Source organism: Odoribacter lunatus, from assembly GCF_943193135.1.
GTDB lineage: Bacteria > Bacteroidota > Bacteroidia > Bacteroidales > Marinifilaceae > Culturomica > Culturomica lunata.
In genome coordinates this window covers 1-56904 of the sequence record NZ_CALPCZ010000012.1, presented here as the reverse complement: position 1 = coordinate 56904, position 56904 = coordinate 1, and the positions used below count along the sequence as shown (strand labels likewise).

The window sequence follows — 56904 nt, the reverse complement described above, 5'->3', positions numbered from 1 at the left end:
CGGAATAGAGATGTCGGCAAACCGTTCGGGCCAGAGCACTTTGCCCGCGTACCAGGCGTTGATGAGCATGACCTCGAAATTGGAGTGATGGTTGTTGTAGGGCCAGAGCGTATATATCCGTCTGTTCCGGTAAGCCGCCAGCAGGCGGTTGAGGCTTTTTTGCGTCTTGAAATTCTCTTCAACGAGGGAAAGGCCGCCGACGTCGATGAAAATGACGTCCGGGTTCCAGTCGATGAGTTGTTCGCGGTCGATGTAGGTTCCGCTGATCGGGGATACATAGGCGGAGTCGATGCGGGACGCGACATTGTCGGCGCCGATGAATGCGAAGGCGGCATAATAGGGATCAGTGGAGGTGATGTCCTTTTGTCCTCGGTATGAAATACCGCCGACGTAAGTTTTCGGAGCATGCGGGATGGTGCTTGTCCGCCGCTTCAGTTCGGCGATTTGCCCGTCGATGAAACAGAGGAGCGAATCGGTCTTCGCTTCCGTGCGGAGCACCCGGGCGATTTGCCGGAGCGATCGGTAAAAGAGCGATCGGTTTCGGTGAATGTCTCCGTATTCGATGGCGAAAACCGGAATACCCATACGTTTTTGCAGGGCGTCTGCGTCCTCTGTTGTTGTGGCCGACATGAAAATAAGGTCGGGATTGACGGTGAGTATTAGTTCCGCATCTCCACCCATCGCCGGACCGATGACGGGTTTGTGTGCCAGTTCGGGGTGGGCGAAAATGTGGGTGAAGTCGTTTTTCCGGCATTCCTGCTCTTCTACGCCGCAGATGAGCGGAGCGCCTCCGGCGTAAGTCACCAGCCGTATGGCACCGGAGCGGATGCAGACAATCTTTTTTACCGAATCCGGCAGGGCTACTTCTCTTCCCAGGGCGTCGTTCTCCGTGCGGGTACAGGCTGCGGTATTCCCGCTCCGGATATGGCAGGAAGCGCAGATAAACAGGCTGCATATAATAATAAGGAGTTTCATGGCAGGAACTTTAGTCTTTGTTGATGTTCGCGGCAAGTTTGATGTTGGCGAGGCGTCCGGCGGAACGGTAGTCTTTGGTGTTCATGTGCCGGTTGTCGAAGATGTTGAGTATTTCCCCGCTGACATACAGCCTGTTCCGGAAAAAGCGGCGGGACACCTGTACGTCCCAGACGGCGAATCCCGCAATGGAGGAGGCGTTGTCTTCGGTGGTGTATTGCCTGGTTTTGTAGCGTCCCCGAAGCATGGCGTCGATTGTTTTTCCCGTCCAAAGCACATAGCCTTTCAGCTGGTGCCTGGGGGCATAGGTGAGGGCTTTGCCGTTCAGTTCCGGTTTCTCGTCGAAGTCCTTGATTTCGGAATGGTTGTACGAATAGTTGATGTTTATTTTCAGCCCGCTGACGGGGGTGTAGTCCAGATCGGTCTCCAGACCTTTGAGATTCACTTTTGAAATGTTCCGGCGCTGGTATATATCCATTCTCCCCCACAGTTTTTTCCCGGTAGCGATGTAGTAGAGAAACTCTTTTCCCCGCGCGTAATACAGAGCCGGGGAGAGGGACAGACCGGGAAGGAGCCGGAATCTGCCGCCGATTTCGTAATTGTCTATTTTTTCGGGGCCCAGATACGGGTTGGCGATTTTCGGTCCCACCCACATCCAGCCGGAGCGGCAGAGGTCGTCCAGTATGGAGGCGCGGAATCCCCGGGCATACGAAAGATAGACGGAAACAGCGGGTCCGGGATTGTAGCGTAAGGCGACGCGGGGAGAGAAGTTGTCCCAGCGATTGTTTGAGAGTGCGCCGTTGTACTCGTTGAAGTCGGCGACATTGTCGCCGGCGGCTTCGAAGCTGCCTTTGTGGAAAAAGGCGTTGTCGTACCGGAGTGCCAGCTGCAGCCAGAACCGTTCTTTCCAGAAATTCAGCTCGTCCTGTACGAAAACGGAAAGGAAGGTCATGGTACCTTGATTGACAACTTTGTCGGGGGAGGTGACATAGTAATCCCCACCGTCGATGCTGCCGTTTTTAAACTCGCTTCCGATGGCGAATTCGTTGTATTTGCCCGCAAAACGGAGGTGCAGGATGGCGCCCCAGTCGTCGCGGTCGGATTTCACGTCGAACCGCTGGTAGGCGTTTTTCGTGATGCGTTCGTCCAGTTTGAAGTAATCCTGCCGCTGGAAGTAGCAGGCCAGATTGTAGGAAAACGCCTTCTTTTCGCCGTAAAAGCGGGTTTGTATCCGGTGGTGGTTGAAACGACGGTATTCCCCCTCGGGGGCTTCTATTTTTTCGCCTTCGCCCCGTTTGTCCCGGTAGAGGTCGCAGGCGATCTCGGCATTCCACCAAGTAGTCGGACTGTACAGGAGTTTGGCATATACGCCTCCTTCTTTCATGAAGCGGGCAATGCTGTAATCGGGGGCTGTGCGCAGACTGTCCGGAATGTTGTTGAAACCGTCGGTCCGGTTGTAATAGCCGGAAATGAACAGGGCGAATTGCTCGTTTATCCGGCTGGAAATACCTGCGCTGGTCTTCCAGGTGTTTAAGGTCCCGTAGGAGACCGAAGCATTGACGGAAAAAGGGGCGAGCGGTTTTTTACTGATGATGTTGATGACTCCGCCCATGGCGTTGTTTCCGTATAAGGAGGAGCCGGGACCTTTGAATACCTCTATGCGCTGGATATTTTCCGTGTGGAGGCTGTTCCAGTTGACAGAGCCTTCGTCGGACGTATTAATCGGAATACCGTCGAACAAAACGAGGGTACGTCCCTGTTCGTCTCCGGCCAGTCCCCGGATGCTTACGTTGGAGTGCATGTTGCCGATGCCGTCCGAGCGGGTACTGTTGACCCCGGAGAGCATGACGAGGATGTCGTCTACGTTCTGGGCAGGTGAATTACGAAGAAGAACAGGGGTAAGGAGCTGGATGCTTCCGGGACTTTTTGTGACCGGACGTTCCTGAAGCGAACCGGTGACGACGACTTCCTGCAGCGTGAAGGTCGTATCGGTCCTTTGTCCCAGACAGAAGCAGGGACAGAGCACTAAAAACAGGATGTTGTGTTTCATATGTTATAATGTACTGTTGAGAGGCAATATGGCTTTCCTGCTGATAACTTTTATCATGCCTCTCGATGCAATGTTGCCAGTCAGGAGTGTTTGATACATGCTGTGTTTGTTCATAACGTTCGGGTTTGTGCGTTATCTGCGTTAATACGGCGGAATGGGCAAAAGGTTTCAGAGGGGAACCGGCGATTTGGACAGGGGTGTTGAAACAAATTGACGAACTGGACGTAATACAGGGAAATATGAATTTAAAAACGGAAAACTATGCATTTAACACCTAAAGAAATTGACAAGCTTATGTTGCTGTCGCTGGGAGCGATCGCCGCGCGACGCAAAGAGAAAGGATTGAAACTCAATTATCCGGAGGCTGTCGCTTACATCAGTTCAGCCGCTCTGGAGGGGGCGAGGGAAGGGAAAACCCTGGAGCAGGTCATGACGGATTCCACGAAAGTCTTGACGAAAGCGGACGTGATGGAAGGCGTGGCGGACATGATTTCCCTGATTCAAGTGGAAGCAGTTTTTACGGACGGGAGCCGTCTGGTAAGTATTCATCAACCGATAAAATAGAAAAATTATGGCAGATACGAATAAAGCGGGAGCACCGCAACAGGCGAAGCTGGTTCCGGGATTCAAGCCGGGACAGCATGTGGGTGTCGGAGGGGAGATACTGAGCTCCGAGCCGATCGTGTACAATGAAGGCCGCTATACGGCAAAACTGGTCGTTCACAATACGGGCGACCGTCCTATCCAGGTGGGTTCGCACTTCCATTTCTTCGAAGTGAACCGTTATCTCGAATTCGACCGGGCGAAAGCGTTCGGCTGTCACCTGAATATTCCCGCCACCACGGCGATACGTTTCGAGCCGGGCGACGAGAAAGAGGTGGAGGTCGTGGCCTATTCCGGCAAACAGTATGTCATGGGCTTTAACGGTCTGGTACAGGGCTTTACCGGCGACGAGGATGCGCCGACCTATTATCCGAGACGTATCCTTGCATTGGAAAATGCGAAAAACCTGGGTTTTAAAATGACTGACGAAGCTACGGCGGAAGCAGAACTTCAAAAGAAAAATCAAAAAAAGAAATAATATGGCAACAATAACGAGACAGCAGTATAACGACCTTTACGGACCTACCGTAGGGGATAAAATCCGGTTGGGAGATACCGACTTGTATGTGGAGATTACAAAGGATCTCTGCGTGTATGGCGATGAAGTCGTTTACGGCGGAGGAAAAACGCTGCGGGACGGTATGGGACTGGCCAATACGACGACGGCGGAAGGCGGCACGCTGGATCTGGTGATTACGAATGTCACCATCATCGATCCCGTGCTGGGAGTAATCAAAGCCGATGTCGGGGTGAAAGACGGAAAAATCGCCGGTATCGGCAAAGCCGGGAACCCGAACATCATGCGGGGCGTGAATCCGGAACTGGTTACCGGAACCGCTACGGACTCCATTTCCGGAGAACATCTGATCCTGACCGCGGCAGCCATCGACGGACACGTACACATGATTGCGCCGCAGCAGGCATACCATTGTCTGAGCAACGGTGTGACCACCCTTGTCGGAGGGGGTGTCGGTCCGACGGACGGAAGTAACGGTACGACGATTACGTCGGGAACGTGGAATATGAAGCGGATGTTGCAGGCGATCGACGGACTGCCCGTTAACTACGGTCTGCTGGGCAAGGGAAACTGTTCCGTACGCCGTCCGCTGGTAGAGCAGATGCTGGCGGGAGCCTGCGGTTTCAAAATACATGAAGACTGGGGAAGCACGCCGGCGGCTATCCGTGCCACGATGGCGGTTGCCGATGAATTCGACGTGCAGGTGGCTATCCACTCCGATACGCTGAATGAAGGCGGCTATGTGGAAGATACGATTGCCGCCATCGACGGCCGCACCATTCACACCTATCATACCGAAGGTGCCGGCGGGGGACATGCGCCCGACTTGCTGAAAGTGGCTTCTTTGGCCAATATCCTGCCTTCTTCTACGAACCCGACCCTGCCTTTCGGCATCAACTCGCAGGCGGAGCTGTTCGACATGATTATGGTTTGTCACAACCTGAATCCGAAGATTCCGTCCGATGTGTCATTCGCGGAAAGTCGCGTACGTCCGGAGACGCAGGCGGCGGAAAACGTATTGCATGATTTGGGTGTCATCTCGATGATTTCTTCCGATTCCCAGGCGATGGGACGTGTCGGCGAGAATTTTATGCGGGCATTCCAGATGGCGAGCTACATGAAGAATGTGAGAGGAAAACTGGCGGAGGACTCCGACCAGAATGACAATTTCCGGGTATTGCGCTATTTGGCGAAACTGACCATCAATCCGGCCATTACCTATGGATTCTCCGATGTCTTGGGCTCCATCGAAAAAGGAAAAATGGCGGACCTTGTACTGTGGGAACCCGCCTTTTTCGGCACCAAACCGAAAATGGTCATCAAAGGCGGCCTGATAAACTGGGCGAACATGGGAGACCCGAACGCTTCCCTGCCGACCCCGCAGCCGATGTACTACCGTCCGATGTACGGATGCTTCGGTTCCGCCATGCCCAAGAGCTGTATTTCTTTTGTCTCCAGAGTGTCCCACGATGCGGGCATTAAGGAAAAATACGGCTTGCAGCGGATCGTTCTTCCTGTGCACGGCTGCCGCCAGATCGGCAAACCGCACATGGTGCTGAACGGAAACATGCCTAAGATAGATGTGAATCCCGAAACCTTTGAGGTATTTGTCGACGGTCAGCATGCCTATGTGAAACCGGCGGAGAAATTCTCTCTGGGACAGCTTTACTGGTTTAGTTAATCATCCTTGAAAACAGGATAAATTGTGCCGGAAGGATCTTTTTAAATTCTTCCGGCAATGATTTTGTCACCTTTTAAAATCAACCCCTATGAAAATTTACTCGGAAGTTCTCGGAAACCTCTATTCGGATGCGGACTGGCATCAGAAGTTGAAAGAGGCGGAGATAGAATACCTCGATCTGGACCAATGGACGGCGCAGAAAAGCCGTTTTATTGTGAAAACTACTGCCGGCACGGAGTGCGCTGTGGCTTTAAAGCGGCATACCCGCATCGAAAACGGTGATATACTGGAATATGACGCCGGCAGCAACAGAGCGGTTGTCATCCGCATCGATTTGAAACCGGTTCTGGTGGCCGATTTGCAGAAAATAGCCTCGTATTCGCCGGATGAAATTATCCGTCGCTGCGTGGAACTGGGTCATGCGGTAGGCAACCAGCATTGGCCGGCGATTGTCAAAGGCACCAAAGTATATATCCCGCTGACCGTGGACAAAAAAGTGATGACGAGCGTGATGGACACACACCATTTCGAAGACATTGCCTATGAATTTCAGGCCGGTCGGGAAGTGTTCCCGTTCCTCTCGCCGCATGAGGTACGGAAACTTTTCGGCGGATGTTCCCAGGAATTGGACCACAGTCATGCACATCACCATTAAAAAGGAACGGATATGACGGATGATATAACCCGTTTGATGCGGCTGGCGGAATTTGCCGACTCCGCTTTTCCGGTGGGAACCTTTTCTTTTTCCAACGGACTGGAATCCGCGGCTTTTGAAAATATCGTGCATGATGCGGAGACCTTGGAACAATATACCCGTACTGTGCTTCGGCAGACGCTCCATTGCGATGCGATAGCGGCATTGGTCGCATTCCGGGCGGCCGCCCGGAACGATTACGAAGAGATAAAAGAGGCGGACCGGCAGGTCATTTTATGCAAAATGAATGCGGAAGCCCGGCAGATGCTTACCCGTACGGGGAAGAAAATGGCGGAAATCTGCACCCGGATTACGGAAAGCGCATTGATGAAGCGGTGGCTGCAGGATATTCGGGAACAGCAGGTGGCAGGGACCTATCCCGTCACCCAGGCCGTTTATTTCCAGCAGTGCGGATTGACGGAGAAAGAGCTGTTTGCCGCCGTAGAGTACGGAGCCGTCAATATGGTGCTGAATGCCGCGCTGCGCTGCGTGAAAGTGTCCCATTATGAGACCCAGGCCATTCTTTATCGGCTCGGCGCCGAAGCCTCGGAGGAGTATGAGAATATCCGGGACGCCGGTTACGAGGATATGACGGCTTTCGTGCCGGAAATGGACATCCTGGCTTCTTTGCATGAAAAGGGAACCATGAGAATGTTTATGAATTGAATCAACTGAAAACGGAATAAATAATGAGCAATACATGTCGAATCGGTGTCGGGGGGCCTGTCGGTTCCGGTAAAACGGCACTCATAGAGGCGATAACGCCTTATCTTTTGAAATCGGGATTGAAAGTACTGATTATCACGAATGATATAGTAACCACGGAAGATGCCAAGCACGTCCGGAAGATGCTGAAAGGCTATCTGGCGGAAGAACGCATCATCGGCGTGGAGACCGGCGCGTGTCCGCATACGGCGGTGAGGGAAGACCCCTCCATGAATATCGCGGCGGTGGAGGAGATGGAAGCGAAGTTTCCGGACAGCGATATTGTCCTGATAGAATCGGGTGGGGACAACCTGACCCTGACGTTCAGTCCCGCATTGGTGGACTTCTTTATTTACGTCATAGACGTGGCGGCAGGGGATAAGATTCCCCGGAAAGACGGTCCCGGCATATCTTACTCGGACATTCTGGTGATAAACAAGACCGATCTGGCGCCCTATGTGCATGCGGATCTGGAAGTCATGCGCCGCGATTCGGAAAAAATGCGTCCGGGGAAACCCTTCCTGTTTACCAATTGCATGACCGGCGAAGGAATCATGGAGCTGGTGGAACTGATCCGGAACATGGCGCTTTTTGACAGAGTCGTGCAGAAAGAAGAAGAAAAGACGGAGGCATGAAAGATTTTACACAATGCAGGGAGCTGGCTCCCTACCTGACAAAGACACCCGCCATGCGTCTGGGGGCACCGGGGAAAAACGGAAAGCTGGATCTGGTATTCGAACTGGATCCGGACAACAAGTCCATCATGAGACACTGGGACCGCCGGGCGCCTCTCATCGTACAGCAGGAACTCTACTTCGATGAGGGCATGCCGGAAATGCCCTGTGTCTATATCCTGTCTTCCGGCGGGCCAAACGTGGACGGCGACCGCTATGAAAACCGCTTCACGGTCCGCAAAGACGCGTATGCTTTCATTTCGACGGGCGCGGCGACGAAAATAGCCGAAATGATTTACAACTACTCGGCATTGAAACAGACCTTCGTGCTGGAGGAAAACGCTTATCTGGAATACCTCCCGGAAGCGACGATTCCCTGTCGGAACAGCCGTTATGTGACGGATACCGATATTCACATACATCCTTCTGCGACCTTGTTTTACGGGGAGATTTATACCGGCGGCCGGAAGTATTACAAAGACGGCGAACTGTTCGTCTACGACCTGCTGTCTGTCTGCACCCGGGCGTTTCGTCCGGACGGGACACCGCTTTTCCGGGAGAAAATGGTGGCGGAACCGAAAAGAAAATCGGTCCGGCATGTCGGCGTCATGCACCGGTACGACGTTTTTGCCAATGTCATCGTATTGACGCCGGAGAAAGACGCCGCACAAATCTACGAGCGTACCCGGGTCTTTATCGACAGGGAGGAAGAACTGGCGGTGGGTATCACGCATCTGCCGAACCGGAGCGGGTTGATATTCAAGGTTCTGGGAAAGGAAACCCAGCCCGTGAAAAGAATCGTGCGGGAATTCTGCTCTGCAGTCCGCATGCAGATAAAGGGAAAACCCTTGCCGGAAGAATTTATTTGGCGTTGAAAACATTAAAAAAGAGTGAAATATGGAAAATCAAGCAGTTGCATTACCTAAGATTTTTTCTTTGGGATTCTGGCGAATCGTAGCGAAAGGAATCGGACAAGTTATGTTTCAGGATAACGTCTGGACAGGCCTGTTTTTTTTAGCGGGGATTTTTTACGGCTCCTATGCGACAGGCACGCCTGCCGTAGCCTGGGGCGCTGTTGTGGGCGTAATCGTATCGACCCTGACGGGGTATGTGTTGAACTATCCGGCGGCGAAAGGGCTTGCCGGACTGTGGGGATTCAACGGCGTCCTGGTCGGCTGCGCGTTGCCGACTTTCCTGGGGAATGTCCCGCTGATGTGGCTGGCGCTGGTTATCTTTTCCGCCGCGACGACCTGGGTCATGGTGGGATTGAATCATTTGCTGGCGCCCTACAAAGTCAGCTCGTTCACATTCCCCTTCGTGCTGCTCACCTGGTTCGTCCTGCTGGCAGCAAGGACCATGCACGGATTGCCCCATGCGGGCTTGGGAGCACCCGAACTGCCCGGAAATTTCTCATCGGCAGTGGACCTCTCTTTCGTAAGTCTGGTCATGTATTGGCTGAGGGGCATCAGTCAGGTGTTTTTGGTAAACTCCTGGGTTACCGGCTTGCTGTTTTTAATCGGGCTGGCGATTAGCAACCGCTGGGCAGCGATATGGGCGGCAATAGGTTCCGCACTGGCACTGGCCTTCGCCGTTTTGTACCAGAGCAACGGCAGCGATATTGCAAGCGGACTTTTCGGGTTCAGTCCCGTTTTGACGGGCATTGCCCTGGGTATCACCTTTTATCAGGTGAACTGGCGCACCTTCCTGTGGAGTCTGGCGGGAATCATCGTCACCGTATTTATTCAGGCGGCGATGGATACCTTCTTCGGACCGTTCGGCATTCCCACGCTTACCGGACCATTTTGCGTGGCGACGTGGCTGTTCCTTTTGCCTCACCTGAATCTGGACAAGAAGACATTGCAGCAGGGATAATACGAACCGCTAAAAAGAACAGACGATGGAAAATAAACCTCACCCGCTGGATATGGAGAACATGCCTCTGCGCCTCAGGCATGTGTATATATTGATAATCGCTTCCGCCGGACAGTGCTTCGGCGGCATGCTGGCGATACTGGTCGGCGTGATAGCTCCCCTGATAGCCATTACCCGTCATCCCGCATTGCCCTCCTGGCTCCAGGGCGTAATCTGTACCTCCGGACTGGTCGGAATAATGCTCGGTTCTTTGTTTTTCGGGCGATTGAGCGATAAATACGGTTATCTCTTTTTCTTTCGTCTCTGTCCTCTGATTGTGACGGGCGCTTCCCTGTGGATATACTTTTGTCCGACGATACCGCTGCTTGTCGTCTGCCTGCTGCTTATCGGGCTTGCCATCGGCGGTTCGTATGCGCTTGACCCGTCCTATCTGTCGGAAATCATGCCGGCGAAATGGCGGAGGACCATGCTGGGACTTTCCAAGGCCATGTCGGGAGTCGGAAACATAGTGATGATATTTATCGCTTATATCGTTCTAAAACATTCCGACAACCCGGCGATCTGGCATAAACTGTTTCTGGTCCTGGCGCTGTTGGCGCTGCTTACGTTCTTGTCCCGCTTCTGGTTTGTGGAAAGTCCCGCCTGGCTGCTTGCGCACGGGAAAACGGCGGAGGCGGAACGGAATCTGCAGCATTTCCTGGGACAGGACGTCCGGTTCGGAGAATTGCCGTCTAAAAAGGAGTCCACCGATTCTTCCGCTTCCCGGCAAAACTTTTTCACCCGGCAAAACCTGAAACGGGTCATATTGAGCGGTGTCCCCTGGGGATGCGAGGGAATGGGCGTGTACGGAATCGGTATTTTCACACCCGTGCTGCTTTTGACCCTCGGATTGATACAACGGGGGGAGAATCCTTTCGAAAGAGTCGTGGAATCGTTGCGGTTCACCTTTTATATAAATCTTTTTGTTATGTTTGGGTTCATTTTGGGATTGAGTGTCGTGAGACGCTTTAACCTGATTAAAACTCAGTACTGGGGATTCATATTGAGCGCTTTCGGTCTGGCGGTGACGTGGGTGGGGTATATATGGCATGCGCCCGCGGGCGTGCTTTTAACGGGCTTCCTCCTGTTCGAACTGGCTCTGAATGCGGGACCGCATCTCTCCACCTTCGAATTGCCGAGCCGTATATATACGTTACAGGAGCGGGCGGAAGGAGAAGGCATCGCTTCGGCATTGGGAAAATTGGGCGCGATTATAGCCACATTCGTCATACCCCTTTTACTGGATTGGGGAGGGGGAAGTCTGGTGTTGCTCATAGCGATAGCGGTCCTGCTGATCGGCGGAATAATCACCCGCCTCCTGGGATTTCAGATAGTGAAAGAGTAGAAATATTGATAAAACAATAAAGTATGTTTAAAGCGATGTTGATTGCCGGTGCAGGCGGTTTCATAGGAACCTGCCTGCGCTACCTGACGGGGAAACTGGCGCATGCCGTTTTTTCCTCCCCTTATCCCTGGGGGACTTTCGCCGTCAATATAATCGGGAGTTTCCTGATCGGAATCTTTTTCGGCATGGCGGAGAAGGCCCACTGGCTTTCTGCCAGCATGAATGTATTTCTGATCACCGGATTCTGCGGCGGTTTTACCACTTTTTCCTCCTTTGCGGACGATATGTTCCTGCTGATGCAAAATAAACACTGGGGTTATTTTTCCCTCTATCTTGTTTTGAGCATCGTCATCGGTATTGTATTCGTCTGGCTGGGGCGCAGTGTCGTAAAACCGGCGTAAAAGATTTATTTTTACGGGAAATAAAAAATCCCGTCATTTGACGGGATTTTATTTTATTGAAGTCATTTAAACGACTTCATTTTGCTTGTGGTTATTGCCTTAAGCCTGTTTGATTGCTTCTACCGGGCAAGCGCCAGCACAAGTTCCGCAGTCAATGCATGTGTTCGGATCAATTTGATAATGATCAGCACCCATAGAAATTGCTCCTACCGGACATTCTCCTTCACATGTGCCGCAAGCAATACAGTCGTCAGAAATTACGTAAGCCATTTTCTAATAAAATTTGTTGATTAATAATAGGCAAAATTAAAACCAATATTTGAAAGAAAAAAGATTTAATAGTGAAAAGTAATAAAAATAAGATTATATTTATCCTTTGATAAATATTTACTTCGGGGTATTCCGGGGATAGTCTCGCCCAATAACACACACACAACAATGTGAACCGGAATACCTTTTTTATTCCTTGATTTTTTCTGATTAAAATTGAATTTTATATCTTTGTGCCCTATTTGTACGGGGAATAATAAGAATGGTGCAATGGGAAAACGGTTTGGCTTAAATCCCCGGAGTTATAAACCCTTTTTGAGTAGCACGTTAATTGTAGATTATTATGCAAGTATTTGAATTAAAAGGAGAATTAAGAGAAGATTTGGGTAAAAAAGCCTCTAAAGCTTTGCGCAACGACAAAAAAGTGCCTTGTGTATTATACGGTGGAGAAGGCAACATCCATTTTTCTGTCATTGAAAAAGATTTGGCGAAATTATTATACACTCCGATAGTATACGTTGTAAACTTAAACCTTAACGGAAAAGTTTATGCTGCTGTCATGAGAGAAATTCAATTTCATCCGGTAACGGATCGGGTATTGCACATGGATTTCTATCAAATCTTTGATAACAAACCGGTGGTAATGGAAGTGCCTGTTAAATTACAGGGATTTGCTGCCGGTGTGCAAGCCGGTGGTAAATTGGTATTGATTACCCGTAAATTGAAAGTAAAAGCAATTCCTGCCGAATTACCGGGAGAAATCGTATTGGATGTAACAAATCTGGAATTGGGTAAATCCATCAAAGTAAAAGAACTTTCATTTGATAAATTTGAAATTGTAAATGCGAAAGAAGTTGTTATTGCTCAGATTAAGATGACAAGAGCAGCAAGATCGGCAGCAGAATCAAAGTGATAATTTAACGATAATGATATGAAGTATCTGATTGTCGGGTTGGGAAACATAGGCCCGGAATATGAAGATACCCGTCACAACAGTGGATTTAGTGTATTGGAGGCTTTCGCAAAGGCCTCCAATGCTGTTTTTGAGGGAGCACGTTATGGCGAGGTAACAGAAGTGAAATTGAAGGGGCGGGCATTGCTCCTGTTGAAACCGGATACGTACATGAATTTGAGTGGAAAAGCGGTAAACTACTGGATGCAGAAAGAAAAAATACCGTTGGAAAACTTATTGATTGTTGTAGATGATTTGGCCTTGCCGTTCGGGACATTGAGACTGCGGGGAAAAGGAAGCGACGGAGGGCATAATGGATTAAAAAACATCAATGCTTTATTGGGAACAACAGGCTATGCCCGATTGCGTTTCGGAATAGGCAATGAATTTGCCCGGGGGCAACAAATTGATTACGTATTGGGACAATGGACAGAAGAGGAGAGAGAGAAAATACCGGCGCTGCTCGAACGTTCATCGGAAATCATTCGTAGCTTTGTATTGTTGGGAACACCAAAAACCATGAGCCTTTATAACGGAAAATAAAAGGAAATGGAGAAAGTGAGAATAGACAAATGGTTGTGGGCGGTACGCATATTTAAAACCCGCTCTTTGGCTGCGGAAGAATGTAACAAAGGACATGTTATTATTGGGGATGTGAAAGTCAAACCGTCGAGGGAAATTCGCTTGGGAGAAAAAGTGAGAGTCAGAATGGCACCGATAGAACGGCACTATTTGGTCAAGCAAATCACCGATAAAAGAATGTCGGCGCAATTGGCGGTCGGTTTTGTTGAAGATATTACTCCTCCTGAACAATTAGCTTTATTGAATGCAGTAAAAGCCTACGGATTTGAATACCGGGAAAGGGGAAGCGGGAGACCGACCAAGCGAGATCGGCGAATGCTCGATAAGTGGAAAGAAGAAGAGTGTTAAATTACAGAACATGACTAAACAAAAAAGGACGTGTTAATAGCCAGAGAGAAAAAACAAAACAACCTTGCCGAATACATTTTGTACATGTGGCAATTGGAAGATATTTTGCGGGCATTGAACCTCGATATGCAAAAAGTAAAAGAGGCCGTTATCGATAAATTTCAGGTCGATGAGGCAACAGCTCGGGAAATGTACGACTGGTACGATAACCTGATAGAAATGATGAAGAAAGAGCGGGTGGAGCAAAAAGGGCATTTGCAGGTTATAAAAAACAATGTGGAAGAATTGGAAGAATTGCACTATTTCTTACTGCACAAAGCAAACGATATGCGTTATCGGCAGATTGTCACCATGGCAGTCGGGAATCTGACTGACCTTCGTGCAAAATCAGGGCAAGGAAATGATATTTCCGATGTAGAATTGGCATTAAACGCTCTCTACGGACAATTAATGTTGCGGTTGCAGAAAAAGGAAATTCACCCTCAAACCGTGCAGGCAATGGAATCATTTAGTAAAATGATAGGTTACCTGGCTGCTTATTATCATGAAGAAGAAACGAAAAAATAAATAACCATGAAAAATCTGTTATTAGTATTGGGAATTATTGTTTGCATGCAGACACATGCGGAAATCCGTAAAAAAGAGTATTCCAAAATTCTTCTCAAAGGAGACATAGAAGAAGTTGTATTATCCAATAGAAACGGAGGCGTAGAGGTCAGCCAGACGGCGGGAGACACTATACATGTGGAGGCAATTGTATCCGTTGTTGCCAAAACGCAGAAAAAAGCGGATGAATTAAGTGATTACATCCGGATAGAAGAGGAAATACAGGATAAATATCTAAGCCTTACAACGGCATTTGATAAAAGTATGACCTTCGATCAATTGCTTGCAGGGGTAGAATTGAATATCACCTACAAGGTAAGCCTGCCGAAAGGCATTAAACTGAGGTTGGTAAACACTGATGGCAACGTTTTTGTAGACAACTATGCCGGGGATTTAAATCTGGATTTAAAGTCCTGTAACTTGCGGGTAGGAGAATTGACAGAAGGAGAACTATCGGTAAAGCAGACCGGAGGAGATTGTAAAATACTTCGGGCGGAGCAATTAAACGGGGAATTTAAAACCTGTACTGTCCGAATAGAAAAAGCCAACACGGCCCAATTGGTATTAAAAGATTGCGAAGGTCGTTTTGAAACCATCGAAAAACTCAATCTCACAACCGAAGGCGGTGGTATGAAATTCGGAGAGATAGAAGACATGACCGGAACCTCTTCCTCCACCAAATATGAAGTACAGGATATAGGTAACAGCCTTAAAATGGACATGCGAATGGGAGAAATCAACGTACGGAACATTCATTTTAACTTCTCAACCGTTGAAATTACCGGCACCTATTCCAAAGTCGGTTTATCCTTCATGGAAGGGGCAGGCTATCAATTTGAATTTAAACACAACAAAGCCGTCAAAACAGACATACCGAAGAGTTTTAAACTAACACAGCGCCCGACTTCCGAGAAAAATGTAATCCTTGAAACAGGCTTTATCGGAGATAAAAAATACAACGGGAAAGTCATACTCAACCTTCGTTTCGGAAACATGTATATCCAATGAGGAATATCGTGATGTAAGATTGGATTGTTTAAGTTCCTTCCAATCTTACATAAAAACTATTGGAATAGGCGCTACCGTCTTTTTTGACCCAAAAACAATATGCGTGGATTGTGCCGGAATATGGCTTTTTTAACGCGAATTTTCCTTTTAAATCTCCTCGTTTCCCGCTTACTTTTTCCACTAGGCAAGGAGCTCCAGGGCGGTTGTCATAGATTATTCCTACACATAACCGGTCATCCGGAGAGGGCAGTCCGCCTTCCCGTTCTTCCTCCCAGCTTACCTGATATTGGTTATCCTCTTTTTCGATTTTGATATTTCGGGGCAGTGGCAACTCTCCGCGTGAAAAATAAAATGTTGCAAAATCCACTAAATTACCTTGTTCATCGAAACACCTGCAATTTGTTTTGTTAAAAAGATTATTCGGCCGATACTGTTCCGCCACTCCCGCAATCTGCCAAATCTCTTCGGACACATACTTCTTAAAAAAAGCATAAAATGACTGTACACCGGAAAAACGTTTCATAAGTCCCTGGTGTTTGGGATTTCTTCCTTCGACCTCTGCTTTCCTTTTCTTGCCAGGGATAGCTGTCCGTCGGACATATTGTTTGCCATTCATGACATAGTAAATCAGATTCCCGATTTTTCCGCTGATTAATCCTGTTCCGGCCTCTTTAATCTTCATATCTTTTTTGTATTATATTCGGATTATTTCCGGGTTAAATTTAGGATAATTTTTTAAAATACTTAATATATCCTTTAATCATTCTCTATTTTAATAGAGAATGATTAGAGAGTAAATAGAGAGTGATTAGAGAATGATACCTAAAAAATACGAAGATAATACGTATAAAATCCGGAAAAATATAGGATGAAATAACGGCTGATATAAGAATTTTAAATAAAAAATAATAACTTTGTATAAAGTTCACTATATATAAATAGTTATGGGAAAAATATATCCTGATTTGGTGGGAGCGTTTACGAATGCAGTGGGTGGGACGGTATATTATATGCGGTGTGGAAAGAATGTGGTCAGACGCAAAGGGGTACGACGGAAGAAGCAGACTGCTTTGCAGGAGAGGCAGCAGGTGAAGTTCGGGGTGTTGTCCAGGTTAGCAATGTTGTTGAAGGAGGTGATTACAATGGGATTTGTGCAACGGAAGCAAGGGGTGTTTGATGTGAATGTTTTTGTGCAGAAGAATAAGGATATTTGTCGGGTGGAGGAGGATGGTAGTATTTCTGTGAATTATGAGCGGTTGGTTTGTTCGGAGGGAAATCTTCGGGTGCCTGTAGCCGTGGCGATGCTGGATGAGGGGGATCATGGATTGACGTTTGAGTGTGAGGAGATGGAGCCGGACAAGGATGCTTTGCCGGATGACCGGATTATGGGAGTGGTGTTTGATACGGTGAATGGTTTTTGTCGTTGTGTGGAGTTATGTGAACGACAGGAAGGGGGTGCGACAAGTGTTACGCTGGATGAGTATTGGAGTTTAGAGGCGTTGGCAGTTTATGTTTTTGCTGTGAGTAAGGATGGACGCCGGGTTTCCGATTCGGTTTATCTTCCTTTTGCTTAGGGGGATTTTTTATTTTTCGTTTAGTGCTTTCCAAAGAATGTCTTTGAGTTCGGTAATGCCTGTTCCGGCGACGGAGGAGATGAAGACGTACGGGATGTCCGGAAGATCTTTTTCCATTTCCGAGATGAGTTCACTGTCTGCATAGTCGCATTTGGTTATGGCTAGTATTCTTTTTTTATCCAGTAGTTCCGGATTGTATTCTTTGAGTTCGTTCAGTAGTATTTTGTAGTCGGCATGTATGTCCTGACTGTCTACGGGTACCATGAACAGGAGTATGGAATTGCGTTCGATGTGGCGAAGGAATCGGATTCCCAGGCCTTTCCCTTGATGTGCCCCTTCAATGATGCCGGGTATGTCGGCCATGACGAATGATTTGCTGTCGCGGTAAGCAACGATGCCGAGGTTGGGTACAAGTGTGGTGAATGGGTAGTTGGCAATTTCAGGTTTTGCAGCGGATACAACGGATAGCAGGGTGGATTTTCCGGCGTTGGGGAAGCCGACTAAGCCGACATCTGCCAATACTTTTAGTTCGAGGATGACATTTTTTTCTATCCGAGGTTCTCCCGGTTGTGCGTAGCGTGGGGTTTGGTTGGTGGCGGAGCGAAAGTGCCAGTTGCCTAATCCTCCCCGTCCGCCTTTTACGATAATGCGGGTTTCTTCGTGTTGGGTGATTTCACAGATGATTTCACCTGTGTCGGCATCCCGTGCGACGGTTCCTAACGGGACATCGATAATTTTGTCTTCTCCGTCTTCTCCGGTACATCTTGATTCACTGCCGCTGGCCCCGTCTCCGGCGAATATATGGCGCTGGTATTTCAGGTGAATGAGTGTCCAGTAGTTCCGGTTGCCTTTGAGTATGATATGGCCTCCCCGTCCTCCGTCACCTCCGTCAGGTCCTCCTTTGGCGGTTAGTTTGTCACGGTGAAGGTGTGCGGAACCTTTGCCGCCAGCACCGCTTCGGCAGATGATTTTGACGTAATCGACGAAGTTTGTAGAAGCCATGAATGGTTGTATTGGGTGATGGTTTATTTACGCTTTTTCTTCTCCGTTGTCGAGAATATACAGGTCTGGCAGGTTACGTCCGAGGTCGTCGTAATCAAGTCCGCGTCCGACAACAAAGTCGTTTTTTAAAGATAGGGCGTAGTAGTCTACGGGTATTTTGCATTTCAGCGCCTGCGGTTTGTAGAACATGGCGGTGACATAGATTTTTTTCGGCTTGCGGGCTTGCAGTAAGTCCAGAAGGTAAGCCATGGATCGTCCGGAGTCTATCATGTCTTCCAAAATGACAATGGTGCGTCCTTCTATGTTTTTGTTAAATCCGATTAGTTCTCTGACGGTACCGGAGGAACAAGTGCCGGAGTAGGATGCGATTTTGATAAAGCTTACTTCTGTTCCGGGTATGTTGATTTGTTTGAGCAGGTCGGAGGTAAACATGAATGAGCCGTTTAATACGCTGAGGAATAGCGGCTGTTCGTCTTTCAGGTCGCTGTTTAGCCTTTGGGCTAGCCCTGTGATGGCCAGGTCTATTGCTGCGGATTCAACGAGTAGTTTGAATTCTTTGTCGTGCAATTTAATTTTTTTCATGAGAAGCTGCTCTTTTGTTTTTTTTATTTACTTTGTACAAAAGTACAATTTTGAATTTAATATATGATAAAATGACACCGAAAGTAAGTATAATTATGGGGAGTACTTCGGATTTGCCGGTGATGGAGAAGGCGGCTCAGGTACTTAATGATTTTTGTATCCCATTTGAAATGAATGCTTTGTCTGCACATCGGACGCCGGCAGAGGTGGAGGTGTTTGCAAGAGGAGCACAGGAGCGGGGAATTGAGGTGATTATTGCGGGGGCGGGGATGGCTGCCCATTTGCCGGGGGTGATTGCGGCGATGACACCAGTGCCTGTTATCGGGGTGCCGATTAAGTCTTCTTTGGACGGGATGGATGCTTTGTTGGCGATGGTGCAGATGCCTCCGGGTATTCCGGTGGCGACGGTGGCTATTAACGGGGCGATGAATGCGGGTATTTTGGCTGTTCAAATGCTGGCAGTCGGAGATGGGGAGTTGAAAACGAAAGTGGGCGTGTTTAAGGAGAATTTGAAGGCGAAGATTGTGAAAGCGAATGAGGAGTTGGCACAGGTGAAGTACGAGTATAAGACGAATTGAGGTAGAAGAAATCGGGGAATTTATTAACGCTCGTGTCTTAAATTTTTGTAAATTTGAGATACGAGCTTATTATGTGTGCATTTTTCCCCGAGTTATGAGAGTTTTTTTCTTTGTTGGTGTGTTTTTGTTTACGGTATCTTTTACAGTGGCGCAGGAGTATGATGCCGTGGAGAAGCTTTTGGAGGTTCATGATGTGGAGCCGTCCGATGGGCAATATGAGGATGTTTTAAGTGTTTTGCAGAGGTTGCGGGAGTTTCCTTTGAATTTGAATACGGCGGATTTTGATTCGTTGAAGCTGTTGTTTTTTCTTTCAGATAGTCAGATTGATAATATTCTTGCTTTTCGCCGGAAGTCGGGAGGTTTCCTTTCTTTGGATGAGTTGTTGCTGGTTCCGAGTATAAGTAAGAAGGATTTGGCAAGTATTCGTTTGTTTGTGTGTACAGAGGGTGAAGAGGTGCCCCAACAGGTGAAAAGGAACCGTTCGGGGGTTAGACAGGAGGTGATAGATCGCGGTAGGATGACGTTCCCCCGGCAGGAGGGGTATCGGTATTATTCTCCCAAGGATTTTAAGACGGAGACGTTGTATTTGAGAAAGATGAGAAGCCGTTTTCAGGGTGCCCCTTTAGGAAGTTTGGTGAAATATAGGGCGGAGGTAGGTTCTCATTTTCAGTTTGGTATGACGTTGGAGAATGATCCGGGGGAGGCGTATTTTACAAGAAATCAGAAGATGGGGTTTGATTTTTGCTCAATGTATGCTTCTGTTTCGGCAGGACGTTGGATGAAGAGGTTGGTTGTGGGGGATTATAAGGTGCAGTGGGGACAAGGTTTGGTGGCTTGGGGAGGCTTCGCGTCTGGAAAGTCGTCGGTTGTCTTGGGTAATGAGAAGTCTGCGCGAGGTGTTTTGCCTTATTCTTCTACGGATGAGAATAATTATTTGAGAGGAGTGGCCTTGACATTACAGCCGCTTTCTTCTGTGACGACAGAGTTCTTTGTTTCTTATAAAAGGACGGATGGAAATGTTGTAGAGGCGGATAGTTTGTTGGATGAGGAGGAGGTGACGGCTTCATTGTATGAGTCCGGCTATCACCGGAGTGAGAATGAATGTGCCAAGAAGCATACATTGAAGGAATTTACAACCGGAGTGGCGGTTGGGGTGAATACGAGTTTTTTTAAGGCGGGTATTCATGCGTTGTATTATGATTTTAGTCCTGGTTTGCAAGTGGGGGAAAAGGTGTATCAAAGGTATAATGATGATGGACAAAGGAGGGGTGTGGTGGGGGTTGATTATAAGACCGGATTTCGGAGTGTGTATTTGTTTGGGGAAACGGCTTTGTGTGAAAGAGGTGAGCTGGCAACGGTGAATGGTTTGCGTTTTAGCGGGAGTAGCCGTATGGCATTAAGTGTTTTGTACCGGAGGTATGCTAAAGGATATGTGTCCCGGTATGCTTCAGGTTTCGGGGAGTATTCGGGGACTTCCAATGAGGAGGGGGTTTATGTGGGGATGGATTTGAATTTGGCGAAGAGGGTGAAGATGAGTGTTTATTATGATCATTTCCGTTTTTTCAGTGCCCGTTATGATTCTTCTGTTCCAGCATCGGGGGATGAGGTGTTGGCGTCTGTGACGTATGAACGACGGCGGTGTGAGCATTCTATCCGGATGAAGTATGAGGAGAGGCCGGAGGATTGGAAGGGGATACGGGTGACGACAACGTGGCGGAAGAGGTTGGAATTGAGGTATCAGTTGGGATATAAATGTGATGAGCGTTTTGCGTTGCGAACTCGGTTGAATTGGTTGCATTATTTAAGAGCAGGTAAACGGGAGCATGGTTATTTGATTTATCAGGATTTTATTTACGGTAATCGGAACGGGAGTTTGAAGATGCAGTGTCGTGTGGCTTATTTCGATACAGATTCATATAATTCGAGAATTTATAGTTATGAGCACCATGTGCTTTATGGTTATTCTTTTCCGGCATGCTATGGGCGAGGAGTGCGAACTTATCTGAATTTGAATTGGAAAGTGACGAAACGGCTGACGTTATATGCTAAGTCCGGATTGAGTTATTATCCGGAGCGCAGTACTCTGGGGTCTTATGTGACGCTGGTAAATGATAATAAGTTGATTGATGTTACGTTACAGGTTCGCTGGCGGTTTTAGCGGGATTTTTGTTTCCTGGTTTGTAGGATTTCGGCTATTTCTTGCTCCGATAGTTTTTTGATGTTGGTGATGATTATGTTTTTTTGGAGAAAGTTTCCGTAGAGATTGCATTCATCAATTATTTTTTCAAATAAGTTTTTCATTTCTACGTTTAATGGAAGGAGCAGAAGCATGGTGCAGTATTCTTCAAAATATTGGACTTGTTCAACAGTTCCGTTGTATGGTTTTATGGCTATTTCAGTTTCATTATAGATGGTTTGCTGTTGAAATTCCGGTAGTGCTTCTTTGTTTTGATAAAAGAATACGCAAAAAAATCTTAGCAGTTTGCCTTGTCCTCCCAGACCGGAGGAAATGAAAATTCCGGGGTCGTCCAGCAGGGTGGATTGCAGTACTATGCGGGATTGCTGGAGTGCGATGACAGCCCATTTTTTTAGGGGGGTATCAAGTTTACTGAATGTTTCAATTGTTCGGTAAACGGAAATGTTTTCAACGTTGGCTAATACTACCAACATTCTTTTTTTTATTTCGATGTCAACGGCTTCGTCAAATAGGTTGTCTATTTCTTTTATGTATAGGGAGGAAAGATGTTCAAATTCTTGTTTGTTCTGCCTTAGTTCCTGTACAATATTGAAATATTCGTTTTGTACAGTTAAATCTATTTCTTCTTCAAGGATGTTCAGTTTTTCTTCCTTGTTGGAGAAAAAGTTACTGAGGCTGTCCCAATTACTCCCTATTTGTTTGCTCATTTGTGTAAGTTTAAAAAAAGCTGCCCGAAAGCAGCTTCATATCTTGTAGACAATGACACTTAGGCTTTGTGTCTGTGTTCGTCGGATATTGTCAGTTTTTTTCTACCTTTTGCTCTTCTTCTTGAAAGAACGGCTCTACCTCCGGCAGTGGACATTCTTTCTCTGAAACCGTGTTTGTTTCTTTTTTTTCTGTTAGATGGTTGAAATGTACGTTTCATGGCACTTATTTTTTGATATTATTTTCCGATTTTGAACTGCAAAAGTAGTTTTTTTTTTATATACATCAAAAAAATGCGTTATTTTTTCAGTTGGGGGTCTTTTGCTATTTAATATGATTCTAAACTAACTTTTTTTAATAAATGACGTATGTAATTTTTGATGGATATTTGCATGAATATAATTTCATGTATTTTGTTTGTATCGATTTTTTTTGTAAATTTATAAAAATATTTATATTGTATGCGTCAGCTAAAAATAGTAAAACAAATTACGGGGAGGGATACTTATTCGATAGATAAGTATCTTCAAGAGATCGGTAAAATTCGAGTATTAACGGCTGATGAGGAAGCTAATCTTGCTAAAAAGATGAAAAGGGGTGATATGCGTGCCAGGGAAAGATTGGTGATGGGGAATCTGCGTTTTGTCGTGTCGGTGGCTAAGCAATACCAGAATCATGGTTTAACGCTTGAGGATTTGATTAATGAAGGGAATGTTGGATTGTTAAAGGCTTCAGAATCTTTTGATGAGACAAAGGGGTTTAAGTTTATTTCGTATGCGGTGTGGTGGATTCGCCAATCGATTCTTCAAGCTATTGCGGAGCATGCCCGTTTGATTCGTTTGCCTTTGAATAAGATTACTACTATTAATAAGGTAAATAAGTGCTATTTGGAGTTGGAACAGAGGTTGCAGCGGGATCCGACAGAAGAGGAGATTGCCGAAGAAATGGAAATTTCTTTAGAAGATGTGCGGGAGAATATGAAAATTGCGTCGAAGCCTGTATCGATGGATGCCCCTTTGACGGATGACGAGGAGTCGATATCGATGAATGATATTTATATTCCAGATGACATGTTTGAATCACCTGAGCAAGGTTTGTATGATGATTCTTTGAAAAAGGATATAGAATCAACCCTTTCTTTGCTTTCAGAGCGAGAGGCTATGATTTTAAATATGTATTATGGGTTGGACGTTTATCCTTCGATGTCGCTGGAGGAGATAGGAGAGAAGCTTGGTTTGACGAGTGAACGGGTCAGACAAATAAAGAATAAGTCTATTCGTAAGTTGAAAGGTATAAGTAAAATTAAGCGATTGAAGACTTATTTGTAATGTTTGAGAGTTTTTTAGTTTGAAAGTGTGTTGTGTGTCGTTTCTTTGATTGTTTTTTTGTTTTTTTTGAAAATCCGTTTATTTTTGTTGTGATATATAGTGGCGTGAGAGCTTGTGACGTGTGATTATACAGCGAAGATGGAGTGCGGAGTTTGATTATGAAATTAAAATAGTAAGGAGATGACACACAAGAGTCGTATCGCTTTAAAGCGTGAAAATTTTCAGATGACCTTGAATGGCAAGGATACAGATCTGTTTGTTTTAAAAAATAGGAATGGGGTCGAAATAGCTGTAACTAATTATGGCGGGTTTGTAGTAGCAATTATGGTGCCGGATAAGAATGGCGAATATGCGGATGTTGTGTTGGGACATAGTTCGTTACATGATTATTTGCACACCCCGGAGCCTTATTTAGGCTCTTTGGTAGGACGTTATGGCAATCGTATTGCGGGTGGTAAGTTTATATTGGAGGGGCAGGAGTATACGTTGGCTATTAATAATGGTCCCAATTCGCTCCATGGTGGTTTGACAGGGTTTAATGCTGTTGTTTGGGATGCAGAACAACTTAATGCGCAAACGTTGAAGCTTAATTATTTGTCTGTTGACGGAGAGGAGGGTTTCCCGGGGAATTTGTCTGTAGAGGTTGTCTATCATTTAAATCATGAGAATGGGTTGGAGATTTCTTATCGGGCTGTAACAGATAAAACGACGATTGTTAATTTAACACAGCATTCTTTCTTTAATTTAGCTGGTGCTGCCAAAGTGATGCCGACGGTTTGTAATAATCTTTTGATGATTAATGCAGATTATTATACGCCTGTAGATGCGGTTTCTATTCCGACAGGAGAAATTGCACCAGTGGCGGGAACACCAATGGATTTTCGTAAGCCGTATGTTGTTGGAGAGCGTATAAATGACAGTTTTGAGCAGTTGGTTTTCGGAAAAGGGTATGACCATTGTTATGTTTTAAATAAGAAAGAAGCTAGGGAGTTGTCGTTTGCTGCGAAGGTTGTGGAACCGGAAAGTGGTCGTACACTGGAAGTTTATACGACAGAACCGGGCGTGCAATTATATACTGGTAATTGGTTGGGAGGTTTTGAAGGGAAGTATGGAAATGTTTATCCGGAACGTAGCGCTATTTGTCTGGAGACGCAGCATTTCCCGGATAGTCCGAATAAGCCTCATTTCCCGACGGTGGTGTTGCATCCTGATGAAATCTATACTCAAAAGTGTATTTATAAATTTGGTGTGGAAAAGTAATTTTTATTTATAAATTAATTTAAACAAAAATGAGTCAAAAACAAAAGCAATGGGGAGCTATTATCGTAATGATTGCGCTCTTCGCTATGATTGCCTTCGTAACGAATCTTTGTACTCCGATGGCTGTCATTGTAAAAAATCAGTTCGGTGCGTCTAATGTGCTTGCACAGATTGGTAATTATGGAAATTTTATCGCTTATCTTTTGATGGGTATTCCTTCCGGTATTTTGTTGAAAAGAATCGGTTATAAGAAAACAGCTCTTTTAGCTCTTTTGGTAGGTATTGTGGGAATTTTTGTGCAGTATATGAGCGGTTGGGAAAGTATTGGCGGTTTCGGTCTTTATTTGGTAGGAGCTTTTGTTGCCGGTTGCTGTATGTGTATGTTGAATACGGTGGTGAATCCGATGCTTAATATTTTAGGTGGCGGAGGTAAGAAAGGAAATCAACTTATTCAGACAGGCGGTGTATTCAATTCAAGTGCTGCAGTTGCTTGTTATATTCTGATGGGTGCTCTTATCGGAGAGGCTTCTAAAGCAAAGATCTCTGATGCAACTCCTGCTTTATTTATTGCTCTTGGTATTTTTATTGTGGCTTTTGTTGTTATTCTTTTTACAAGAATAGAAGAACCAGAACAGCAAGTTGAAGTGAAGAGTGCGGAGAAGGATAAATATAGTGCTTTTTCTTTCCGTCATTTTAAATTGGGTATTCTTGCTATTTTCCTTTATATGGGAGTTGAAGTGGGAGTTCCTAATTTTATGCAGCAATATCTTGTGGCAGCACCGACTGATGCAACGCCAGGACTTGGTATTGGAGCCGGTACGGCAGGATGTATTGTTGCCGTATACTGGTTTATGATGCTTATCGGTCGTTTTGTCGGAGCTTCTATCGGAGGTAAGGTGTCCAGTCGTCTGATGATTACGACAGTTTCAATCACGACGTTAGTGCTTGTGGCTTTCGGTATGTTTACTCCGCAGAATATTCTGGTTAGTGTTCCGGGAGTTGATTGGGCGAATGTTGAGATGATTTGGCAGGAGGTACCTGTTAGTATTTTCGCATTCTTGCTTGTAGGATTGTGTACTTCTGTGATGTGGGGTGCTATTTTTAATTTAGCAGTTGAAGGTTTAGGTAAGTATACTTCTATTGCTTCGGGAGCATTTATGACAATGGTGTTCGGTTGTGCTGTGATGCAGGCTATTCAGGCTTGGGTTGCTGATTTAACAGGATCTTATCTTGTTAGTTATGTAGTGGTACTCTTCTGTGCTGCTTATATTTTGTTCTATGCTCTTGTGGGTTTCAAGAATGTGAATAAGGATATTCCGGTGGAATGAGAAATATTTTAAATGTTATAAAGATAGAAGAGTTATGGATACTTCAATAGTAAGAAATAAATTTAAGGAGAAATTTGGAACGGAGGGTACATTGTATTTTTCTCCGGGACGTATTAATTTGATAGGAGAACATACGGATTACAATGGTGGATGTGTGTTGCCTGGTGCGATTGATAAAGGTATTTTGGCAGAAATTAAACCGAATGGAACGGATAAGGTACGTGCTTATTCAGTGGATTTGGATGATTATGCTGAGTTTGGTTTGCGGGAAGAGGACAAACCTAAGGCTTCTTGGGCTTGTTATATTTTTGGTGTTTGTCGCGAAATGCAGAAACGGGGGGGGGAGATTAAGGGTTTTGATACTGTATTTTCCGGAGATGTACCTCTAGGTGCAGGTTTATCTTCTTCTGCCGCTTTGGAGAGTACATTTGGTTTCGGTTTGAACGAAATCTATAATTGCGGTTTCGACAAGAAAGAATTGGTATTGATTGGCCAAAAAACGGAACACAATTATTGCGGTGTAAATTGTGGAATTATGGATCAATTTGCATCGGTATTTGGTAAGGAGGGGCATTTGATTCGTCTGGACTGCAGTACGATGGAGTATGAATATGTACCTTTTGCTCCGAAAGGATATAAGGTCGTTTTGATTGATTCTGTTACCAAGCATGAATTGGTGGACTCTCCGTATAATAAGCGTCGCCAGTCTTGCGAAAGAGCAGCTGCGGCTATTGCGGTTAATCATCCTCAAGTAAAATTGTTGGGAGATGCCAATATGCAGATGCTGGAAGAGGTGAAAGGAAAGATTAGTGAGGAGGATTATATGCGTGCTACGTATGCTATTCAGGAAAATGAGCGCTTGATCAACACATGTGAGGCATTGAAGAAAGGGGATTACGAGACGGTAGGTAAAAATGTGTATGCGACTCATCATGGATTAAGCAAGCTGTATGAAGTGAGTACGGTAGAGTTGGATTTCTTGAATGATGTGGCTAAAGAGTGCGGCGTGACTGGCTCCCGTATTATGGGGGGCGGTTTTGGCGGCTGTACGATAAATTTGGTGCCGGAAGATAAATACGATCATTTTATTGAAACGGCAATTGCTAAGTTTAAAGCTAAGTTCGGGAAGGAACCGAAGGTATATCCGATAAAAATCAGCGACGGTGCTCGTAGATTAAGTTAAAAAAAAGGGAGACAGGAAGTAAACGCGTGGAAATTTTTCCACGCGTTTTTATTTGTTTACTTTTGATAAATAGGATGGATTTGATAATTTTGGGCACTTTGAAATAGAGGGAGGAGGAAATATTGGTAGTAAAAATTAATTGATATTATGGGAAAATACGAATTAAACAAGAATTTGGCTCAGATGTTAAAAGGTGGAGTCATCATGGACGTAACGAATGCGGAACAGGCGAAAATTGCAGAAGCGGCGGGGGCTTGTGCTGTTATGGCGTTGGAACGGGTTCCAGCGGATATCCGTCGAGATGGAGGAGTTGCTCGTATGTCTGATCCGCATATGATAAAAGAAATACAGAAAGCTGTTTCGATACCTGTAATGGCGAAGGTGCGTATTGGTCATTTTGTTGAAGCTCAGATACTGGAGGCGATTGGTATAGATTTTATTGATGAGAGTGAAGTCTTGACTCCGGCGGATGAAATGTATCATGTGGAAAAATCCATGTTTAAAGTTCCGTTTGTTTGTGGTGCCCGCAATCTGGGAGAAGCATTGAGGCGTATTGGTGAAGGTGCTGCTATGATTCGTACGAAAGGAGAGGCTGGTACGGGAAATGTTGTGGAAGCTGTAACCCATATGCGTCAGATTACAGATGAGATGCGTCGGGTGAAAAATGCTCCTGCCGAAGAATTGATGAGTTTGGCTAAGGAATTTGGGGCACCTTATGAATTGATTAAATACGTTCATGAAAATGGCAAGTTACCGGTAGTTAATTTTGCAGCTGGTGGTATTGCAACTCCGGCTGATGCGGCATTGATGATGCAGTTGGGCTCGGAAGGGGTATTTGTTGGCTCGGGAATTTTTAAGTCCGGAGATCCTGCCAAACGGGCAAGAGCGATAGTACAGGCCGTAACTTATTTTAATGATCCGGTGAAATTGGCAGAATTGTCGGAAAATCTTGGAGAGCCGATGTCAGGTTTGGAAATAAAGACATTGGATAATAAATATGCTGAAAGAGGTTGGTAAATAAAGAGTGCTTCGGCACTCTTTTTTATATGTAAAAATGAAAATAGGAATTTTAGGTTTTCAAGGGGCTATTGTAGAACATCAATGGCATATTGAAAAATTGGGGCACGAGGCGGTGAATGTAAGATATCCGGAACAGTTGGAGGAGTTGAATGGGATAATCTTACCGGGAGGAGAGAGTACGACTATTGGAAAACTTTTAGTTCGTACTGGTATGATGAAGCCTTTACGCCGGAAGATAGAAAACGGATTGCCGGTATGGGGAACTTGTGCCGGCATGATACTTCTGGCTAAAGAGTTGGAAAATGATCCGGTGAAGCATCTGGCTGTAATGGATATTTGCGTCAGACGAAATGCATACGGAACCCAGATAGACAGTTTTGATACCGCTTTGGTAATTCCGGCAGTCGCTCAACAAGCGATTCCGCTGGTTTTTATTCGGGCTCCCTATATAACAAGAATTGGAGAGAAGGTGGAGGTGTTGTGTGAAATAGACGGTCATATAGTAGCAGCACGAGAAAGAAATATGTTGGTAACTTCTTTTCATCCTGAGTTGACAGAGGAAGGAGCATTTCATCAATATTTTCTGAGGATGTGTGGGATGTCAAAAAATTGAAACGAGGATTTGATGATTTACGTATACTGTGTCAGTAATTAAAAAATAGGAAATGAAAGGATATATTTTTTTTATAACAGGAATTATTCTGTTGTTTGCAACTTGTAAACATGTTGAAAAAACGAAGCTTGATGTTCAGATATATAGACAAGTTGATAGTACAGATTATCTGAATGTGATTATTGAACAGAGTATTTTTGCTTCCGGTAATTTGCAGCTTGAGAAGAGTTGTGAAGTTTTAAATAAGGAGATTAAGAATAGGATTGACAGTTTGAAAAAAAATCTACAAGAGAAGGCCGGGGTATTTTTTAGTGAAATTCGTAAAGAAGGTATAGAACGTCCACAATGGAATTTTGAACTTTATGTGCGAGATTCTGTGTTTATGGCAAATTCTGAGTATATTAGTTTACGGATGATGGTTTATATTTTTGAAGGAGGGGCTCATGGTATGACCCAATTTTATGCATATAATTATGATGTAAAGCAGCAGAAATTATTGAATCCCCAGCAAATTTTGGATTTTGGGAAGAGTAAAGAGATTAATGAGTTATTAGAGAGAAATTTTGTAAATACGGATAGTTGTTTTACGGAAATACCGACTTTGGAAAATGGGGTTTCAGCATTGAATATGAATATGGAAATATTTTGTTTTACTTATCCTCAATATGCTTTAGGTTCTTATTCCTGTGGTTATTTGGAAGTGAATATCCCTCGTGTTGAATTAAAAGAAGAATTAATATTAAAGTAATTTTTTACTTTCTTTTTTCTAATTCTTTTTGAAGTTCTTCTGGAGTTAATGTTGCAGTCCCAATTTTTTTTACTACGATTCCGGCTGCCGTATTGGCTATGTGCATTGCTTCAGGTATCGGTATTCCGTTTGCCATGCAAAGGCTTAATGTGGCAACGACTGTGTCGCCTGCACCGCTGACATCAAATACTTCTTCTGAATGAGTAGGAATATGGGTACAGGTTTGTGGGGTAACAAGGCTCATTCCTTTTTCGCTTCGGGTGATAAGCAGGGAAGAAAGTTGATATTGTTGTATTACTTTTTGGGCTGCCGACTCGATAATTTGGTCTTCGTTTTCTAAAGTGCATCCTACAATGTCACTTAATTCTTTCACATTAGGAGTGATGATATTTGCTCCGGTGTATTTATTCCAGTTTTTCCCTTTCGGATCAATGATGACAGGTAGATGATAGATTTGGGCTTGAGAAATTAAAGTTTGACAGAGTTTTTCTGATATTAATCCTTTCCCATAATCGGAAACAATCAATACATTGTATTGGTTGAGGGAAACTATAATATTTTGTGTGAGTTTTTTTTCTTCTTCTTCTGAAAGGAGGATTTTTTCTTCAAAATCTAGTCTTACTATTTGTTGTTTCCCGCCGATAATACGGGCTTTTGTTATTGTAGGATAATTGCTTTTTGTGAATGAGTTTTTAATGTTTTTTAGTCTGCTCATTCGTTCAATTTCTTTTCCGAAGAAATCGTGTCCGATAACTCCGTAAAGCATAACTTGACCTCCTAATGTATTGATGTTGTGAGCTACGTTAGATGCTCCACCCAATCGTGTTTCTTCTTTTTTGATGTTAACGATAGGTACAGGAGCCTCAGGAGAGATACGTTCGACTTTTCCGAAATAGTATTTGTCAAGCATGATATCTCCGACGATTAATATCTTGCAGCTTGTAAAGTTTAAATTATTCTTCACCACCAAATTCCATTAAGTAAGCTTTAATAAACTCATTGATTTCACCGTCCATTACCGCCTGTACATTAGAGGATTGATGGTTGGTACGGTGGTCTTTTACCCTACGATCATCGAATACGTAACTCCGGATTTGAGACCCCCATTCGATTTTCTTTTTATTGCTTTCTACTTTTTGTTGCTCTGCCATCCGATGTTGTAGTTCTTTGTCGTATAAAATAGAACGTAATTGACGTAAGGCGTTTTCTTTATTTTTAGGTTGGTCGCGGGTTTCCGTGTTTTCGATTAAGATTTCTTCTTCTTCGCCGGTATATGGATCTTTATATTGATAACGTAAACGAACGCCGGATTCTACCTTATTGACATTTTGTCCTCCTGCACCTCCCGAACGGAATGTATCCCAACTAATTGCTGCTTGGTTAATGGAGATTTCAATAGTATCATCTACTAAAGGGGTGACGAATACCGATGCAAAAGAAGTCATACGTTTGCCTTGTGCATTGAATGGAGAAACTCGTACGAGTCGGTGTACTCCGTTTTCTCCTTTCAGATAGCCGTAAGCGTAATCTCCTTCTATCTGCATGGTTACTGTTTTTATGCCAGCTTCATCTCCATCTTGCAGGTTGCTGATAGATGCTTTATAATTATTAGCTTCTGCCCAACGTATATACATACGCATTAACATGGACGCCCAATCTTGACTTTCTGTACCACCAGCACCCGAATTTATTTTTAATACACAACTCATAGGATCGGCCTCTCCCTGAAGCATATTTTTTAACTCTAGTTCTTCTACCAGAGTTAAAGTACTTGCATAATGCAAATCTACTTCTTCTTCCGTAGCTTCTCCTTCTTTAGCGAAGTCAAAAAGTACGGTTAAGTCTTCAATTGCTTGTTTGATTTTTTCGTAACCAGATATCCAACTTTTTAATTCCCGTACTTTTTTCATTACAACTTCAGCTTCCTTCTGGTTATTCCAAAATTCGGGAGCTTGTGTACGTAATTCTTCTTCTTCTAATTGAATTTTCTTGTGGTCGATGTCAAAGATACCTCCTCAACGCGTCACCACGCGTTTCAAGCTCTTTTAAGTGGTCGATTGTAATCATATTTAACTTTGTCTATTACTGTCTATTGTTCTTTGCAGTTCCGGCTGATGTGGATGGAGGCTGGTGGGGTTATATAAAGCCTCTATTTGTTCTTGAATTGATTTAGCCAGTTCATATCTTCCGGCTTGCTGTGCATAAGCAATCAGGTAACGGGAGACTCCTAAGCACATTCGTTGTTCTTGCTGAATTTCTCCGCTTTGAGCGTCGGTAGGAGCAAGTGAGTTAATGTACCGCAGCATTTGATAATTTTTAACAAAGAGTTCTTTTACCAAATTATCTGCTTTTTCCATTTCCCCGAGAGCGTAGTATAACGGAATATAATTTAAAATATTGTTGTCAATGGGTACTTGATTGGTTGGCAGCTCTTCAAGACTTTTGTTTAAAACATTTATAGCTTTCTCATTTTTCCCTTCGTTCATCAATACTTCAGCCAAACGTAAGAATGTATTTCGATATCTCATGACCGCGATTGTATTATCGTGGAAGTAGTCAATATTGACTTTCGGGTCTTTAATGTTTCCCCATTCAAATTTATTCATGAGATTATCATAGAGAATATCGGTATCAATACGTCCGAAGTTATAGTATTCCGAGTCTTTTGTTTTGATAGGAACAAGCCGGTAAGCAGCGCCTTCTAATTGAAAATAATTTTCCAATCCCATGTAATTGTCACTTCCCATCCCAATGCCGAAATAGATGGGACGTTCCCAATTATTAGTTGCAATAATATCCAATACCATTAATTCTGATTTGTTCAAATTATTCTTTTTTATTTGGATATTTACATTTTTCTCAATCAAAGACGAATCTTTGGGATTAACTGTTCCGTTGGCGATTACTTTTTCTGCATCAACTGGAATATAGACATTTTTTGTTGGAATATAATCCATTAATTCGTTGTTGTAAGTCGATCTGACTTTTGTATTGGGGTTGTCACTTGCGACAAATTCCATGACGTCTTTCAAATTTGCAGATTTGAATCGTTCTTGTACGGCAACCCAATCACGGACACCTTCATGATATTGGTCATGAGTGAAAGAAATGGGTACTCTATCGCTTTCGTAGGCTTTCCGGTTAATTTGGTCGATGTACCATCCTCCGGCTAAAAGACTTAGATTGACAATCCGGATGTCTCGTCTGACGCCTTCTACTTCTTGTGCATACCATAATGGGAATGTATCGTTATCGCCGTAAGTAAAAAGAATAGCATTCGGTGCGCATGAATTTAGATAGTTCTTGGCATGTGCAATTGTAGCATAACGGTCTGCTCTGGAATGGTCGTCCCAGTTTTGTGCTCCCATGTTGATAGGAACAACTATTAAACAAATACCGGTACTAAGTAATGCTGCAATCTTTGAATTTATTTTTTTATTTAAAAATTCCCAAATGGAAAGTACGCCGAGTCCAATCCATATAGCATAAGCATAAAATGAGCCGGCATAGGCATAATCCCGTTCTCGCGGTTCTCGGGGTGTTTGGTTTAAGAAAATGATAATTGCTAAACCTGTCATGAAGAATAAGAGCATGAGGACCCAGAAATCTTGTTTCCCTTCCCGACTTTTTTTGTATTGGAAAAACATACCTAATAATCCCAATAAGAAAGGAAGCATATAATATTTATTTAATGCCTTTTCTGATTTTAATTCATCAGGTAGTTCATCTTGATTGCCTAAACGAAGAGCATCGAGGAATTTAATACCTGTAATCCAATTTCCATGACGAATGTCTCCATATCCTTGAATATCATTTTGACGTCCTGAAAAATTCCACATGAAATACCTCCAATACATGTGTCCGACTTGGTAGTTGAAAAAGTATTTCAGATTATTACCGAAACTTGGTTTTTGTACTGCTTTTCCATTTATCATATAAGTCGGTCCGTTAGGTTTCCCTCCCCATGACTCGTAATCTTGTGGGAAATAGGAACGTTGGTTGCTATACATGCGAGGGAAGAAAGTACAAAAACGGCTATCATAAGTATAGCTGGGTTTATAACCGATTTTATCGTATTTACCTGTAGTTTTATTTTGGTAGTAAATAGGTGTTTTGTCTTGAATGTCAATTAAAGGAGCGTTGTAATATTGACCATAAAGCAAAGGGGAATCTCCATATTGATCCCGGTTAATGTAAGACAATAAAGCGAATACATTGTCAGGACTGTTTTCATCAATCGGAGGATTGCTGATTGAGCGAATGACAACCATGGCATATGAAGAATAACCAATCAGCATGACGATAAAGCAAGTGAATATCGTATTGAGGATTGTTTTATTCTTTTTTAGGGTGTAACGGATGCCGTATGTAAGCCCTCCTATGAGTAGAATGGCATATATGATAACACCCGTATTAAACGGTAATCCCATTCCGTTAACAAAAATTAATTCAAAAGTTCCGGCAATCTTGATGACGCCAGGAATCAATAAAAAATTAACGACACCTAAAATAATAAGTGAAAGAATACCTGTTTTAATAACCCCTTTCGTTGTTGGGGTATATTTCTTGAAATAATAAACAAAAACAATCGCCGGAATGGCCAATAAATTAAGCAAATGTACACCGATAGAAAGTCCTATTAAATAGGCAATTAAAACTAACCAACGGTTAGCGTAAGGTTGAAAGGCTACATTTTCCCATTTTAATATGGCCCAAAAAACGACCGCGGTAAACAAAGATGACATGGCATATACTTCACCTTCTACGGCAGAAAACCAAAATGTATCACTGAAGGTATAGGTTAAAGCTCCGACGAGAGAAGCTCCCATAATTGCGAATAATTGCCCTAATGTACATTCTTGACTTTCTTTTGAAATTAGTTTGCGGGCTAAATGACTAATGCTCCAAAATAGAAATAATATAGTAAATCCAGAACATAATGCTGATAGGTAATTTATCATGAGCGCTTGTTTGTCCGGAGAAGGAGCAAAAATGGCAAAAAGTCGTGAGATAATCATGAATAAAGGTGCTCCGGGAGGATGGCCAACTTGTAACCCTACGGATGTTGTTATAAATTCTCCGCAATCCCATAGACTTGCTGTGGGTTCGGAGGTTAAAATGTAAGTTAGACTGGCAATGATGAAAGTGAGCCAACCGGTGACATTGTTAATTAGTTGAAATTTCAGCTTAGGGTGGTTCTTAATCTGATACATCTGCTTTTTATTTCGTTTAATATATTGGACACTAAAAATATCTCAATTTACAAGGCACGAAAATAATTATTTTGATTGAATTTTTATGCTTTTTTTTGTTTGAAAACGAAAAAGTTTTTACATTTGCGGCACAATCAAAAGGATTGTCCCATTGTGTAATGGCAGCACAGCAGGTTTTGGTTCTGTCAGTCCAGGTTCGAATCCTGGTGGGACAACATCTTAAAGTTAATGACGTTGTAGCCGTTGGGGTTGCAACGTTTTTTATATATTCTTCTTTTAAATATTTATCAATGTTGTGATTTTTTCCACTGTATTTCTTGAACTATATGCTTTTTGAGATGTGGGACTATATTTGTGTTTGATATTCAATTATTAAACATTTAAAATTCATACTTTATGATTTCATTGAAGCTTGTATTGGATAAGCAAAAAATTAATCAGGAAGGAGAATGTCCGATAATGATTAAATTGGTTCACAACAAAATGAGGCGTTTTATTAATTTATTTCAGAAAGTCAAAATGGAAGATTGGGATTCAAAAAGATTCAGATTAAATGAAAGATTAGGGACCTTGGAACAGCGCCAGAATAAGATAAGAGTAAATTTCTATATAGAATCGGAAGTGATGAAATTGAAAAAAATCATTATGGATTTTGAGCTTACTCGCGCAATTTATACCATAGATGATATAGTGAAAGGTTATTATAAAAAGTCTTCCATTGTTCCGATGTATGATTATATTAATGATATCATCCTATCATTGGAGAGGATTGGAAAAAATGGTAACTCCAATGTGTATAGAGAAACACTTGAGCGTTTGAAAAAGTTTTCAAATAAAGAAAATCTTACGTTTGGAGAAGTAGATTATGGCTTTTTGAAAAATTTTGAATCTTATTTGCTGGGAAGAGGCTGCAAGATTAATACAGTTTCTTTCTATTTGCGAACGATTCGTTCGGTTTTTAACAAAGCAATAAAAGACGGATTGATAGAAGAAGAGTATTATCCTTTTAAAAAAATTACAATCCGAAAAGAAAAAACACTGAAGCGGGCTATTTATAAAGATGATATTGCTGCGTTGAAGAATTTGGACTTGATGTCTCGTCCTGTACTCGATTTAGCCCGGGATATATTCTTGTTTAGTTTTTATATGAGAGGTATGTCATTTAAAGATATTGCGTTTTTGAAGGTCGCAAATATTGTTGGGGACAGAATTTATTATTCTCGACAGAAAACTGCACAAAAGCTGAATATAAAATTGACGGATAAAGCTATGGAAATTATTTTAAAATATAATAATCTGTCGAATAAAGGGGCTTTTATATTTCCTATTATTCGTTTCCCGGGGAGAAATGAATTTAGTCAATATAAAAATGGATATCGTAAAACGAATCAAAGATTGAAAGTTTTAGGAAAGTTATTGGGGATGAGTGTACCACTCACAACTTACGTTGCGCGTCATTCTTGGGCCTCTATTGCCAAACGTTCCGGAATACCGACATCAGTGATTAGTGAAGGGTTGGGGCATGATTCAGAAAAAACGACACAAATTTATTTGGATAGTTTTGAAAATAATGTATTGGATGATGCTAATGATTTGATAACGGATATCTAGGTCATGTTATTTGGAAATTTCATCCTTCTAAAAATTTGGAGGGATGAAATTTGTTTGTATCTTTGTGCCATAAAGCCCGAATGGCGAAATTGGTAGACGCGCTAGTTTCAGGTACTAGTGTCTTTACGGACGTGCAGGTTCGAGTCCTGTTTTGGGCACATTGAAATAGTAGAGTGATATACGCCCGGATGGTGGAATTGGTAGACACGCTACTTTGAGGGGGTAGTGGCCGCAAGGCCGTGCAAGTTCAACTCTTGTTTCGGGCACCAAATTAGAAAAAATGGTAGGAAGTCGCATTTTTATGCGGCTTTTTCTTAAATTAAAAGTTTTATAATTAAAAAGTTATTGTTACTATGTTGAGCGAAAAGTTAGAAAAAGCTTTGAATGAGCAAGTAAACGCTGAATTTTGGTCTGCTTATCTTTATTTGTCAATGTCAGCGGATTTTGCAGCAAAAGGGCAAGCTGGTTTTGCTAATTGGATGCATATTCAATTCAAAGAAGAACAAGATCATGCGATAAAGTTATTTAATTATATTATTTCTCGGGGTGGACGTCCGGTGTTGAAACCGATAGCAGAAGTGAAAACAACATGGGAAACTCCGCTTGCAGCATTTGAAGATACGTTGGCACATGAGCGGAAAGTAACGGCAATGATTAATGATTTGTATGCGTTGGCTTTGAAAGAAAACGATTATGCAATGCAATCTATGCTTCGCTGGTTTGTTGAAGAGCAAGTAGAGGAAGAGGCAACGGCACAAGGAATAATAGATGCACTTCGTATGATTAAGGATAATGGCTTTGGTATTTATACTTTGGACAAGGAATTGAGTACGCGGGTGTATAATCCAGTAGCGTCAGCAGAGTAATTTTGCAAATCCATTAATTGAAAAATAAAACCGTGGAGCGAAATAAATCTTTTGCTTCACGGTTTTTAATTATTTCTCTTACTGCTTTTATTCTGGGTAAAGAAGATAAGAGGTACGTTGTTTTTTAAATCGGATGATGTCGCTTTGCCAGCGGGTTTTTATTTCCTCAGCAGATTTGCCGGCTTTAATCATTTTGCGCACATAATCCACGCCAATTAACTTTTCAAAAAAAGAACTGAAAAAGAGATCATCTAAGTGTAAATTGTGATAGGCTTCGATTAAATAGGTTAAATCAATGCCTTTGTTTCTGAGTTCCTCATTGGGTAATTGGCTTAAATTTTTTCCAAAACATTGACGGTTAAGTTGAGGTGGATTTTTTGCTCCTGGCATACTGATAGGGGTAAATGAATAAGTATATCCTTTCATATTGGGATGACCGAATATTTGGAATGGTAGAGATGTGCCTCGTCCTAAACTAACTGGTGTCGCTTCAAAAAAACAAAGGGACGGATACAGATAGATTGCTTTCATATTCGGAAGATTGGGTGAAGGGGCAATGGGAAGCTGATATTCGGTTTGGTGCGTATAATTTTTACAAGTAATGACGGTTAGGGGGCAAGTGCGTCCCTGGGGTAACCATTTTTCACCATTTACCATTTGTGCCAATTCTCCCAATGTAAGGCCATGTACAACAGGAATGGGCAACCAACCAACCCCTGATTTGTATTTCATATCCAGGATAGGTCCATCTACATAGTGTCCGTTGGGATTGGGACGATCCAATATGATCATGTTTTTCCCGTATTCGGCACAGGCATCCATGAGTTTGACCATAGAAATGTAATAGGTATAAAAGCGCAGTCCTACATCTTGAATATCTACCACTAAGCAATCAAATAAGCGCATTGCTTGTTCATCAGGTTTCCCGTTTTTCCCGTTGTAGAGAGAATATACAGGAATACCGGTTTGGGGGTCAATACTTCCTGCAACATGTTCTCCGGCATCGGCGGTTCCCCGAAAGCCGTGTTCCGGAGAAAAGATAATAACGATATCGAAGCCGGAACGTTTTAATAAATCAACAGTATGCTCATTATTTACCGTTCCGGTATGATTGGAGAATAAAGCTATTTTTTTACCTTGTAGCAGGGGAAAATATTCTTCAGTACAAGCTGCACCGACTTTTATCTGGTGGTTCTGTGAAAAACAGGCAATTGCTCCTAAAAAAAGCAAGAATGTAAGACAGTATTTCAAATACATATCAAAATTTTTTCCAATGATATAAAAATCCGCTTAATGAAGAAAATTATTTTCCTTTTTTCGACATAATAATAATCCGATGATGGTCAAAAATCCGTTTACTAATAGAATTTCAAATCCGAAACGATAACCGTTTAGTAGTTCGCTTGAATAATGATCAATACTAATTGTTAGTAGGATTGATAATGCGGAAATAAAAGGAATTGCACGGTCATAAACGCGGATTTTTAGCAGGATGCCGACGAAAAATAGGCCTAATAGCGGACCGTATGTATAGCCAGCGAATTTAAAAATAGCATAGACAACGCTTTCGTTATTAAAAGAATTGAATGCAATCATCACGCAAGCGATTAATAGTGCGTTGCCGATGTGAGTATAGAAACGAATTTTTTTCTTTTTGACTTCTGTTTTTTCTTTAATCCCGTAAATGTCTACTGTAAAAGATGTAGTCATAGCGATAAGGGCGGAATTGGCACTGGAAAATGCTGCGGCGATAACACCTAACATAAACAATATTCCGGTAGTTGTGGAGAGATATTGTGTAGCGAGCATGGGATAAATGCTGTCAGTTTTTTCCGGAATCGGAATATTTGTTTGGTTCATGTAAATGAAAAATAATACCCCCAGACACATAAAAATAAAACATACAGGAATGGACATGAAACTAAAAGTCAAAAAATTCTTTTTAGCCTCCCGTATATTTTGCAGACTTAAGTTTTTTTGCATCATATCCTGGTCAAGCCCGGTCATGACAATGGCAATAAAAATACCGGCAATAAACTGTTTGAAAAAGTTATTCGGATTATTCCATGGATTTTCAAAATCGAAAATTTGGAATTGTGAACTGTGCCGGATGCTTTCTAAAGTCTCTTGAAAAGAAAAGCCCAGTGTTTGTTGAATGGAAAATAGAGTGAATAAGATAGCGAAAATAAGAAAAAAAGTTTGTACAAGGTCTGTCCATACGATAGCTTTAATGCCGCCTTTAAAAGTATATGCCCAAATGATAAAAATACAAAACAAGGCATTGACGGCATAAGGAATATGAAGAGGAGTACAGATGGTAATTTGTAACACTAAAGTGACGATAAAGAGACGGAAAGAAGCCCCGATAGTTTTAGACAGCAGGAAGAGTACGGCACTGGTTTTATAAGCTCTAAATCCAAAGCGTTCTTCAATATAAGTATATATGGAAGTCAGATTCAGTTTGTAATAAAGAGGGAGAAGGATATGGGCAATGAGAAGATAGCCGACGAAATTTCCCAAAATAACGGAGAAGTAAGTCATTTTTGCGGGAGAAGATACCCAACCGGGTACTGATATGAAGGTGACACCCGATAAGGTGGTTCCAATCATTCCGAAAGCGACGACCCACCACGGAGATTTGTTGCCGCCCCGATAAAAGTCTGTGGTATCTGATTTACGCGAACTTAAGTAAGATATCCACAGAATAAAACAAAAATAGATAAAGACAATAAAAATGGAGATATAGGGATTCATGAGTAATGTATTATTTATTTTTGAGAAACGGATGAGGTGTGGGATTCGGGAATTTTCAGATAGCGGGTAACGATGAAGCTTGGAATGGTGCACAACATAACCCACATGAAAAAAGACGGATAACCGAATGTATCGCTAATCCAGCCGGAAATCATTCCCGGCAGCATCATGCCTAATGCCATAAATCCTGTACATAGCGCATAATGAGCAGTCTTGTGTTCGCCAGCACTAAATAAAATCAAATAAAAAGTGTAAGCGGAGAAGCCGAAACCATAGCCGAACTGTTCGATGGTTAATAGTGTCGTAATTAAAATAAGATTCTCCGGTTGAAATAGTGCTAGATAAATATATATAAAATTAGGCAGGTTGATGGCTAATGTCATCCAGCCTATCCAGTGTTTCAACCCATGTCGGGCGATGAGAATACCGCCGATAATGCCCCCGATGGTAAGGGCAATCATCCCGAGAGACCCATATATAAATCCGACGTTGGCGGTATTTAATGCCAGACCGCCGTTTTCTTTGGAATCCAACAAGAATGGATAAACCAGTTTCAGCAACTGTGATTCGGATAAGCGGAAAAGTAGCATGAATGCCAAAGCTGTTCCGATATGTTTTTTATGGAAAAAACTGATAAAAGTAGAAATGAACTCTTTGAAGATTTCTTTATTTTTCCCATGGGGATAATCAGAAATAGGTTGGGGAAGTATATAGTAGTGGTACAGGCCAAGCAGCAAAAAGAAAATACCCAGTCCGGAATTGATAAAAAGCCAGCTTTGGGAAGGGGATAAGTGTTGTTGTAAAGAATCCGATACCATGAAAATACTACCAATTCCGACAATCGTCGCCAAACGATAAAACGTAGTGCGGATACCGACAAAATAAGCCTGTTGGTTTGAGCTTAATCCCAACATATAGAAACCGTCTGCGGCAATGTCATGCGTGGCGGAACAGAATGCCAGTAACCAAAAAAACAAAAGGGAATACAGAAAGAAATGCGTAGAGGGAAGCGAAAAAGCTATCCCTCCCAGGCCGATTGCCATGAGAAGTTGGGTAATTAGAATCCAGCGGCGTTTGGTACTGAAAATATCGACCAGCGGACTCCATAAAGGTTTGATAACCCAGGGTAAATATAGCAGGCTGGTATAGAATGCAATGTCAGTATTGGAAATATTCATGTCTCGATACATGACAATCGAAATACTGATAACAATAATATAAGGCAAGCCCTCTGTGAGATACAGGCTGGGGATCCATAGCCACGGAGAGCGTTTGTTTTCTTGGATAGAGGACATATCGGGGGAATTAATATTTTTTTTCTAACACGGTATTTGGGAAATAATGGTTTAGAATTTCCCGATAAGTATATCCTCGGGCACCCATAACGGCGGCACCGATTTGACACAAGCCTACTCCGTGTCCCCAGCCGGCACCTTTTAACCGGAAGCCTTTCAGAACATTCCCGTTAAATTCTTTTTGGACGATAAAAGCGGAACTATATAGGTGACTTTCAGATAAAGCTTTGCGGATAATCAATTCTTTCCCGATAACAAGCGTACGGCGGGTACCGATGACTTTGAGCCGGATAATGCGTCCGGATTCTCCCCGTTCTAAAGGAATGAGGTCGGTGATGTCGCCGAAATCAATATTTAATTTTCGACAGATAAGTTCTGAAATTTCCGTTTGATTGTAATATACTTCCCAACGGAAAAAATGATGGGTTTCTTGGTCATAATCATTCATTACTTCCGATAATATTTTTCGGTCTGTTGTATTGCAAAATACATCAGGTGTACTGTTAATCCATTCTTCTGCTGTCTCTTCTGAATACGGACACCTTTGGGAAAAGGCAGTATCGGCATCATAAATAACTTGAAGATAAGGATGTGAAACGGGTTCCCACACATTCTCAAATTTTTCGCTGAGACCTCCGCAACATTTGGAAAAACGGGCGTCACAAATTTGGTGGTTATGGCATAACACTTCTCCTTGTGTGGACGCTACGGCTTGGGCGACAGTAGGCGTGTTGGCTTTGTGTATGCCCTGATAGCGTTGGCAATGGTCATCGGCGCATACATCGAAATTGCGGTGGTCCTCCCGGTCGTACCAGCCGATGTATTCTTGTTCGTTCTGGTGAAAAGATTGGTAATTCCTTCCTTCTTTTTTGAGGGTCTTGGATTTTTCGCATTGTGCCATGAGCCAGCTGCGTGAAATAACGGCATGTGCTTTCAGAAATTCAAGTGAGGATGTAGCTTTCATTTCGGAAGAAATAACACTGATCAGGTAATCCTCAATATCTAATATATTTATAGCAGTTAAATGGTTGTCTTCTTCTATAATTTTTAGGTTTCCTCGGAAAAACTGGTTTTCTTTTCTTTCCCAGTGAAAATTTATGCCGATAGTAACGTCCGTTAATTCGATTTTTGCAGTTTCTTCTTTTTTAGGAATAAACTCTAAAGGCAGCGACACATGTTTGCTTTCCTGGTCATGTGTAAGAATAGCACCGTCAGGCTTTTGTACAATGGAATACTCGCCGGAAAAGTAGCCGGAGAGATTTTTTTCTTTGAAAACTCCGTGTAAATGAAAACGGATGGTGGGTGCAAACAATATACCGACGGAAATTAACATAGCACGGAAGTTTGAATAAGTTCTTTTAATATTGAAAATTGTTCTGGTGTAAAAGTAACCTGCTTGAACATGTCTTGAAGCAGTGAATGATTCATTTGTTCAAAATCTTTTTCTGCCGGCAGGATGATTACTCCTCCGCAATCGACGGTACCGGGACTGAATAAAACTTTATTTTCACCCTCTTCAAAAAATTGGGCAGGGCGGTGTGCCCTGCGGGGGAATATATACACACGCCAATGGCTATTCTTGTATAAAGCCAGTAAATTAACCATGGGTTCGGGGAGTTGGGGAACCACTTGGCCGATAAGCCCGCAAATGTTGCTTACTGTTTGCGTGAGAGATGCAATAGAATTACTTTCCAATATAAGCACTTCTCTTAATTCGTTAGGGTGGTATTTTATAGAGACTTCCGGTGACATGCCAAGTAACTCGGCATAGCTGTCCGTTTCCTGTTCAATAGGCATATAGTGGCGGTTCCCCGCTTGAAAATGGAAATGGTCGGGAGCAGAAGCCCCGCAACTTGGACCATTGTAAAAAATCGTATAATCCGGTAAAGCACGTGCCAATACGAGCATATCGTGAATGCGCTCGGGTGAAAGCAACTGTGGGCAATGCTCTTGTTCTACAATGGTAAAATGCTGTTTAAAAATAGGAAACGGATTAACCTGAATATGGTAATTATTCCATGAGAGGGGAACTTGTTCTGGTGGTCTGTTTTTCGCACATAAAAAACAAGCGCGTTGCCGGATAGATTGAGGATCTACTTTGGCTGTTGCGGAAATGGAACGGGAAGGATTATAGGTAATAAGTGCGGAGCAATGCGGGAATGTCAATTCCTTACTTTTTACCTCGTTCAGATATTGATAGCGTGATGCGACGGTATTCCAGCTTTTAATCTGTTGTTCAAATAAACTGTTTACTTCGGAAAGAAGTGAATCATCAGGCACTTGTTTTGAATGGAGAGAATACACTATTGGAAATTTAATGGATAAACGAATTTAGGATGATTTCTGAATACCTTGCCGGGCAGTCAGTTCAAAGCTGCGTATACGGTCTTTGAAAAGATGGTTACTGTTTTCTTTTTCAACACTTAAAGCCGCATCTGAATTTCCTTCCCACCTACGACATAAATAAAGAGGATGATATATCCTCCCGATTTGATAATGACGTGAAACGGCTAAAACAGCGGCATAATCTTCTCCGTAGCTCGTATTGGGAAATTTTATTTTCCGAATGACGGACGTGCAGAAAGCCCGGGGGGCACCGAGGCCGTTTATGCGCAGAGCATTATTCCTGCCGTTGTGGGGAGTCCATTCCTTGTGGTCGATGAGGCCCGGCGGCAGAATATTTAAATCAAAATCGACAATCTTGTAAGACCCGATAACGGCGGCTGTTTTTTGTTCATAAAAAGTGCGGACAATCTGTTGTAAAACCGTTGTATCTATATATAAATCGTCACTGTCGAGCTGTATGCAAAACCGGCCGCAATGCCTGTCGTTAATGGCTAAATTCCAACATCCTCCAATACCTAAATCCTGTCCTTGCGGAATGATATGAACCAGCTTGTCATATTGGTGGCTTAGGTCTTGTAGAATGGCAGTTGTCTGGTCGGTAGAATGATTATCCACCACGATAACATTGAATGTAAAATCAGTTTCTTGACTTAAAGCAGATTTTACAGCATCGGCAATAGTACGTTCCCGATTTCTTACGGGAATAATAACACTGGCTTCTACCGGAAAATCTCCCCCGAAATCCGGAGTTTGGAAAACCGGGGAAAGCCATGCACCGATTGCTTGTAGATGGTGGGTACATACCGTCTCCATTTCTTTTTGAACTTCCTGGTTCTTCGGATCCACATAGTCGAAATTTTTTTCACCGGATAAGCGGAAATCCACGGGAGTAACACGGTATAAATATTCCGGAATGCGGAGGATTTTTCCCTTTCGGGAAAGCCTCAATCGTAAATCATACAGAGCGGCAAACCGATAGGAATCTTGCATCTCACAAACGGCCTCCTTGAATTTATCTGTTCTGATAAACCATACGGACCCGAAATTGAAATCGTCTCTTAAACTCCCTTCCTGGTAATCAATAGTTGGATGCGGAACAAGTTTGTCGGGATATGCATCGTAATAATCGGAATAAAGCAGGGAGGCGGATGTATCTTGGGCGATATGTACAAATCGTTCTACCCCGAATGTATTCATTTGCACCGGATGAGGGCGAGTGATAAACAGTACATAGGGCGTATCGCAATAGGGAATAAGTTGTGATAAACAATCGGTTTGGTTGAGATTCCCCTGAATAATGGCTGCGGGAGTTGCATCCCATTGTTTCGTAACATAGATTACGTTTTTTTCCTCTCTTCCGGCGATGAAATATGTAACGGACTTTTCCATAAAATAACGGTTTGCCTGCACGACTTATAGTATAACAAAATTAGATTAATTTTTCTTATTTGTAAAAGTTATATTCCTTTTGTTGGGAATAAATCCATATCTTTACTTACGGAATATTACAATAAAAACGAAAGCAATGTATTTGATTGCGGACAGTGGTTCAACCAAGACACAGTGGTGCCTTATAGAAGGAGAAAAACGGCGGGAAATCCGGACATCGGGAATAAATCCTGTTTATCAATCGGAAATAGAAATAGGAGAAATGCTGAAACGGGAATTTGGTGCGGAGGAACGGGGCATAGAGGCAATCTATTTTTATGGAGCGGGATGTGCCTTCCCGGAAAAAAATGAACAGGTAAAAAAAGCCTTGGATGATTTTTTTAAATCCGCCCGAATAGAAATCGCTTCCGACCTGTTGGCTGCAGCACGGGCATTATTTCAACGGCAAAAGGGGATAGCTTGCATATTGGGAACGGGCTCTAATTCTTGCTATTATGATGGAGAAAACATCGTGAGAAATATTCCGCCGTTGGGATTTATCTTGGGGGATGAGGGGAGCGGTGCCGTTATGGGAAAACGTTTGGTCGCGGATATATTGAAAGGAATTTTGTCAAAAGAATTGGCGGACTTGTTTTTTCAAACATACCCTTATTCTTATGCCGAACTGATAGAGCGCATCTATCGGCAGCCGTTTCCGAATCGCTTTTTGGCTGCTTTTACGCTCTTTCTGAAACAACATATTGCTTCACCGGAAATAAACAAACTTGTTTCGGATTCATTAGAAGAGTTTATTATCAGAAATCTTGTACAATATAAGGAAGTGGATAATCTACCCGTCTCTTTCATCGGAAGCATTGCCTTTCATTTTCAGGAACAGCTTTTTCCCTTATTGGATAAATACGGATTTCGGGCAGGAAAAATTGTTCCGACACCTATGGACGGTTTAATCGCATTTCATACCGGAGTTTTACTTCCTTAAAAACTTCCCGGAGAGAAGCGTACGTTTGGGGGATAATTTGTTCAATATCTTTGCAGAGAAGCCAATATACACATTCAATATCCTCTTCTGTCTGAGGTTCGAGGGTTTGTTGGGGCGGGCAGTACATCGTAAACCAGTGGGTCTGTTTCAGATGCCATTGATTATCCCGAAAATAAACATGCCAGGTTTCTTGTAGCGGTTCTTCAATCTGTACGCCCTGTACACCGCACTCTTCGCATACTTCCCGCATCGCGCATGTCGGAATGCTTTCGCCGTATTCTACATGTCCTTTCGGTAAATCCGGTATACCCAGACGTTTTATCAGGAGAATCCGGTCGGAATCTCTGACAACTCCCCCGGCCGCCTGGACTACTTTAAAAAAAGACTGGAATTCTGAAAATAACAGGGCAAGGTCGGGATGATAAATGGTTGCGTGAAAAATATCCTCTTGGGACAAACAGAATCGGATAAAAGAAAAAAGTTCGTTTTTATCAGGTGTATTTATCGTTTCTGGCCGATTTTCGGTAATCTTTATATCATCGGTCAATTCAAAAAAGCTTTCTTTAAAAAATACTTTATACATTTGCAATATGAAAACAATATTAATCAGACAAAAATAATAAAAATGAGTACAGTTGCAGAACAGGTCGCTTCACATTTACTGAAAATCAAAGCAATAAAGTTAGAGCCGGAACATCCTTTTACTTGGGCATCCGGCTGGAAATCTCCGATATATTGTGATAATCGGAAAACATTGTCGTATCCGGAGGTGCGTAACTATATCAAAGAACAGTTTGCAGCCGTGATAAGAGAGAAATATCCGCAAGCGGAAGTAATAGCCGGAGTGGCAACCGGGGCTATTGCACAAGGAGTCTTGGTGGCACAGGAACTGAATTTGCCTTTTATTTATATCCGTTCTTCCGCTAAATCCCACGGACTGGAAAACTTAATCGAAGGAGAGTACAAAGCGGGACAGAAAGTAGTTGTAATTGAAGACTTGATATCTACCGGAGGTTCCAGCCTGCAAGCAGTGGAGGCGTTGCGTAATGCAGGATGTGAAGTATTGGGTATGGTGGCTATTTTCACCTATGGATTCCAGAAATCCGTGGATAACTTTGAGGCGTCCGGATGCGAACTGACGACATTGAGTAACTACAATGCAATGATTGATTTGGCCGTCAAGACAGGCTACGTACAGGAAAGTGATGTACAAAGATTGAAAGAATGGCGGAAAAGTCCTGATACTTACAAATAAAGGCAAAATCACCAATAGCGAATGATATGGCAGAAACAAAAATTGTAAGTGGGATATATAAAATCAATAGTGCAATCGACAGCGTCTATTCCTTGCTTTCTGATTTTAATAGAATCGGTACATTGGTAAACTTGGCGAAACAGATGGGGGCATCCACTGAAGCCCTTTCTCAAGTATCCGATAAAATAGAAGACATTCGTTTTAGTGAGGATACGTGTTCGTTTACGGTAAAAGGCATGGGAGATGTCGCTGTGAAAATTGTCGAGAAAGAAGCACCTAAAATGATAAAATTAGGCGGAGACGGAAGTTTGCCCTTTGAATTTAACTTGTGGATACAATTATTGGACAAGGGTCCTTATGATACCCGTTTGAGATTGACGTTTATCGGGGAATTGAACTTCATGTTAAAAATGATGTTGAAAGGCAAACTGGAAAAAGGAATAAATCAATTGGCGGAAGGTTTGACCAAGATACCCTATTCTATGTTGGGATAAGAGGGAGCATAAGAAAATGGACCCGGAAGTATACTTCATGGGTCCATTTTTTCATATATTCCTTTTTTTCAGGCTTTTAATTTTTGAATATTGATTTTATTCAACTTCTCTTCCGCATATTGTTTGGTCACCGTTATTTCATCCCGATTTTGAGATGGAGCCTCAAACATCAGGTCTGTCATAATCGCTTCGCAGATAGAACGTAACCCACGGGCTCCCAATTTAAACTCCACAGCTTTATCTACAATATATTCATAAACGTCTTCGTCGAATTTCAGTTGGATACCGTCCAATTTGAACAACTTGACGTATTGCCGGATGATGGCATTTTTAGGCTCTGTCAGGATATTCCGTAAAGCCGTCCGGTCAAGAGGTTCCAGATATGTCAGAATCGGAAGACGTCCGATAATTTCAGGAATCAGGCCGAAAGCCTTTAAATCCTGCGGGGCGATATATTGAAGGAAATTATCGCGGTCAATATGCTCCTTTTCCTTGCTGGCATTGAATCCGACAACCTGTGTATTCAGCCGCATCGCAATCTTGCGCTCGATACCGTCAAAAGCGCCGCCGCAGATAAAAAGAATATTTTTGGTATTTACCGGAATCATCTTCTGGTCGGGGTGTTTCCGTCCTCCCTGGGGCGGAACATTAACCACGGAGCCCTCCAGAAGTTTCAGCAACCCCTGTTGCACACCTTCGCCGCTCACATCCCGTGTAATGGAAGGATTATCACCTTTACGGGCGATTTTGTCCAGTTCATCGATAAACACAATACCCTTTTCCGCGGCTTCCACATCATAATCCGCCGCTTGAAGCAGGCGGGTCAGAATAGATTCGATATCTTCTCCCACATAACCAGCTTCCGTTAAGACTGTCGCATCGACAATGGTAAACGGTACGTGCAGCATCTTGGCAATCGTACGGGCTAACAATGTTTTTCCCGTTCCGGTTCTCCCCACAAGGATAATATTGGACTTCTCGATTTCAATGCCGTCCTCCTCTTCCTTTTGGGAGAGGCGTTTATAATGATTGTAAACAGCCACGGCAAGATGTTTTTTCGCCTCATCCTGGCCGATGACATATTGGTCCAAAAATGCTTTGATTTCCTGTGGTTTCTTTATATCGATATTCGTTAAATCAAGGGAAGACTTACTCTTCAGTTCTTCATTGACGATATTGATGGCCTGTTGAGCGCATTGTTCACATATAAATCCGTTCATCCCGGCAATAAGCAATTTCACCTCCGCACGTTCCCGTCCACAGAATGAACATTTATCCTGCATCTTCATTATTTATTTTCTCTGGTTAAAACAGTATCAATCATTCCGTACTCTTTTGCTTCCTCCGCTGACATCCAATAATCCCGGTCGGAATCCTTTTCTACCTTTTTCAACGGATTGCCGGAATGGTCGGCAATAATGGTATAGAGTTCCTTCTTCAATTTCTGAATCTCTCTTGCGGTAATTTCAATATCGGACGCTTGTCCCTGCGCACCGCCCATCGGTTGGTGTATCATAATACGGGAATGCCTCAACGCCGAACGTTTGCCTGCTGTACCGGCACAAAGCAAAACGGCGCTCATGGAAGCTGCCAGGCCTGTACATATCGTTGCAACATCGCAATTAATATATTGCATCGTATCATAGATACCTAAACCGGCATATACCGAGCCACCCGGACTGTTGAAATAAATCTGAATATCTTTTCCGGGGTCGGCAGACTCGAGGAATAACAACTGTGCCATGATAATATTGGCTACATCATCGTCAATAGGCACTCCCAGAAAAATAATACGATCCATCATCAACCGGGAAAAAACATCCATTGAAGCCACATTCAGCTGGCGTTCTTCAATAATGGTCGGGGACAGGTATGCGGCAGAAACCGATTCAAAACGATGCAGATTCAAACTGCTGATACCTTTGTGTTTTATTGCATACTTTTTAAATTCGTCTTGCGGATACATAATCGTATTTTTATATTGAGCTGCTAAGTTACGAAAAAAACGGCGAATAAAAAACCGCTCAGTGAAGAGCGGCTTTTTATCATGTAAATTAATGTGAGATTACAACTTCGGTCCTGCAGCCACAAGAGCTTTACCGGCAGCGTTTCCTTCAAACTTCTTGAAGTTCTTGATGAAACGGTCAGAAAGGTCTTTTGCTTTCGTTTCCCACTCCTGAGCGTTAGCGTATGTATCGCGGGGATCAAGAATAGCCGGATCAACACCCGGTAAAGCAGTCGGAACAACGAAATTGAAAAAAGGAATAGTTTTCGTCGGAGCCTTATCGATAGAACCGTTTAAGATAGCATCGATAATACCGCGTGTATCCTTGATAGAGATACGTTTGCCCGTTCCGTTCCAACCGGTATTCACCAGGTAAGCCTTAGCGCCTGATTTTTCCATTTTCTTCACCAATTCCTCTGCATATTTGGTCGGATGCAAAGACAGGAATGCTGCACCGAAGCAAGCGGAGAATGTAGGTGTCGGCTCGGTAATACCACGTTCCGTTCCGGCCAATTTAGCTGTAAATCCGGACAGGAAGTAATATTTCGTTTGTTCTGCATTCAGAATAGATACCGGAGGCAATACGCCGAAGGCATCAGCTGACAGGAAAATAACCTGCTGTGCAGCCGGGCCTTTGGAAACCGGTTTAACGATATTGTTGATATGGTAAATCGGATAAGAAACACGGGTATTTTCCGTTACAGACTTATCGGCGAAATCAATTTTTCCCTTTCCGTCAACGGTTACATTCTCCAACAAAGCATCGCGCTTGATGGCATTGTAAATATCCGGTTCGCTGTCCTTGTCCAGATTGATAACTTTTGCATAGCAACCGCCTTCATAGTTGAATACGCCTTCATCATCCCAGCCGTGTTCGTCATCACCGATTAACAAACGTTTCGGATCGGTAGACAACGTTGTTTTACCCGTACCGGACAAACCGAAGAAAATAGCTGTATTCTTTCCTTCCATATCGGTATTGGCGGAACAGTGCATGGAAGCGATACCGCGTAACGGATTCAGGTAATTCATAATAGAGAAAATACCCTTCTTCATTTCACCGCCGTACCAAGTATTCAAAATAACCTGTTCTTTCGTTTTCAGGTTGAAAACGGTAGCCGTTTCGGAATTCAATCCCAATTCTTTGTAGTTATCCACTTTTGCTTTGGCAGCATTGAAAGAAACGAAATCCGGCTCGCCGTAGTTAGCCAATTCCTCTTCCGTCGGGCGGATAAACATATTCTTTACAAAGTGAGCCTGCCATGCCACTTCCATGATGAAACGCACTTTCAGGCGGGTACCTTCATTGGCTCCGCAGAAAGTATCGACAACATACAACTTTTTGCCGGACAATTCTTTTACGGCTTTAGCTTTCAAATCAGCCCAAGCCTCTTCCGAACAAGGTTTGTTGTCATTTTTATATTCATCGGAAGTCCACCATACCGTATTCTCGCTTGCTTCATTCTTTACAAAGAATTTATCTTTGGGAGAACGTCCCGTGTAGATACCGGTCATCACGTTTATTGCACCTAATTCTGTCAATTGGCCTTTTTCATAGCCTGTTAATGACGAATCCGTCTCTGCTTTAAAGAGCTCCTCATAAGAAGGATTGTGGACGATTTCTTTCACATCCTTTATCCCGTAAATACTAAGATCTAATTTTGCCATATTCGCAATCTATATTAAATGATTAATTAATACTTTTTTTCCGTAATCACTTACAAATGTAACAAACATTTCTTATTAAAAATCTGCTTTAACATTTATTAATATTAACGCAAGGCAAATATATCCGTTTTATAAGCGATAGCGTGCGGCGACCAGACGGACATATTTGTCTTGATACGCTTTATGGGTCATTTCCTGAAACAAATCTGTCGAAATCAGAGCGTCGGTTTTATGCACGACCAGGTGGCGTGCTCCCGCGCATAAAGCCGCTATTTGTAAAAACGGAACGGAAGATTCCGACCATGTTTTTAAGATATTTTTCAGCTCATGGTGTTCCGACACACAAAGAGAGCCTACGTATTCGGCAATTTCCGTACTGATACAGGACGACATCAATTGGGTAATTTTTTCTTTATTTATTGATTGGGGGAACAAAAAACAAGCCATCATCTGTTCCTCCCGTTTCCGGGTCATCCACAAAGCCTCCGCTAAACTTTCGTCGGGAGTATAATCGGCGGCCAACGTTTTTAACGACAGATAACCGGCGCCTACTTGGCCGTGCGCATTGACTCCCAGATGTCGGAGGCTGGCAATAGAGCCCCAGTTTTGCAATCGGTGGATACGGCGGCTTATTTCCTTCACTTTCTCTTCCGTTTCTTGGCTTAATACGACGTAATCCATACCGGGGTTCATAGTTTTTAATTCTTTATCCTGTTCTTTCCCAACAAAAATAAGAGATTTACAAATAAGCTGCTATTTTGCAACAAAAAAATCCGCTATCCGTTTATGTTTCATGGAAAAAGTTAAACCTTTAAACAAAAAACTATGGCAACAAATATCGGATTGGAAGAAAAAAGAGTGAAAGCCAGTAAAACGGTATTGAACAACCTGTTGGCAGACCATTTTGTATTATTGACAAAAACATGGAATTACCATTGGAACGTAAAAGGAGTGAGTTTCCATTCCTACCATGTTTTCATGGAAGAGCTTTATAACGGACTGATTCGGGACATTGATGACATTGCCGAGCGTATCCGTTCACTGGACGAACGTCCTATCGGTTCCTTGCAGGGATACCTGGAACACAACCGGATAAAAGAGCATTGCGATTCTAAACCCTTGCCATCGGCAAAAGACATGTTGGCCATATTGAGCGAAGACAATGACACATTGATTCGGGAAATCCGGAAAGACATTGAACAGCTCGAAAACGAAGAGGAAACCGACGATGCCGGAACCACGAATTTTCTCGAAGATATGATAGAAAGAAAAGAGAAAACCGCGTGGATGATTCGGGCTTACCTTGAAAAATAAAAACAGTTGTCCTGCTATCTTTTATGAAGCAGGACAATATTTTCCACATGGTGTGTGTGTGGAAACATATCTACCGTTTGAACAGCCATAACTTTATATTGCTCATCCAGCAGATGCAAATCTCGAGCTTGGGTAGCGGAATTGCAGCTCACATACACAATGCGCTCCGGGGCGGCTTTGAGAATAGTAGCCACCACATCCGGGTGCATGCCGGCGCGGGGAGGGTCGGTGATAATAACGTCGGGATGGCCGTGACGGGCAATAAACTCCTCGTTCAGCACATCTTTCATATCCCCCGCATAAAACAGCGTATTCGTAATACCGTTCAGGGTAGAATTGACCTTGGCATCTTCAATGGCTTCCGGAACATACTCGATACCGACAACCTTAGCAGCCCTATTTGCCACAAAATTGGCAATCGTACCCGTTCCCGTATACAAATCGTATACAGTCTCCTTACCCGTCAATCCGGCTAATTCTCTTGTGCGGGAATAAAGATTGTAAGCCTGTTCCGAATTCGTCTGGTAAAAAGATTTGGGGCCGATTTTAAACTTCAGCCCCTCCATCTCTTCAAAAATGTGGTCTTTCCCTTTATAACAGATAATCTCCTGGTCGGTCAGCGTATCATTCGCTTTCTCGTTGATAACATACAGTAGGGACGTAATTTGAGGGAATTGCCGGTATAAAGCATCGAGCAACGCCTCCCGCGCCTGGCGGTCTTCATGGAAGAAAGCGAGGACAACCATAATCTCTCCCGTTGAAGAAGTACGGATAATCAATGTCCTTAAAAAACCTTCCTGATTCCGGATATCGAAAAATGCCAGCTTATTTTTTAAAGCATACTCTTTGATAAAATTCCGGATTTCATCTGACGGGGCGGCTTGCAGGAAACAGGTCTGAATATCCACGACTTTGTCAAACAGCCCTGGAACATGAAATCCCAAAGCAGGTGAGCGTTCAATATCGCCCCCCTCACTGATTTCCTCTTTCGTAAGGAAACGTTTATTGCTGAAAGTAAACTCTAACTTATTCCGGTAATGGGTCGTCCGGGCGGAGCCGATAATCGGGTAGACATTTTGCAGCTTCACTTTTCCGATACGCTCCAGATTATCGATAATCTCTTGTTGCTTAAACTTCAACTGCATATCATACGGCAGATTTTGCCACTTGCATCCGCCGCATATCCCGAAATGGGGACAGAAAGGAGTTACGCGTAATTCCGACAGCCGGTGTGTTTTCACCACAAAACCTTCTAAAAAACTCTTCCTCTTCCGGGTAACTTGCACATCGACAACATCGCCGGGAACAGTATTCGGTACGAACAGTATTTTTTCATCAATATAGGCAATAGACTTGCCCTCTGCCGCAATCTTTTTTATCTCGACACTTTCTAACAGCGGTTTTTTCCCTCGTCCCATGGGTAAAATTATTGATTTAATAGCAGTTTCTTCAATTCGGCGACTCCTTCGGAAGCACCTTTCTCGATTAAATGGAAACCGTGTCGGCGTGCTTCCTGCGGAATATTCGGGTCAATAACGAAAACCGGAATGCCGTCGGGGGCATAATGAAGCAGGCTGGCGGCAGGGTAAACAGCCAGCGAAGTACCTATAATCACGAAAATGTCTGCCTGACGAACCAGTTCCGTTGCCGGCTCGATATTCGGCACGGACTCCCCGAAAAAAACAATATGGGGGCGCAACAACGAGCCGTCCTCACAACGGGCACCCGGTTTCAGTTCCCACCCCTCCAAATCGTAAATAGCTTCGGGATTCCTGCTGCTCCTCACTTTCTTCAATTCCCCGTGCAGGTGCAACACCTTCTTGCTGCCTGCGCGTTCGTGTAAATCATCAACATTCTGGGTAACAATTTGCACATCAAAATAGCGTTCCAGCTCGGCCAACCCCACGTGCCCGGCATTAGGGCGTGCATCATACAACTGCTTGCGTCTTTCATTATAAAAATGATTTACCAGCTCCGGATTTCGTTCCAGCGCTTCGGGAGTGCAGACATCTTCAATACGGTAATTCTCCCAAAGTCCGTCACTATCGCGGAAAGTCTTAATTCCGCTCTCCGCACTCATACCCGCTCCCGTTAAAACAACTAATTTCATGGCAATATTCACTTTAATACAGACAAAGGTAAGAAATATTATATCATCCGAAAAGATTGTACCGGCAACTCATACCCTTCTATTTGCAGGAGGGTGGTTTTGATATGGAGGCCGCCGGTGTAACCGGTTAATTTCCCGTTGCTGCCGATGACCCGGTGACAGGGGAGGAGGATAGGAAGTGGATTGCGGCCGTTGGCCAGACCTACCGCGCGACAAGCCTTCGTATTACCTACTCTTCGCGCTAGTTCCCCGTAAGTAATCGTCGTGCCGTAAGGAATATCCGCCAAAGCCTGCCATACCTTTTGCTGGAAAGGAGTTCCCTCCGTGTGGTAGGGAATGTCGAAGCGCCGTAACTCCCGTTTAAAATAAGCGTCAAGCTGTCGGTATGCTTCTTGTAATAACGGCGTTTCCCGCAACTCATAATCTTCCGGAATTAAAGAAATATTCGTTCCGACCCATATACGGGTCAAAACGTCATTTGATTCCTGTAACCCGAATTTTCCGATAGGACCTTCGTAAAAATAGAGCGCTTCCATGTCATTATACACCTTATCATTGAAAGCGTAAACTTACAATATAAAAATATATTTCCTATAGATAGTATTTATGAGAGGTTATATTAATATTTTATACATTTGCCTTGATTCTTGATTTACATCATATATGGTGACATATTCAAATCCGTTTTCTCATAGAATCTTAATGTTTCGTGAGAATTTATGGCATCTACGGTAATAAACTGGCATCCGGTCTTGTTCTTGTTTTTAAAACTACTGACTAATAATTTAATAATATCAGTTCCATAACCATTATTTCTAAAATCTTCGTGTACGGCTAATCTTCCGATTTTTACAGATGGAAATGAATTTTGAGAAAACATATATTCCTGAAATGAATAGTCTTTGTCTTCAATACTGATTTTTATTTTATCATCCAAATCAATATCCACTTTCGGGTCAAGTCTTAATACGTCATTGGCAAGACTATAATAGGCGATTGTAATATCTTTGTTTTCGATAATAAAAGTAGTATATCTTAAATATTTAAGATATACTTTTGAATCATTAATTAAAAAATCGGTGAGATCTTGATTATTACATTTAAATGGTTTGATTTCGGTTTCAGGTGCAAGTCTTTTAAATTGAAATTCACCTGAATTAACTTTGAGAAGAAGGTCAGAAGAAAACGCCATTGGTTGCTTTTACCATTTTATTATACATATCTTCCATTTCCTCTTGGTGCTTTAGTCTTTCTTTTGCTTTCTCGGGAGATTGTTTATCTATCAGGGCACGACGAAGATTGGCATAAAATCTTTTTGCGTCTTCTCCTTTTATAATAGGAGTATCTTGTATTGGTCGTGCCATATTACACTCTTTTTCTTGTTGCTAAAAATACCTTTACTCTATTGCAAATATAGTTCTTTTTTTATAATATTCAAAACCTATCAAGACAACATCAAACTAAGTACATCTATTGAATTTTTTTCGGCCAATAAATACGCCTTTTTTAAAAACCTATCGTTTTCGTATAAAAAACCTATCATTTTCATGCCAAAAACCTATCGTTTTTTTTTGAGTAAAAAATCGGTAAATACAAAGCAGTGGAAAAACCATTTTTTTCCACTGCTCTATTATCCTGTTTTTTACTTTTAGTTCATCCGTGTAATCTTAACTTGACCGTTTCCGCTTCTCACCCCATTGGACATGGAGGAATTACTGAAAATACCGGTATTGACATATCCGGAGCCACCCCCGCCACCAACTCCATACTTATAAACACTTACATTTTTAGGACCTGCTCCTGCTCCATATCCGCCATAATATCCGCCACCACCACCACCTGTTCCTGTAAGATATTTACCACCATAAGTACCGCTTCCACCTTGTCCCAAAGCATAGCCGGAAGTTTGCGTACCCGGAGAAGTTGCCGTTGAAGTCGAATAGCGTTGGCCGTATCCTCCGCTGGTACCTCCTCCGTCACCACCTCTTCCTGCCCCTCCCGAGCCACCCCCGCCGCCTCCGGCAACCATAACCCGATTAGACAGAGCTTTGCCTCCAAACCGTATATCCGTTCCTCCTCCACCACCTCCGGCACAATCGTCTCCTTCATCCGCACCACCGGTACCTCCACCGTTCCAGCCTCCGCTACCTCCACTACCTTTCGCACTC

59 protein-coding genes and 3 tRNA genes (1 of these 62 only partly in view) are annotated in these 56904 nt (G+C 43.1%); 34 read left to right on the top strand and 28 right to left on the bottom strand.

Going from position 1 to position 56904, the window contains the following annotated elements; translation table 11 throughout:
- On the bottom strand, window positions 1-975 hold the 5' portion of the coding sequence (locus NFR61_RS06550; RefSeq protein WP_251621894.1) for an ABC transporter substrate-binding protein. The gene continues 120 nt to the left of window position 1, outside the view; the window shows 975 of its 1095 coding nt (coding positions 1-975); it begins with the start codon at window positions 973-975; the stop codon falls past the left edge of the window.
- A 10-nt stretch (window positions 976-985) separates the two neighbouring features.
- Window positions 986-3022, bottom strand: coding sequence for a TonB-dependent receptor (locus NFR61_RS06545; protein WP_251621893.1), 2037 nt, complete (start codon window positions 3020-3022; stop codon window positions 986-988).
- A 261-nt stretch (window positions 3023-3283) separates the two neighbouring features.
- Here NFR61_RS06545 and NFR61_RS06540 point away from each other — a divergent pair, with 261 nt between their 5' ends.
- The 10 genes from NFR61_RS06540 to crcB all read left to right on the top strand — a co-directional run bounded on the left by NFR61_RS06540 (window position 3284) and on the right by crcB (window position 11553).
- Window positions 3284-3586: an urease subunit gamma gene (locus tag NFR61_RS06540; RefSeq protein ID WP_251621892.1), complete on the top strand. Its 303-nt coding sequence runs from the start codon at window positions 3284-3286 to the stop codon at window positions 3584-3586.
- 7 nt (window positions 3587-3593) lie between these two features.
- Complete coding sequence (locus NFR61_RS11270) at window positions 3594-4103, top strand: urease subunit beta (protein ID WP_277613061.1); 510 nt, start codon at window positions 3594-3596, stop codon at window positions 4101-4103.
- Between the two features lies 1 nt (window position 4104).
- The gene (locus tag NFR61_RS06530) at window positions 4105-5823 is read left to right on the top strand and encodes an urease subunit alpha (RefSeq protein ID WP_251621891.1); all 1719 of its coding nucleotides are present in this window, start codon (window positions 4105-4107) and stop codon (window positions 5821-5823) included.
- 88 nt (window positions 5824-5911) lie between these two features.
- Window positions 5912-6478, top strand: a complete 567-nt coding sequence (locus tag NFR61_RS06525) for an urease accessory protein UreE (protein WP_251621889.1) — start codon at window positions 5912-5914, stop codon at window positions 6476-6478.
- Window positions 6479-6490: 12 nt separating this feature from the next.
- Window positions 6491-7183 (top strand): urease accessory protein UreF, encoded by a 693-nt coding sequence (locus NFR61_RS06520; protein ID WP_251621888.1) that lies wholly within the window; start codon window positions 6491-6493, stop codon window positions 7181-7183.
- Window positions 7184-7206: 23 nt separating this feature from the next.
- Window positions 7207-7857: an urease accessory protein UreG gene (gene ureG, locus NFR61_RS06515; protein WP_251621887.1), complete on the top strand. Its 651-nt coding sequence runs from the start codon at window positions 7207-7209 to the stop codon at window positions 7855-7857.
- Window positions 7854-8771, top strand: coding sequence for an urease accessory protein UreD (locus tag NFR61_RS06510; protein ID WP_251621886.1), 918 nt, complete (start codon window positions 7854-7856; stop codon window positions 8769-8771). Before ureG ends, NFR61_RS06510 begins: the two co-directional genes overlap by 4 nt.
- Before the next feature lie 22 nt (window positions 8772-8793).
- Window positions 8794-9768 carry an urea transporter gene (gene yut, locus NFR61_RS06505; protein ID WP_251621885.1) on the top strand — a complete coding sequence of 325 codons (975 nt, stop codon included), beginning with the start codon at window positions 8794-8796 and terminating at the stop codon, window positions 9766-9768.
- Window positions 9769-9793: 25 nt separating this feature from the next.
- Window positions 9794-11152 (top strand): MFS transporter, encoded by a 1359-nt coding sequence (locus NFR61_RS06500; protein WP_251621884.1) that lies wholly within the window; start codon window positions 9794-9796, stop codon window positions 11150-11152.
- Between the two features lie 23 nt (window positions 11153-11175).
- Window positions 11176-11553 carry a fluoride efflux transporter CrcB gene (gene crcB / locus NFR61_RS06495; RefSeq protein WP_251621883.1) on the top strand — a complete coding sequence of 126 codons (378 nt, stop codon included), beginning with the start codon at window positions 11176-11178 and terminating at the stop codon, window positions 11551-11553.
- A gap of 99 nt (window positions 11554-11652) precedes the next feature.
- On the opposite strand, the gene NFR61_RS06490 is transcribed toward crcB, so the two are convergent.
- Entirely contained in the window at window positions 11653-11823 is a 171-nt protein-coding gene (locus NFR61_RS06490; protein WP_251621882.1) for a DUF362 domain-containing protein, read from the bottom strand.
- Between the two features lie 343 nt (window positions 11824-12166).
- Here NFR61_RS06490 and NFR61_RS06485 point away from each other — a divergent pair, with 343 nt between their 5' ends.
- Genes NFR61_RS06485 through NFR61_RS06465 form a run of 5 tightly spaced genes read left to right on the top strand, consistent with a single transcriptional unit; the run spans window position 12167 to window position 15319 of the window.
- A complete protein-coding gene (locus NFR61_RS06485) occupies window positions 12167-12736 on the top strand; it encodes a 50S ribosomal protein L25/general stress protein Ctc (protein WP_251621881.1) in 570 nt (189 codons plus the stop codon).
- An 18-nt stretch (window positions 12737-12754) separates the two neighbouring features.
- Window positions 12755-13318 carry an aminoacyl-tRNA hydrolase gene (pth, locus tag NFR61_RS06480; protein WP_251621880.1) on the top strand — a complete coding sequence of 188 codons (564 nt, stop codon included), beginning with the start codon at window positions 12755-12757 and terminating at the stop codon, window positions 13316-13318.
- A gap of 6 nt (window positions 13319-13324) precedes the next feature.
- Window positions 13325-13705: an RNA-binding S4 domain-containing protein gene (locus NFR61_RS06475; protein WP_251621879.1), complete on the top strand. Its 381-nt coding sequence runs from the start codon at window positions 13325-13327 to the stop codon at window positions 13703-13705.
- A gap of 30 nt (window positions 13706-13735) precedes the next feature.
- The gene (locus tag NFR61_RS06470; protein WP_251621876.1) at window positions 13736-14272 is read left to right on the top strand and encodes a DUF4924 family protein; all 537 of its coding nucleotides are present in this window, start codon (window positions 13736-13738) and stop codon (window positions 14270-14272) included.
- Between the two features lie 6 nt (window positions 14273-14278).
- The gene (locus NFR61_RS06465; RefSeq protein WP_251621874.1) at window positions 14279-15319 is read left to right on the top strand and encodes a hypothetical protein; all 1041 of its coding nucleotides are present in this window, start codon (window positions 14279-14281) and stop codon (window positions 15317-15319) included.
- A gap of 28 nt (window positions 15320-15347) precedes the next feature.
- Here the strand turns inward: NFR61_RS06465 and NFR61_RS06460 are convergent, their stop codons facing one another.
- Window positions 15348-16001, bottom strand: coding sequence for a hypothetical protein (locus NFR61_RS06460; RefSeq protein ID WP_251621872.1), 654 nt, complete (start codon window positions 15999-16001; stop codon window positions 15348-15350).
- Between the two features lie 262 nt (window positions 16002-16263).
- Here NFR61_RS06460 and NFR61_RS06455 point away from each other — a divergent pair, with 262 nt between their 5' ends.
- On the top strand, window positions 16264-16893 hold the full coding sequence (locus tag NFR61_RS06455) for a DUF6266 family protein (protein ID WP_251621870.1): 630 nt from the start codon (window positions 16264-16266) through the stop codon (window positions 16891-16893).
- A gap of 9 nt (window positions 16894-16902) precedes the next feature.
- Here NFR61_RS06455 and obgE read toward each other — a convergent pair whose 3' ends face one another.
- Together obgE and NFR61_RS06445 are read right to left on the bottom strand one after the other, a co-directional pair.
- Window positions 16903-17895 (bottom strand): GTPase ObgE, encoded by a 993-nt coding sequence (gene obgE / locus NFR61_RS06450; protein ID WP_251621868.1) that lies wholly within the window; start codon window positions 17893-17895, stop codon window positions 16903-16905.
- Window positions 17896-17922: 27 nt separating this feature from the next.
- Entirely contained in the window at window positions 17923-18477 is a 555-nt protein-coding gene (locus tag NFR61_RS06445) for a phosphoribosyltransferase (RefSeq protein ID WP_251621866.1), read from the bottom strand.
- A 71-nt stretch (window positions 18478-18548) separates the two neighbouring features.
- On the opposite strand from NFR61_RS06445, the gene purE reads away from it, so the two are divergent.
- Both purE and NFR61_RS06435 read left to right on the top strand, forming a co-directional pair.
- Window positions 18549-19055 (top strand): 5-(carboxyamino)imidazole ribonucleotide mutase, encoded by a 507-nt coding sequence (gene purE / locus NFR61_RS06440; protein ID WP_251621863.1) that lies wholly within the window; start codon window positions 18549-18551, stop codon window positions 19053-19055.
- Between the two features lie 94 nt (window positions 19056-19149).
- Window positions 19150-21213, top strand: coding sequence for a ComEA family DNA-binding protein (locus NFR61_RS06435; protein WP_251621860.1), 2064 nt, complete (start codon window positions 19150-19152; stop codon window positions 21211-21213).
- On the opposite strand, the gene NFR61_RS06430 is transcribed toward NFR61_RS06435, so the two are convergent.
- Entirely contained in the window at window positions 21210-21959 is a 750-nt protein-coding gene (locus NFR61_RS06430) for a hypothetical protein (RefSeq protein ID WP_251621859.1), read from the bottom strand. The genes NFR61_RS06435 and NFR61_RS06430 overlap by 4 nt on opposite strands.
- A 59-nt stretch (window positions 21960-22018) precedes the next feature.
- Window positions 22019-22177, bottom strand: a complete 159-nt coding sequence (gene rpmH, locus NFR61_RS06425; protein WP_251621857.1) for a 50S ribosomal protein L34 — start codon at window positions 22175-22177, stop codon at window positions 22019-22021.
- A 241-nt stretch (window positions 22178-22418) separates the two neighbouring features.
- On the opposite strand from rpmH, the gene NFR61_RS06420 reads away from it, so the two are divergent.
- The 7 genes from NFR61_RS06420 to NFR61_RS06390 all read left to right on the top strand — a co-directional run bounded on the left by NFR61_RS06420 (window position 22419) and on the right by NFR61_RS06390 (window position 29437).
- The gene (locus NFR61_RS06420) at window positions 22419-23285 is read left to right on the top strand and encodes a sigma-70 family RNA polymerase sigma factor (RefSeq protein WP_251621855.1); all 867 of its coding nucleotides are present in this window, start codon (window positions 22419-22421) and stop codon (window positions 23283-23285) included.
- 180 nt (window positions 23286-23465) lie between these two features.
- Window positions 23466-24545, top strand: coding sequence for an aldose epimerase family protein (locus NFR61_RS06415; RefSeq protein WP_251621849.1), 1080 nt, complete (start codon window positions 23466-23468; stop codon window positions 24543-24545).
- Between the two features lie 29 nt (window positions 24546-24574).
- A complete protein-coding gene (locus NFR61_RS06410) occupies window positions 24575-25873 on the top strand; it encodes an MFS transporter (protein WP_251621848.1) in 1299 nt (432 codons plus the stop codon).
- 34 nt (window positions 25874-25907) lie between these two features.
- On the top strand, window positions 25908-27056 hold the full coding sequence (galK, locus tag NFR61_RS06405) for a galactokinase (RefSeq protein ID WP_251621847.1): 1149 nt from the start codon (window positions 25908-25910) through the stop codon (window positions 27054-27056).
- Between the two features lie 147 nt (window positions 27057-27203).
- Window positions 27204-28073: a pyridoxal 5'-phosphate synthase lyase subunit PdxS gene (pdxS, locus tag NFR61_RS06400; protein ID WP_251621846.1), complete on the top strand. Its 870-nt coding sequence runs from the start codon at window positions 27204-27206 to the stop codon at window positions 28071-28073.
- A gap of 37 nt (window positions 28074-28110) precedes the next feature.
- On the top strand, window positions 28111-28689 hold the full coding sequence (gene pdxT, locus NFR61_RS06395) for a pyridoxal 5'-phosphate synthase glutaminase subunit PdxT (RefSeq protein WP_251621845.1): 579 nt from the start codon (window positions 28111-28113) through the stop codon (window positions 28687-28689).
- A 52-nt stretch (window positions 28690-28741) separates the two neighbouring features.
- Entirely contained in the window at window positions 28742-29437 is a 696-nt protein-coding gene (locus NFR61_RS06390) for a DUF4163 domain-containing protein (protein WP_251621843.1), read from the top strand.
- 4 nt (window positions 29438-29441) lie between these two features.
- On the opposite strand, the gene rfaE1 is transcribed toward NFR61_RS06390, so the two are convergent.
- From rfaE1 to NFR61_RS06375, 3 genes are all read right to left on the bottom strand, one after another.
- Window positions 29442-30401 (bottom strand): D-glycero-beta-D-manno-heptose-7-phosphate kinase, encoded by a 960-nt coding sequence (gene rfaE1, locus NFR61_RS06385; protein WP_251621841.1) that lies wholly within the window; start codon window positions 30399-30401, stop codon window positions 29442-29444.
- Window positions 30391-31504, bottom strand: a protein-coding gene (gene prfB, locus NFR61_RS06380; RefSeq protein WP_251621840.1) for a peptide chain release factor 2 whose coding sequence is annotated in 2 segments (ribosomal slippage) — window positions 30391-31440 and window positions 31442-31504 — 1113 coding nt in all. Because the reading frame shifts where the segments join, the coding sequence is not laid out codon by codon here. The genes rfaE1 and prfB overlap by 11 nt, the downstream gene beginning before the upstream one ends.
- A gap of 2 nt (window positions 31505-31506) precedes the next feature.
- The gene (locus NFR61_RS06375; RefSeq protein ID WP_251621838.1) at window positions 31507-34650 is read right to left on the bottom strand and encodes a glycosyltransferase family 117 protein; all 3144 of its coding nucleotides are present in this window, start codon (window positions 34648-34650) and stop codon (window positions 31507-31509) included.
- Window positions 34651-34794: 144 nt separating this feature from the next.
- On the opposite strand from NFR61_RS06375, the gene NFR61_RS06370 reads away from it, so the two are divergent.
- The 5 genes from NFR61_RS06370 (at window position 34795) to NFR61_RS06350 (ending at window position 37127) form a co-directional block, all read left to right on the top strand.
- Window positions 34795-34865 (top strand) — tRNA-Gln (locus NFR61_RS06370).
- Between the two features lie 181 nt (window positions 34866-35046).
- Window positions 35047-36261 (top strand): site-specific integrase, encoded by a 1215-nt coding sequence (locus NFR61_RS06365; protein ID WP_251621837.1) that lies wholly within the window; start codon window positions 35047-35049, stop codon window positions 36259-36261.
- 74 nt (window positions 36262-36335) lie between these two features.
- Window positions 36336-36419, top strand: a tRNA-Leu gene (locus NFR61_RS06360).
- A 24-nt stretch (window positions 36420-36443) separates the two neighbouring features.
- A tRNA-Leu gene (locus NFR61_RS06355) sits at window positions 36444-36530 on the top strand.
- A gap of 84 nt (window positions 36531-36614) precedes the next feature.
- Window positions 36615-37127: a ferritin gene (locus NFR61_RS06350; RefSeq protein ID WP_251621832.1), complete on the top strand. Its 513-nt coding sequence runs from the start codon at window positions 36615-36617 to the stop codon at window positions 37125-37127.
- Window positions 37128-37214: 87 nt separating this feature from the next.
- Here the strand turns inward: NFR61_RS06350 and NFR61_RS06345 are convergent, their stop codons facing one another.
- Genes NFR61_RS06345 through NFR61_RS06320 form a run of 6 tightly spaced genes read right to left on the bottom strand, consistent with a single transcriptional unit; the run spans window position 37215 to window position 44911 of the window.
- Window positions 37215-38384, bottom strand: coding sequence for an exo-beta-N-acetylmuramidase NamZ family protein (locus tag NFR61_RS06345; protein ID WP_251621831.1), 1170 nt, complete (start codon window positions 38382-38384; stop codon window positions 37215-37217).
- 33 nt (window positions 38385-38417) lie between these two features.
- Complete coding sequence (locus NFR61_RS06340) at window positions 38418-39881, bottom strand: sodium:solute symporter (protein WP_251621830.1); 1464 nt, start codon at window positions 39879-39881, stop codon at window positions 38418-38420.
- Window positions 39882-39895: 14 nt separating this feature from the next.
- Window positions 39896-41176 carry an MFS transporter gene (locus tag NFR61_RS06335; protein WP_251621829.1) on the bottom strand — a complete coding sequence of 427 codons (1281 nt, stop codon included), beginning with the start codon at window positions 41174-41176 and terminating at the stop codon, window positions 39896-39898.
- A 10-nt stretch (window positions 41177-41186) separates the two neighbouring features.
- A complete protein-coding gene (locus NFR61_RS06330) occupies window positions 41187-42509 on the bottom strand; it encodes a SpoIID/LytB domain-containing protein (protein WP_251621828.1) in 1323 nt (440 codons plus the stop codon).
- The gene (locus tag NFR61_RS06325; RefSeq protein ID WP_251621827.1) at window positions 42503-43480 is read right to left on the bottom strand and encodes a DUF4922 domain-containing protein; all 978 of its coding nucleotides are present in this window, start codon (window positions 43478-43480) and stop codon (window positions 42503-42505) included. The genes NFR61_RS06330 and NFR61_RS06325 overlap by 7 nt, the downstream gene beginning before the upstream one ends.
- A 27-nt stretch (window positions 43481-43507) precedes the next feature.
- Complete coding sequence (locus NFR61_RS06320) at window positions 43508-44911, bottom strand: glycosyltransferase family 2 protein (RefSeq protein ID WP_251621825.1); 1404 nt, start codon at window positions 44909-44911, stop codon at window positions 43508-43510.
- Window positions 44912-45047: 136 nt separating this feature from the next.
- Between NFR61_RS06320 and NFR61_RS06315 the strand changes: the two genes are divergently transcribed.
- Complete coding sequence (locus NFR61_RS06315) at window positions 45048-45890, top strand: BadF/BadG/BcrA/BcrD ATPase family protein (protein ID WP_251621823.1); 843 nt, start codon at window positions 45048-45050, stop codon at window positions 45888-45890.
- Here the strand turns inward: NFR61_RS06315 and NFR61_RS06310 are convergent.
- Window positions 45844-46473, bottom strand: coding sequence for an NUDIX hydrolase (locus tag NFR61_RS06310; protein WP_251621821.1), 630 nt, complete (start codon window positions 46471-46473; stop codon window positions 45844-45846). The two genes, NFR61_RS06315 and NFR61_RS06310, sit on opposite strands and share 47 nt — an antisense overlap.
- A 42-nt stretch (window positions 46474-46515) precedes the next feature.
- Between NFR61_RS06310 and pyrE the strand changes: the two genes are divergently transcribed.
- The gene (gene pyrE / locus NFR61_RS06305; protein ID WP_251621819.1) at window positions 46516-47145 is read left to right on the top strand and encodes an orotate phosphoribosyltransferase; all 630 of its coding nucleotides are present in this window, start codon (window positions 46516-46518) and stop codon (window positions 47143-47145) included.
- A gap of 26 nt (window positions 47146-47171) precedes the next feature.
- Window positions 47172-47639 (top strand): hypothetical protein, encoded by a 468-nt coding sequence (locus NFR61_RS06300; protein WP_251621817.1) that lies wholly within the window; start codon window positions 47172-47174, stop codon window positions 47637-47639.
- Between the two features lie 68 nt (window positions 47640-47707).
- Here NFR61_RS06300 and clpX read toward each other — a convergent pair whose 3' ends face one another.
- The 4 genes from clpX to NFR61_RS06280 form a co-directional block, all read right to left on the bottom strand.
- The gene (gene clpX, locus NFR61_RS06295) at window positions 47708-48922 is read right to left on the bottom strand and encodes an ATP-dependent Clp protease ATP-binding subunit ClpX (RefSeq protein ID WP_420910109.1); all 1215 of its coding nucleotides are present in this window, start codon (window positions 48920-48922) and stop codon (window positions 47708-47710) included.
- A gap of 5 nt (window positions 48923-48927) precedes the next feature.
- Window positions 48928-49605 (bottom strand): ATP-dependent Clp endopeptidase proteolytic subunit ClpP, encoded by a 678-nt coding sequence (gene clpP / locus NFR61_RS06290; RefSeq protein ID WP_251621813.1) that lies wholly within the window; start codon window positions 49603-49605, stop codon window positions 48928-48930.
- A gap of 99 nt (window positions 49606-49704) precedes the next feature.
- Complete coding sequence (pckA, locus tag NFR61_RS06285; protein WP_251621811.1) at window positions 49705-51312, bottom strand: phosphoenolpyruvate carboxykinase (ATP); 1608 nt, start codon at window positions 51310-51312, stop codon at window positions 49705-49707.
- A gap of 129 nt (window positions 51313-51441) precedes the next feature.
- A complete protein-coding gene (locus tag NFR61_RS06280) occupies window positions 51442-52005 on the bottom strand; it encodes a DNA alkylation repair protein (protein ID WP_251621809.1) in 564 nt (187 codons plus the stop codon).
- 132 nt (window positions 52006-52137) lie between these two features.
- Between NFR61_RS06280 and NFR61_RS06275 the strand changes: the two genes are divergently transcribed.
- Window positions 52138-52626 (top strand): Dps family protein, encoded by a 489-nt coding sequence (locus NFR61_RS06275; protein ID WP_251621807.1) that lies wholly within the window; start codon window positions 52138-52140, stop codon window positions 52624-52626.
- 14 nt (window positions 52627-52640) lie between these two features.
- Here NFR61_RS06275 and rlmD read toward each other — a convergent pair whose 3' ends face one another.
- The 6 genes from rlmD to NFR61_RS06245 form a co-directional block, all read right to left on the bottom strand.
- On the bottom strand, window positions 52641-54044 hold the full coding sequence (gene rlmD, locus NFR61_RS06270) for a 23S rRNA (uracil(1939)-C(5))-methyltransferase RlmD (protein ID WP_251621805.1): 1404 nt from the start codon (window positions 54042-54044) through the stop codon (window positions 52641-52643).
- Window positions 54045-54052: 8 nt separating this feature from the next.
- Complete coding sequence (locus NFR61_RS06265; protein ID WP_251621803.1) at window positions 54053-54736, bottom strand: SIR2 family NAD-dependent protein deacylase; 684 nt, start codon at window positions 54734-54736, stop codon at window positions 54053-54055.
- Between the two features lie 38 nt (window positions 54737-54774).
- Window positions 54775-55272 carry a methylated-DNA--[protein]-cysteine S-methyltransferase gene (locus tag NFR61_RS06260; protein ID WP_251621801.1) on the bottom strand — a complete coding sequence of 166 codons (498 nt, stop codon included), beginning with the start codon at window positions 55270-55272 and terminating at the stop codon, window positions 54775-54777.
- Between the two features lie 116 nt (window positions 55273-55388).
- Window positions 55389-55928, bottom strand: a complete 540-nt coding sequence (locus NFR61_RS06255) for a GNAT family N-acetyltransferase (RefSeq protein ID WP_251621799.1) — start codon at window positions 55926-55928, stop codon at window positions 55389-55391.
- Window positions 55912-56100: a hypothetical protein gene (locus tag NFR61_RS06250; protein WP_251621792.1), complete on the bottom strand. Its 189-nt coding sequence runs from the start codon at window positions 56098-56100 to the stop codon at window positions 55912-55914. Before NFR61_RS06250 ends, NFR61_RS06255 begins: the two co-directional genes overlap by 17 nt.
- 284 nt (window positions 56101-56384) lie before the next feature.
- The coding region (locus NFR61_RS06245) for a glycine-rich protein (protein WP_251621790.1) at window positions 56385-56904 on the bottom strand (520 nt) is incomplete at its 5' end.

Bases quoted from the DNA above. Each gene is read 5' to 3' on its own strand.
- NFR61_RS06545 (WP_251621893.1), bottom strand. From the start codon at position 3,022: ATGAAACACAACATCCTGTTTTTAGTGCTCTGTCCCTGCTTCTGTCTG.
- NFR61_RS06540 (WP_251621892.1), top strand. From the start codon at position 3,284: ATGCATTTAACACCTAAAGAAATTGACAAGCTTATGTTGCTGTCGCTG.
- NFR61_RS11270 (WP_277613061.1), top strand. From the start codon at position 3,594: ATGGCAGATACGAATAAAGCGGGAGCACCGCAACAGGCGAAGCTGGTT.
- NFR61_RS06530 (WP_251621891.1), top strand. From the start codon at position 4,105: ATGGCAACAATAACGAGACAGCAGTATAACGACCTTTACGGACCTACC.
- NFR61_RS06525 (WP_251621889.1), top strand. From the start codon at position 5,912: ATGAAAATTTACTCGGAAGTTCTCGGAAACCTCTATTCGGATGCGGAC.
- NFR61_RS06520 (WP_251621888.1), top strand. From the start codon at position 6,491: ATGACGGATGATATAACCCGTTTGATGCGGCTGGCGGAATTTGCCGAC.
- ureG (WP_251621887.1), top strand. From the start codon at position 7,207: ATGAGCAATACATGTCGAATCGGTGTCGGGGGGCCTGTCGGTTCCGGT.
- NFR61_RS06510 (WP_251621886.1), top strand. From the start codon at position 7,854: ATGAAAGATTTTACACAATGCAGGGAGCTGGCTCCCTACCTGACAAAG.
- yut (WP_251621885.1), top strand. From the start codon at position 8,794: ATGGAAAATCAAGCAGTTGCATTACCTAAGATTTTTTCTTTGGGATTC.
- NFR61_RS06500 (WP_251621884.1), top strand. From the start codon at position 9,794: ATGGAAAATAAACCTCACCCGCTGGATATGGAGAACATGCCTCTGCGC.
- crcB (WP_251621883.1), top strand. From the start codon at position 11,176: ATGTTTAAAGCGATGTTGATTGCCGGTGCAGGCGGTTTCATAGGAACC.
- NFR61_RS06490 (WP_251621882.1), bottom strand. From the start codon at position 11,823: ATGGCTTACGTAATTTCTGACGACTGTATTGCTTGCGGCACATGTGAA.
- NFR61_RS06485 (WP_251621881.1), top strand. From the start codon at position 12,167: ATGCAAGTATTTGAATTAAAAGGAGAATTAAGAGAAGATTTGGGTAAA.
- pth (WP_251621880.1), top strand. From the start codon at position 12,755: ATGAAGTATCTGATTGTCGGGTTGGGAAACATAGGCCCGGAATATGAA.
- NFR61_RS06475 (WP_251621879.1), top strand. From the start codon at position 13,325: ATGGAGAAAGTGAGAATAGACAAATGGTTGTGGGCGGTACGCATATTT.
- NFR61_RS06465 (WP_251621874.1), top strand. From the start codon at position 14,279: ATGAAAAATCTGTTATTAGTATTGGGAATTATTGTTTGCATGCAGACA.
- NFR61_RS06460 (WP_251621872.1), bottom strand. From the start codon at position 16,001: ATGAAGATTAAAGAGGCCGGAACAGGATTAATCAGCGGAAAAATCGGG.
- NFR61_RS06455 (WP_251621870.1), top strand. From the start codon at position 16,264: ATGGGAAAAATATATCCTGATTTGGTGGGAGCGTTTACGAATGCAGTG.
- obgE (WP_251621868.1), bottom strand. From the start codon at position 17,895: ATGGCTTCTACAAACTTCGTCGATTACGTCAAAATCATCTGCCGAAGC.
- NFR61_RS06445 (WP_251621866.1), bottom strand. From the start codon at position 18,477: ATGAAAAAAATTAAATTGCACGACAAAGAATTCAAACTACTCGTTGAA.
- purE (WP_251621863.1), top strand. From the start codon at position 18,549: ATGACACCGAAAGTAAGTATAATTATGGGGAGTACTTCGGATTTGCCG.
- NFR61_RS06435 (WP_251621860.1), top strand. From the start codon at position 19,150: ATGAGAGTTTTTTTCTTTGTTGGTGTGTTTTTGTTTACGGTATCTTTT.
- NFR61_RS06430 (WP_251621859.1), bottom strand. From the start codon at position 21,959: ATGAGCAAACAAATAGGGAGTAATTGGGACAGCCTCAGTAACTTTTTC.
- rpmH (WP_251621857.1), bottom strand. From the start codon at position 22,177: ATGAAACGTACATTTCAACCATCTAACAGAAAAAAAAGAAACAAACAC.
- NFR61_RS06420 (WP_251621855.1), top strand. From the start codon at position 22,419: ATGCGTCAGCTAAAAATAGTAAAACAAATTACGGGGAGGGATACTTAT.
- NFR61_RS06415 (WP_251621849.1), top strand. From the start codon at position 23,466: ATGACACACAAGAGTCGTATCGCTTTAAAGCGTGAAAATTTTCAGATG.
- NFR61_RS06410 (WP_251621848.1), top strand. From the start codon at position 24,575: ATGAGTCAAAAACAAAAGCAATGGGGAGCTATTATCGTAATGATTGCG.
- galK (WP_251621847.1), top strand. From the start codon at position 25,908: ATGGATACTTCAATAGTAAGAAATAAATTTAAGGAGAAATTTGGAACG.
- pdxS (WP_251621846.1), top strand. From the start codon at position 27,204: ATGGGAAAATACGAATTAAACAAGAATTTGGCTCAGATGTTAAAAGGT.
- pdxT (WP_251621845.1), top strand. From the start codon at position 28,111: ATGAAAATAGGAATTTTAGGTTTTCAAGGGGCTATTGTAGAACATCAA.
- NFR61_RS06390 (WP_251621843.1), top strand. From the start codon at position 28,742: ATGAAAGGATATATTTTTTTTATAACAGGAATTATTCTGTTGTTTGCA.
- NFR61_RS06375 (WP_251621838.1), bottom strand. From the start codon at position 34,650: ATGTATCAGATTAAGAACCACCCTAAGCTGAAATTTCAACTAATTAAC.
- NFR61_RS06365 (WP_251621837.1), top strand. From the start codon at position 35,047: ATGATTTCATTGAAGCTTGTATTGGATAAGCAAAAAATTAATCAGGAA.
- NFR61_RS06350 (WP_251621832.1), top strand. From the start codon at position 36,615: ATGTTGAGCGAAAAGTTAGAAAAAGCTTTGAATGAGCAAGTAAACGCT.
- NFR61_RS06345 (WP_251621831.1), bottom strand. From the start codon at position 38,384: ATGTATTTGAAATACTGTCTTACATTCTTGCTTTTTTTAGGAGCAATT.
- NFR61_RS06340 (WP_251621830.1), bottom strand. From the start codon at position 39,881: ATGAATCCCTATATCTCCATTTTTATTGTCTTTATCTATTTTTGTTTT.
- NFR61_RS06335 (WP_251621829.1), bottom strand. From the start codon at position 41,176: ATGTCCTCTATCCAAGAAAACAAACGCTCTCCGTGGCTATGGATCCCC.
- NFR61_RS06330 (WP_251621828.1), bottom strand. From the start codon at position 42,509: ATGTTAATTTCCGTCGGTATATTGTTTGCACCCACCATCCGTTTTCAT.
- NFR61_RS06320 (WP_251621825.1), bottom strand. From the start codon at position 44,911: ATGGAAAAGTCCGTTACATATTTCATCGCCGGAAGAGAGGAAAAAAAC.
- NFR61_RS06315 (WP_251621823.1), top strand. From the start codon at position 45,048: ATGTATTTGATTGCGGACAGTGGTTCAACCAAGACACAGTGGTGCCTT.
- NFR61_RS06310 (WP_251621821.1), bottom strand. From the start codon at position 46,473: ATGTATAAAGTATTTTTTAAAGAAAGCTTTTTTGAATTGACCGATGAT.
- pyrE (WP_251621819.1), top strand. From the start codon at position 46,516: ATGAGTACAGTTGCAGAACAGGTCGCTTCACATTTACTGAAAATCAAA.
- NFR61_RS06300 (WP_251621817.1), top strand. From the start codon at position 47,172: ATGGCAGAAACAAAAATTGTAAGTGGGATATATAAAATCAATAGTGCA.
- clpX (WP_420910109.1), bottom strand. From the start codon at position 48,922: ATGCAGGATAAATGTTCATTCTGTGGACGGGAACGTGCGGAGGTGAAA.
- clpP (WP_251621813.1), bottom strand. From the start codon at position 49,605: ATGTATCCGCAAGACGAATTTAAAAAGTATGCAATAAAACACAAAGGT.
- pckA (WP_251621811.1), bottom strand. From the start codon at position 51,312: ATGGCAAAATTAGATCTTAGTATTTACGGGATAAAGGATGTGAAAGAA.
- NFR61_RS06280 (WP_251621809.1), bottom strand. From the start codon at position 52,005: ATGAACCCCGGTATGGATTACGTCGTATTAAGCCAAGAAACGGAAGAG.
- NFR61_RS06275 (WP_251621807.1), top strand. From the start codon at position 52,138: ATGGCAACAAATATCGGATTGGAAGAAAAAAGAGTGAAAGCCAGTAAA.
- rlmD (WP_251621805.1), bottom strand. From the start codon at position 54,044: ATGGGACGAGGGAAAAAACCGCTGTTAGAAAGTGTCGAGATAAAAAAG.
- NFR61_RS06265 (WP_251621803.1), bottom strand. From the start codon at position 54,736: ATGAAATTAGTTGTTTTAACGGGAGCGGGTATGAGTGCGGAGAGCGGA.
- NFR61_RS06260 (WP_251621801.1), bottom strand. From the start codon at position 55,272: ATGGAAGCGCTCTATTTTTACGAAGGTCCTATCGGAAAATTCGGGTTA.
- NFR61_RS06255 (WP_251621799.1), bottom strand. From the start codon at position 55,928: ATGGCGTTTTCTTCTGACCTTCTTCTCAAAGTTAATTCAGGTGAATTT.
- NFR61_RS06250 (WP_251621792.1), bottom strand. From the start codon at position 56,100: ATGGCACGACCAATACAAGATACTCCTATTATAAAAGGAGAAGACGCA.